General features: G+C 45.3%; 59 protein-coding genes and 1 pseudogene (2 of these 60 running past the window's edge). 43 read left to right on the top strand and 17 right to left on the bottom strand.

Translation table 11 applies throughout. The annotated features are described in order from the left end of the window. The 4 genes and pseudogenes from MKY44_RS07330 to MKY44_RS07345 all read left to right on the top strand — a co-directional run. Positions 1–1,303: the 3' portion of a diguanylate cyclase domain-containing protein gene (locus MKY44_RS07330; protein ID WP_445670678.1), read on the top strand. 206 nt of this gene lie to the left of the window's left edge; the window shows 1,303 of its 1,509 coding nt (coding positions 207–1,509); the start codon falls outside the window, past its left edge; it ends in the stop codon at positions 1,301–1,303. Further along, positions 1,278–2,372: pseudogene (locus MKY44_RS07335) on the top strand (putative bifunctional diguanylate cyclase/phosphodiesterase); the annotation flags it as partial. The gene MKY44_RS07330 and the pseudogene MKY44_RS07335, both read left to right, overlap by 26 nt. Positions 2,373–2,566: 194 nt before the next feature. Continuing rightward, entirely contained in the window at positions 2,567–2,800 is a 234-nt protein-coding gene (locus MKY44_RS07340) for a hypothetical protein (protein WP_341006600.1), read from the top strand. A gap of 3 nt (positions 2,801–2,803) precedes the next feature. Continuing rightward, entirely contained in the window at positions 2,804–2,989 is a 186-nt protein-coding gene (locus MKY44_RS07345) for a hypothetical protein (RefSeq protein WP_341006601.1), read from the top strand. A gap of 229 nt (positions 2,990–3,218) precedes the next feature. Here the strand turns inward: MKY44_RS07345 and MKY44_RS07350 are convergent, their stop codons facing one another. Together MKY44_RS07350 and yhbH are read right to left on the bottom strand one after the other, a co-directional pair. Then, positions 3,219–4,655 (bottom strand): SpoVR family protein, encoded by a 1,437-nt coding sequence (locus MKY44_RS07350; protein ID WP_341006602.1) that lies wholly within the window; start codon positions 4,653–4,655, stop codon positions 3,219–3,221. Further along, complete coding sequence (yhbH, locus tag MKY44_RS07355) at positions 4,652–5,821, bottom strand: sporulation protein YhbH (RefSeq protein WP_036609998.1); 1,170 nt, start codon at positions 5,819–5,821, stop codon at positions 4,652–4,654. Before yhbH ends, MKY44_RS07350 begins: the two co-directional genes overlap by 4 nt. 254 nt (positions 5,822–6,075) lie before the next feature. On the opposite strand from yhbH, the gene MKY44_RS07360 reads away from it, so the two are divergent. The 10 genes from MKY44_RS07360 (at position 6,076) to MKY44_RS07405 (ending at position 16,294) form a co-directional block, all read left to right on the top strand. After that, positions 6,076–7,410 (top strand): MFS transporter, encoded by a 1,335-nt coding sequence (locus tag MKY44_RS07360; protein WP_341006603.1) that lies wholly within the window; start codon positions 6,076–6,078, stop codon positions 7,408–7,410. Positions 7,411–7,833: 423 nt separating this feature from the next. Next, complete coding sequence (locus tag MKY44_RS07365) at positions 7,834–9,102, top strand: sulfotransferase family protein (RefSeq protein ID WP_341006604.1); 1,269 nt, start codon at positions 7,834–7,836, stop codon at positions 9,100–9,102. Continuing rightward, the gene (locus MKY44_RS07370; protein ID WP_074094338.1) at positions 9,099–11,030 is read left to right on the top strand and encodes an asparagine synthase-related protein; all 1,932 of its coding nucleotides are present in this window, start codon (positions 9,099–9,101) and stop codon (positions 11,028–11,030) included. The genes MKY44_RS07365 and MKY44_RS07370 overlap by 4 nt, the downstream gene beginning before the upstream one ends. Positions 11,031–11,095: 65 nt before the next feature. Then, positions 11,096–11,230 (top strand): paeninodin family lasso peptide, encoded by a 135-nt coding sequence (locus MKY44_RS07375; protein ID WP_105598020.1) that lies wholly within the window; start codon positions 11,096–11,098, stop codon positions 11,228–11,230. Positions 11,231–11,283: 53 nt separating this feature from the next. Further along, positions 11,284–11,421: a paeninodin family lasso peptide gene (locus tag MKY44_RS07380; protein ID WP_174806426.1), complete on the top strand. Its 138-nt coding sequence runs from the start codon at positions 11,284–11,286 to the stop codon at positions 11,419–11,421. A 139-nt stretch (positions 11,422–11,560) separates the two neighbouring features. Continuing rightward, positions 11,561–12,508 carry an aldolase gene (locus MKY44_RS07385; protein ID WP_341006605.1) on the top strand — a complete coding sequence of 316 codons (948 nt, stop codon included), beginning with the start codon at positions 11,561–11,563 and terminating at the stop codon, positions 12,506–12,508. Next, positions 12,505–12,804, top strand: coding sequence for a lasso peptide biosynthesis PqqD family chaperone (locus MKY44_RS07390; protein ID WP_076327027.1), 300 nt, complete (start codon positions 12,505–12,507; stop codon positions 12,802–12,804). The genes MKY44_RS07385 and MKY44_RS07390 overlap by 4 nt, the downstream gene beginning before the upstream one ends. A 4-nt stretch (positions 12,805–12,808) precedes the next feature. After that, positions 12,809–13,291, top strand: a complete 483-nt coding sequence (locus tag MKY44_RS07395; RefSeq protein WP_341009802.1) for a lasso peptide biosynthesis B2 protein — start codon at positions 12,809–12,811, stop codon at positions 13,289–13,291. A 52-nt stretch (positions 13,292–13,343) separates the two neighbouring features. Continuing rightward, positions 13,344–14,477, top strand: coding sequence for a nucleotidyltransferase domain-containing protein (locus tag MKY44_RS07400; protein ID WP_341009803.1), 1,134 nt, complete (start codon positions 13,344–13,346; stop codon positions 14,475–14,477). After that, on the top strand, positions 14,477–16,294 hold the full coding sequence (locus MKY44_RS07405; RefSeq protein WP_341009804.1) for an ABC transporter ATP-binding protein: 1,818 nt from the start codon (positions 14,477–14,479) through the stop codon (positions 16,292–16,294). Before MKY44_RS07400 ends, MKY44_RS07405 begins: the two co-directional genes overlap by 1 nt. A 79-nt stretch (positions 16,295–16,373) precedes the next feature. Here MKY44_RS07405 and cysC read toward each other — a convergent pair whose 3' ends face one another. Next, a complete protein-coding gene (gene cysC, locus MKY44_RS07410) occupies positions 16,374–17,012 on the bottom strand; it encodes an adenylyl-sulfate kinase (protein ID WP_341006606.1) in 639 nt (212 codons plus the stop codon). A gap of 207 nt (positions 17,013–17,219) precedes the next feature. Here cysC and MKY44_RS07415 point away from each other — a divergent pair, with 207 nt between their 5' ends. Together MKY44_RS07415 and pdaA are read left to right on the top strand one after the other, a co-directional pair. Beyond that, positions 17,220–17,630, top strand: a complete 411-nt coding sequence (locus tag MKY44_RS07415) for a hypothetical protein (protein WP_341006607.1) — start codon at positions 17,220–17,222, stop codon at positions 17,628–17,630. 97 nt (positions 17,631–17,727) lie between these two features. Continuing rightward, the gene (gene pdaA / locus MKY44_RS07420; RefSeq protein WP_340903307.1) at positions 17,728–18,507 is read left to right on the top strand and encodes a delta-lactam-biosynthetic de-N-acetylase; all 780 of its coding nucleotides are present in this window, start codon (positions 17,728–17,730) and stop codon (positions 18,505–18,507) included. Between the two features lie 195 nt (positions 18,508–18,702). Here the strand turns inward: pdaA and MKY44_RS07425 are convergent, their stop codons facing one another. Together MKY44_RS07425 and MKY44_RS07430 are read right to left on the bottom strand one after the other, a co-directional pair. Continuing rightward, positions 18,703–19,551 carry a DegV family protein gene (locus tag MKY44_RS07425; protein WP_036609970.1) on the bottom strand — a complete coding sequence of 283 codons (849 nt, stop codon included), beginning with the start codon at positions 19,549–19,551 and terminating at the stop codon, positions 18,703–18,705. A gap of 105 nt (positions 19,552–19,656) precedes the next feature. Further along, positions 19,657–20,127, bottom strand: a complete 471-nt coding sequence (locus MKY44_RS07430; RefSeq protein WP_051447149.1) for a hypothetical protein — start codon at positions 20,125–20,127, stop codon at positions 19,657–19,659. Positions 20,128–20,415: 288 nt separating this feature from the next. Between MKY44_RS07430 and MKY44_RS07435 the strand changes: the two genes are divergently transcribed. Then, complete coding sequence (locus MKY44_RS07435; RefSeq protein ID WP_091032639.1) at positions 20,416–20,802, top strand: DUF423 domain-containing protein; 387 nt, start codon at positions 20,416–20,418, stop codon at positions 20,800–20,802. A 124-nt stretch (positions 20,803–20,926) separates the two neighbouring features. Here the strand turns inward: MKY44_RS07435 and MKY44_RS07440 are convergent, their stop codons facing one another. Then, positions 20,927–21,499, bottom strand: coding sequence for a hypothetical protein (locus tag MKY44_RS07440; RefSeq protein ID WP_341006608.1), 573 nt, complete (start codon positions 21,497–21,499; stop codon positions 20,927–20,929). Positions 21,500–22,081: 582 nt separating this feature from the next. Here MKY44_RS07440 and MKY44_RS07445 point away from each other — a divergent pair. After that, positions 22,082–22,342 (top strand): hypothetical protein, encoded by a 261-nt coding sequence (locus MKY44_RS07445; RefSeq protein WP_341006609.1) that lies wholly within the window; start codon positions 22,082–22,084, stop codon positions 22,340–22,342. A 199-nt stretch (positions 22,343–22,541) separates the two neighbouring features. Here MKY44_RS07445 and MKY44_RS07450 read toward each other — a convergent pair whose 3' ends face one another. Further along, a complete protein-coding gene (locus tag MKY44_RS07450; protein ID WP_341006610.1) occupies positions 22,542–22,940 on the bottom strand; it encodes a hypothetical protein in 399 nt (132 codons plus the stop codon). A gap of 264 nt (positions 22,941–23,204) precedes the next feature. Between MKY44_RS07450 and MKY44_RS07455 the strand changes: the two genes are divergently transcribed. Together MKY44_RS07455 and MKY44_RS07460 are read left to right on the top strand one after the other, a co-directional pair. Beyond that, positions 23,205–23,810, top strand: coding sequence for a hypothetical protein (locus tag MKY44_RS07455; protein ID WP_341006611.1), 606 nt, complete (start codon positions 23,205–23,207; stop codon positions 23,808–23,810). Between the two features lie 222 nt (positions 23,811–24,032). Further along, positions 24,033–24,335, top strand: coding sequence for a YunC family protein (locus tag MKY44_RS07460; RefSeq protein ID WP_017689545.1), 303 nt, complete (start codon positions 24,033–24,035; stop codon positions 24,333–24,335). A gap of 108 nt (positions 24,336–24,443) precedes the next feature. On the opposite strand, the gene mtnA is transcribed toward MKY44_RS07460, so the two are convergent. Next, entirely contained in the window at positions 24,444–25,517 is a 1,074-nt protein-coding gene (gene mtnA / locus MKY44_RS07465; protein ID WP_341006612.1) for an S-methyl-5-thioribose-1-phosphate isomerase, read from the bottom strand. A gap of 23 nt (positions 25,518–25,540) precedes the next feature. Beyond that, positions 25,541–26,758 carry an S-methyl-5-thioribose kinase gene (mtnK, locus tag MKY44_RS07470; RefSeq protein WP_341006613.1) on the bottom strand — a complete coding sequence of 406 codons (1,218 nt, stop codon included), beginning with the start codon at positions 26,756–26,758 and terminating at the stop codon, positions 25,541–25,543. Positions 26,759–27,054: 296 nt separating this feature from the next. Here mtnK and MKY44_RS07475 point away from each other — a divergent pair, with 296 nt between their 5' ends. The 10 genes from MKY44_RS07475 to MKY44_RS07520 all read left to right on the top strand — a co-directional run bounded on the left by MKY44_RS07475 (position 27,055) and on the right by MKY44_RS07520 (position 36,635). Next, a complete protein-coding gene (locus MKY44_RS07475; protein ID WP_017689542.1) occupies positions 27,055–27,516 on the top strand; it encodes a Dps family protein in 462 nt (153 codons plus the stop codon). Positions 27,517–27,641: 125 nt separating this feature from the next. Next, positions 27,642–28,217, top strand: a complete 576-nt coding sequence (locus MKY44_RS07480) for a DUF1802 family protein (RefSeq protein WP_341006614.1) — start codon at positions 27,642–27,644, stop codon at positions 28,215–28,217. Positions 28,218–28,596: 379 nt separating this feature from the next. Then, entirely contained in the window at positions 28,597–29,379 is a 783-nt protein-coding gene (gene sufC / locus MKY44_RS07485; RefSeq protein WP_127544331.1) for a Fe-S cluster assembly ATPase SufC, read from the top strand. Between the two features lie 25 nt (positions 29,380–29,404). After that, positions 29,405–30,709 carry a Fe-S cluster assembly protein SufD gene (sufD, locus tag MKY44_RS07490; RefSeq protein WP_341006615.1) on the top strand — a complete coding sequence of 435 codons (1,305 nt, stop codon included), beginning with the start codon at positions 29,405–29,407 and terminating at the stop codon, positions 30,707–30,709. Continuing rightward, a complete protein-coding gene (locus MKY44_RS07495; protein ID WP_047842300.1) occupies positions 30,706–31,926 on the top strand; it encodes a cysteine desulfurase in 1,221 nt (406 codons plus the stop codon). Before sufD ends, MKY44_RS07495 begins: the two co-directional genes overlap by 4 nt. Continuing rightward, positions 31,916–32,347, top strand: a complete 432-nt coding sequence (sufU, locus tag MKY44_RS07500; protein WP_017689537.1) for a Fe-S cluster assembly sulfur transfer protein SufU — start codon at positions 31,916–31,918, stop codon at positions 32,345–32,347. The genes MKY44_RS07495 and sufU overlap by 11 nt, the downstream gene beginning before the upstream one ends. A 20-nt stretch (positions 32,348–32,367) precedes the next feature. Next, a complete protein-coding gene (gene sufB, locus MKY44_RS07505) occupies positions 32,368–33,765 on the top strand; it encodes a Fe-S cluster assembly protein SufB (RefSeq protein ID WP_036669904.1) in 1,398 nt (465 codons plus the stop codon). 301 nt (positions 33,766–34,066) lie between these two features. Beyond that, positions 34,067–35,416: a jacalin-like lectin gene (locus MKY44_RS07510; protein ID WP_341006616.1), complete on the top strand. Its 1,350-nt coding sequence runs from the start codon at positions 34,067–34,069 to the stop codon at positions 35,414–35,416. 209 nt (positions 35,417–35,625) lie between these two features. Then, positions 35,626–36,345, top strand: coding sequence for a M23 family metallopeptidase (locus tag MKY44_RS07515; protein WP_341006617.1), 720 nt, complete (start codon positions 35,626–35,628; stop codon positions 36,343–36,345). A gap of 149 nt (positions 36,346–36,494) precedes the next feature. After that, on the top strand, positions 36,495–36,635 hold the full coding sequence (locus tag MKY44_RS07520; protein WP_017689533.1) for a hypothetical protein: 141 nt from the start codon (positions 36,495–36,497) through the stop codon (positions 36,633–36,635). Positions 36,636–36,766: 131 nt separating this feature from the next. Here the strand turns inward: MKY44_RS07520 and MKY44_RS07525 are convergent, their stop codons facing one another. Together MKY44_RS07525 and MKY44_RS07530 are read right to left on the bottom strand one after the other, a co-directional pair. Beyond that, complete coding sequence (locus MKY44_RS07525; protein WP_091014614.1) at positions 36,767–37,816, bottom strand: HD-GYP domain-containing protein; 1,050 nt, start codon at positions 37,814–37,816, stop codon at positions 36,767–36,769. A 123-nt stretch (positions 37,817–37,939) separates the two neighbouring features. Continuing rightward, a complete protein-coding gene (locus MKY44_RS07530; protein ID WP_036609923.1) occupies positions 37,940–38,686 on the bottom strand; it encodes a molybdenum cofactor biosynthesis protein in 747 nt (248 codons plus the stop codon). 120 nt (positions 38,687–38,806) lie between these two features. Here MKY44_RS07530 and MKY44_RS07535 point away from each other — a divergent pair, with 120 nt between their 5' ends. The 8 genes from MKY44_RS07535 (at position 38,807) to MKY44_RS07570 (ending at position 46,035) form a co-directional block, all read left to right on the top strand. Continuing rightward, positions 38,807–40,237 (top strand): bifunctional metallophosphatase/5'-nucleotidase, encoded by a 1,431-nt coding sequence (locus MKY44_RS07535; protein WP_341006618.1) that lies wholly within the window; start codon positions 38,807–38,809, stop codon positions 40,235–40,237. Positions 40,238–40,310: 73 nt separating this feature from the next. Next, complete coding sequence (locus MKY44_RS07540; RefSeq protein WP_341006619.1) at positions 40,311–41,432, top strand: HD-GYP domain-containing protein; 1,122 nt, start codon at positions 40,311–40,313, stop codon at positions 41,430–41,432. A gap of 220 nt (positions 41,433–41,652) precedes the next feature. Then, complete coding sequence (gene yfkAB, locus MKY44_RS07545) at positions 41,653–42,789, top strand: radical SAM/CxCxxxxC motif protein YfkAB (protein ID WP_091032604.1); 1,137 nt, start codon at positions 41,653–41,655, stop codon at positions 42,787–42,789. A 46-nt stretch (positions 42,790–42,835) separates the two neighbouring features. Then, entirely contained in the window at positions 42,836–44,188 is a 1,353-nt protein-coding gene (locus tag MKY44_RS07550) for a hemolysin family protein (protein ID WP_341006620.1), read from the top strand. Between the two features lie 182 nt (positions 44,189–44,370). After that, entirely contained in the window at positions 44,371–44,610 is a 240-nt protein-coding gene (locus MKY44_RS07555; RefSeq protein ID WP_341006621.1) for a spore coat associated protein CotJA, read from the top strand. Beyond that, the gene (locus MKY44_RS07560; protein ID WP_091014607.1) at positions 44,600–44,875 is read left to right on the top strand and encodes a spore coat protein CotJB; all 276 of its coding nucleotides are present in this window, start codon (positions 44,600–44,602) and stop codon (positions 44,873–44,875) included. Before MKY44_RS07555 ends, MKY44_RS07560 begins: the two co-directional genes overlap by 11 nt. A gap of 93 nt (positions 44,876–44,968) precedes the next feature. Further along, the gene (locus MKY44_RS07565) at positions 44,969–45,538 is read left to right on the top strand and encodes a manganese catalase family protein (protein ID WP_091014606.1); all 570 of its coding nucleotides are present in this window, start codon (positions 44,969–44,971) and stop codon (positions 45,536–45,538) included. A 188-nt stretch (positions 45,539–45,726) separates the two neighbouring features. Next, on the top strand, positions 45,727–46,035 hold the full coding sequence (locus MKY44_RS07570; RefSeq protein ID WP_341006622.1) for a hypothetical protein: 309 nt from the start codon (positions 45,727–45,729) through the stop codon (positions 46,033–46,035). Positions 46,036–46,174: 139 nt separating this feature from the next. Here MKY44_RS07570 and MKY44_RS07575 read toward each other — a convergent pair whose 3' ends face one another. The 5 genes from MKY44_RS07575 to MKY44_RS07595 form a co-directional block, all read right to left on the bottom strand. Then, the gene (locus MKY44_RS07575) at positions 46,175–47,242 is read right to left on the bottom strand and encodes a hypothetical protein (protein WP_341006623.1); all 1,068 of its coding nucleotides are present in this window, start codon (positions 47,240–47,242) and stop codon (positions 46,175–46,177) included. A 297-nt stretch (positions 47,243–47,539) separates the two neighbouring features. After that, complete coding sequence (locus MKY44_RS07580; protein ID WP_341006624.1) at positions 47,540–48,532, bottom strand: 3-oxoacyl-[acyl-carrier-protein] synthase III C-terminal domain-containing protein; 993 nt, start codon at positions 48,530–48,532, stop codon at positions 47,540–47,542. Positions 48,533–48,586: 54 nt separating this feature from the next. Continuing rightward, positions 48,587–48,937, bottom strand: coding sequence for a hypothetical protein (locus MKY44_RS07585; protein WP_091032592.1), 351 nt, complete (start codon positions 48,935–48,937; stop codon positions 48,587–48,589). Positions 48,938–49,124: 187 nt separating this feature from the next. Then, positions 49,125–49,493, bottom strand: coding sequence for a carboxymuconolactone decarboxylase family protein (locus tag MKY44_RS07590; RefSeq protein ID WP_017689521.1), 369 nt, complete (start codon positions 49,491–49,493; stop codon positions 49,125–49,127). Positions 49,494–49,505: 12 nt separating this feature from the next. After that, the gene (locus MKY44_RS07595; RefSeq protein WP_341006625.1) at positions 49,506–51,137 is read right to left on the bottom strand and encodes a thiamine pyrophosphate-binding protein; all 1,632 of its coding nucleotides are present in this window, start codon (positions 51,135–51,137) and stop codon (positions 49,506–49,508) included. 414 nt (positions 51,138–51,551) lie between these two features. On the opposite strand from MKY44_RS07595, the gene MKY44_RS07600 reads away from it, so the two are divergent. Beyond that, the gene (locus MKY44_RS07600; protein ID WP_341006626.1) at positions 51,552–52,523 is read left to right on the top strand and encodes a Gfo/Idh/MocA family protein; all 972 of its coding nucleotides are present in this window, start codon (positions 51,552–51,554) and stop codon (positions 52,521–52,523) included. 180 nt (positions 52,524–52,703) lie between these two features. Here the strand turns inward: MKY44_RS07600 and MKY44_RS07605 are convergent, their stop codons facing one another. Then, positions 52,704–54,422: a methyl-accepting chemotaxis protein gene (locus MKY44_RS07605; RefSeq protein ID WP_341006627.1), complete on the bottom strand. Its 1,719-nt coding sequence runs from the start codon at positions 54,420–54,422 to the stop codon at positions 52,704–52,706. Between the two features lie 294 nt (positions 54,423–54,716). Here MKY44_RS07605 and MKY44_RS07610 point away from each other — a divergent pair, with 294 nt between their 5' ends. The 4 genes from MKY44_RS07610 to MKY44_RS07625 all read left to right on the top strand — a co-directional run. Then, entirely contained in the window at positions 54,717–55,403 is a 687-nt protein-coding gene (locus tag MKY44_RS07610) for an HAD family hydrolase (protein ID WP_341006628.1), read from the top strand. Positions 55,404–55,608: 205 nt separating this feature from the next. Beyond that, on the top strand, positions 55,609–56,499 hold the full coding sequence (locus MKY44_RS07615; protein ID WP_341006629.1) for a carbohydrate ABC transporter permease: 891 nt from the start codon (positions 55,609–55,611) through the stop codon (positions 56,497–56,499). Between the two features lie 52 nt (positions 56,500–56,551). Beyond that, positions 56,552–57,421: a carbohydrate ABC transporter permease gene (locus MKY44_RS07620; RefSeq protein WP_341009805.1), complete on the top strand. Its 870-nt coding sequence runs from the start codon at positions 56,552–56,554 to the stop codon at positions 57,419–57,421. A 104-nt stretch (positions 57,422–57,525) separates the two neighbouring features. After that, a protein-coding gene (locus MKY44_RS07625; RefSeq protein ID WP_341006630.1) for a sensor histidine kinase crosses the window boundary here: on the top strand, positions 57,526–57,671 show its 5' portion. Its footprint extends 1,606 nt past the window's final position; 146 of the gene's 1,752 nt are visible here — the first part of the coding sequence; it begins with the start codon at positions 57,526–57,528; its stop codon lies beyond the right edge, outside the window.

Below are 57,671 nucleotides of genomic sequence, written 5' to 3' on the forward strand. Positions count from 1 at the left end.
CTCGATGCATTATGTGGGAATGGCAGCGATGTCAATTCCGGTTACGTATGAACCAGGCAGAGTGGTGTTATCCATTCTGATTGCAGCGCTTGCTTCATTTGCGGCATTGTGGCTCATGTTTTTTTTCCGTTATCATCAATCAAGACATACCTGGGTTTACAAGATGGGCAGCGGTCTCATTATGGGTATTGGAATCTCTGGCATGCATTATACCGGGATGTCAGCCGCACATTTCCATCATTCACATGGCTCGATGGTAAGTTCAGGTATGCAGATTGAGCCAGGCATTCTCGCCTATTTGATCGCATCGGGCACATTTATTGCTTTGGGCTTGACGTTGTTTGGCATATTTATCAATCAGCGAATGTCACAGAAAGATCGACGGATTCATGAGAATGAGCAATGGTATCAGGCCCTTTATCATAACCATTCGGATGCCATTATTTCAGTGAACAAGGAAGGTATTGTCAAAGGGATTAATGCTGCTGTAACAACAATCACCGGATATCCTGAAAAAGAGGTCATGGATCGTTCCATTGATGAGATCGCTCAGCAAATCGATATAGAGTGGATAAGTGAATTTGATTCCATCGATTGGGATGATCATGGGCTGGAGCAGGCGCACTACATGGCCAAAATGAGAGACGTACTGGGTGAACTTCTGGACCTTAGTATTGTTGTAGTTCCTGTTGTCATTGATGGCAGACATGTGGGAAGTCACATTTTGATCAAAGACGTTACGGAGGAGAAACAGGCTCAGGAGAAGATTCGTCACCAAGCTTTGCATGATCCGTTGACGGGACTGCCCAATCGGCGCAAGTTGGATGATGTGCTGGCATGTACGATTAACGATTCAGCAGAAAAAGGGAATTCTTTTGCCGTTATGGTGATGGATATAGATCGTTTCAAGATGATTAATGACTCGCTGGGACATTCCATTGGAGATGTATTTCTAAGAGAAGTCAGCAACCGGATCATGAAAGCCATAGAAGCTTCTGATCCCTTGGCTATGGAGAATGTCATGCTGGCTCGGATGGGCGGTGACGAGTTCACACTCGTTGTGACCCAGGATCAAGCGACAGAAGTAAGAGTGGCAGAACTTGCAAAACAGATTGTTGAAGCCATTCAGTTACCTTATCGACTGAAGGAGAATGACTTTTACGTAACCGCCAGCATTGGAATTGCGATGTACCCGGATCATGGAGTGGGCGTGGATGCTTTGCTGAAACATGCGGACTCTGCCATGTATGAAGTGAAGAAAAATGGCAAAAATGGTTTCCAATTTGGCTCGGATGGGCGGTGACGAGTTCACACTCGTTGTGACCCAGGATCAAGCGACAGAAGTAAGAGTGGCAGAACTTGCAAAACAGATTGTTGAAGCCATTCAGTTACCTTATCGACTGAAGGAGAATGACTTTTACGTAACCGCCAGCATTGGAATTGCGATGTACCCGGATCATGGAGTGGGCGTGGATGCTTTGCTGAAACATGCGGACTCTGCCATGTATGAAGTGAAGAAAAATGGCAAAAATGGTTTCCAATTCTATACTGCCCAACTGGATTCGGAACTATATGAACGCATTGAGCTGGAGGGTTATCTTCGTAAAGCTTTGGAACGCGATGAGATGGTCCTGTACTATCAACCACAGATTCGTACCGAGGATAGCCGCATGATTGGTGTGGAGGCTCTTATACGTTGGAACCATCCACTCAAAGGTCTGCTCGCACCCAATGTGTTTATCCCGCTTGCAGAAGAGACAGGCATGATCTATGAGATTGGCAATTGGACGCTGCGGGAAGCATGCAGGCAGATGAAACTCTGGCATGCCAGTGGCGGACCACTCATTCCGGTATCGGTTAACTTGTCCAGCCAGCAGTTCCACCAATCCAACTTGGTAGAACAGGTCAAGAATGCACTCTTGGAGACAGGGCTGGAAGCTCGATATCTGGAGCTGGAAATAACAGAGAGCATGATGATGGATGCAGCCGTATCCACGGCGATTCTTAATGAACTGACAGCCCTGGGTGTCAAGATCAGCCTGGATGATTTCGGTACAGGTTACAGCTCACTCAGTTATCTGAAGCATTTCCCGATTCACAAGCTCAAGATTGATCGATCGTTTGTGACGGACATTACAGAGAGTCACAGCGATCAAGCCATTGTGGCGACCATTATATCGATGGCACAGAATCTCAAGATGGAAGTCATTGCCGAAGGCATTGAGACGAAAGGCCAACTGGATATTCTGATGCAGAATGATTGCCGCGAGATTCAGGGATATTATTTCAGTCGCCCACTGCCGGCAAGTGAAGTGGAGCATGATTTTTTTGTGCCGCTGCGATTGCAGGATAATGGTACACCAACAGTATAATCAGAGTGAACATTTCAATTAAAGGATTTTACAGTTTAGCTGAACTATATCTTAAACGGCAAGTCCCCAATCACGTGTAGGGAACTTGCCGTTTTAGTTTTTAGAGCAGTTTTTTTAGGGGAATGATTAGAAAAGAAGGCGTCAGGACCTGCTGTATTTTATATGATTGATATCATTGAAGGAGGTTGCGAAGGATGAACTTTAGTCTTAAGGCTCCTGATGGCACTGTCATTGAATCCTATCAGAAGGATCATAAGGAATTCATTCGTATTGCCGGTCTGGAATATGAAGTTTATAACCCGGTGGATGAGCTAGACTCCGATCCGGAGATACGGCAAATGATTGAAGCTTCCGAGAAAGACATTAAACAAGGCAAGCTGTATTCAACAGATGATTTGATTGAACTGGTGAAGCGTGGTGAGCTGTAATTGATGGTTCAATGGACCGCCACGGCAATGAACCGATTTCGCCAGATCAAAAGCGAACATTTTACAGATCAAGAAACGATGGAATACAAAATGAATCTCATTCGCCGTGTTGAAGAGAAGATTGTTACTATGGGAACAATGCTGCCGTCTCGTGAGTACCGCAACACGTACTACTGTTTCGTGGATTGATATGTTGTATCTTACAAGCTGTTGGATAACGGTGAGCGATATGTAATCACTTCCTTTAAGCATGGTGCAATGAAACGTAATTTTAAATATTAATTATGAAATGCCAAGCGGCAAGTCCCCGTGTATGTCGGGAGCTTGCCGCTTTTTTTGTTTTTTTTATGGTATGTCGCCATCCTTCATACGTGATACGAAGGTTCTCTTTTTTAAAAGGAAAAGGGCTGTTGGAACCTCACAAAAACTTGCGATGGTGTTTCTTGCCATCATACGTAAACCAGATCGGTTTATCCTCGACACGTGTCTCCACATGTACGGTACGTCCCCAGAGGCGATACAGATAAGGCAGGGTGCGTTCCATATATTTCAGGTCCAGCTCAATGCCTTCATATTGATGTTTGAGCACGAGTTCCCCTGTCCGCAGATAATCAGCATCTTGCACGACCAAGTAAGGGGAGCCCCCGTTGACACGTGAAAATACGAGCTGATCCCGTATGTTCTCCCAGGACTTGTCGGTGATTTTCCAGTCCGGGCCTTTTTTCTCAAATACGTAGAGGTCCAGATCCTCGGTTAATTGCTTGGTCATGTAATTGCGGATAAAGGAGGTATCGGAATCAAATTCACGCACCTCGAACATTTTGGCACGACCTTGGCCTGGTTTACGGCCCCAACGTTCCTGTTCTTCCCGGGTTGGGTTATCCCAGCGCCGTTCAATATCCTCGAAAATCTTCAGTCCCAAATAATACGGATTCAGACTTTGTTTGGATGGCTGCACCACGGAGGAGTTGAGTTTGGCAAATTCGATCGTATCCTCACTGTTCAGATCGAGCTCACGGATAATGCGTTGATGCCAGTAGGATGCCCAGCCTTCGTTCATGATTTTGGTTTCCATCTGTGGCCAGAAATATAACATCTCTTCACGCATCATACTCATGATATCCCGCTGCCAGTCGGTCAACACTTCGGAGAATTCCTGAATAAACCACATGACATCCTTCTCCGGTTCAGGCGGAAAATGATGGACCTGAATACCTTCAGCGGGTGCTTCTTCCGTCTGCACGTCATCAAGTGACCATAGATCATCATAGCGACCTTCCGGCCGTGGTTTTTTCTCACCGCGCTGCTCCCGCATTTTCATCTCCATGTAGCGTTGTTTGTCCAAATGGCGGGGTTTAATCAGCTGTGGGTCCACATGTTCCTGAATTGCGATCACGGCATCGATAAATGCTTCGACCGCTTCCGTTCCGTACTCCATCTCATAATTGCTGATCCGATCCGCCGTAGCAGCCATGCTTTCGACCATATTACGGTTGGATTTGGAGAAGCGGGCATTGTTTTTGAAAAAATCGCAGTGTGCCAATACGTGGGCTACGATCAATTTGTTCTGAATCAGGGAATTGCCATCCAGCAGGAAGGCATAACAAGGGTTGGAGTTGATCACAAGCTCATAAATTTTGCTGAGTCCAAAATCGTATTGCATTTTCATCTTATGAAATGTTTTGCCAAAGCTCCAGTGGCTGAATCTGGTCGGCATGCCGTAGGCTCCAAATGTATAAATAATATCCGATGGGCAGATTTCGTACCGCATGGGGTAATAGTCCAGACCAAAACCATTGGCAATCTCCATAATCTCGGCAATAGCGTATTCTAGGTCGCGGATCTCATCTGTCATCTAACGCTGCCTCCTTCCCGTTTTTGGAAAAAGCTGCGCAAAGCTTTGTACACTTCGCCTTTTTCTTTGATCACATAATACATGAACTGATCCATCTTGATATGACGGTAAGCCGACATCAGTGTGCTGCTGCGGTTGTACTGATTCACTTCTCCGTATCCAAACATATTGCTACGCTTCATTAACTCGCCGATCAGCTTCACACACCGTTCGTTATCCGAGGTCAGATTATCCCCGTCAGAGAAGTGGAAAGGGTAGATGTTGTAGCTTGAAGGTGGATACCGACTGTCAATAATATCCAGTGCCTTCATATATACAGAGGAGCAGATGGTGCCTCCGCTCTCGCCACGGGTAAAGAACTCTTCTTCGGTTACTTCCTTGGCTTCCGTATGATGGGCGAGGAAAACAATCTCAACTTTCTCATACTGACGGCGTAGAAAACGGGTCATCCAGAAGAAGAAGCTGCGCGCGCAGTATTTCTCAAACGAACCCATGGACCCGGATGTATCCATCATGGCAATGATAACGGCATTGGATTGTGGAATGATTTTGTCTTCCCATGTCTTGTAGCGCAGGTCATCTGGACTGATGTGATGGATGCCTGGCGTACCGGTCGTTGCATTGCGACGCAGATTCTCCAGAATGGTACGTTTCTTGTCAATATTGGACTGCATGCCTTTTTTGCGAATATCGTTGAAAACTACCGTATGTGTCTCAATCAGGTCTTTGTCTTTCTGCTTCAGATCGGGTAACTCCAGCTCAGCGAAGAGCATATCTTCCAATTCCTCAATACTAACTTCGGCTTCCACAATATCATGACCAGGCTGATCGCCAGCTTTTTCGCCTTTGCCGGGTTTCTGCGAAGCAGAGGGATCACGACCGATGACGTCTCCGACCTGACTGTCACCGTCTCCTTGACCGACATGTTTTTGCTTCTGGTAGTTATACACAAAACGGTACTCATCCAGACTGCGGATTGGTACCTTGATGATTTGTTTTCCATCAGACATGATGATGTTTTCTTCCGTAATCAGATCAGGCAGATTCTGCTTGATGACATCTTTCACCTTTTGCTGATGGCGCTGTTGGTCCTGGTACCCTTTGCGGTGAAGCGACCAATCTTCCTTCGACACGACGAACGAGTAAGGCTGGTGTGAATTTGACATGTAGGCACCCCCCATTGATTACGCGGCACAGTTTGGCCTGTCGGTAATTAAGTATATTCACGGGCGAGGACGATATGTGATGAGAGTGGATATAAAATGATACAATTACGCAAGTTCACCTCAGAGGTAAGGTGAGTCGTAAGAACAGAAGTGCACCATTTTTTACAGAAACAGTGAACAAGTGTGATATCCTTCCTTTACAATAGGAGAAAGACATCAATCATTTAATAGATGCATGAAAAGGAAGGATTTATGTGAATAAAAAGGCGATCAAGGCTTGGATTATGTATGATTGGGCCAACTCGGCTTATGCAACAACTGTACTGGCGGCAGTACTGCCTGTATTCTATGCTTCGGTGGCTGCCGCAACACTGGATACGGATACCGCCGCCTCCTACCTGGCTTATACACACTCCATTGGCATGTTGTGCGTAGCTCTGCTAACACCGTTGCTAGGCACGCTGGCTGATTTGTCTGGACGGAAAGGCGACTTCCTGCGTGTATTTGCAATTATAGGTGTCCTTGCCACATTGGGATTCAGCGCAATCGGTGAAGGGGACTGGTTCCTTGCTTCCGCGTTGCTGGTCATATCTACAATCGGTTTTGCGGGTGGTAACACCTTCTACGATGCAATGCTGCCGGATCTGGTACCTGTGGAACGAAGGGACATGATATCCTCCAAAGGTTATGCCTATGGTTATATTGGAGGAGGCTTGTTGCTTGCAGTGAACCTGCTGATGATTCAGCAACCGGGCTGGTTCGGGATGAGCAGTACACTGGCAGGAACAAGACTTGCTTTTATCTCCGTCTCGTTGTGGTGGTTGCTGTTCTCGATACCGATCTTTCGCCATGCTCCGAGACGGCCTGCATCACCGGATCTGCCCGGAACGTGGACAGGGTATGCTGCAGTGGGCGTACGCAGACTGCGGCAAACCTTTCGTCAGATGCGGCGTTTTCCCCAGTTAATCCGCATGTTGGTGGCTTTCTGGTTTTTTAATGACGGCATTAATACCATCATTCTAATGGCTACAATTTATGGGACAAGTATAGGTATAGGCACAGCCGACCTGATGCTCGCGCTACTGTTAACCCAGTTCATCGGGTTCCCGTGTACATTGTTACTGGGAGCATGGGCACAGCGTTGGGGAGCAAAGCAGGTATTAATCGTTAGCTTATCGGTCTACATATGTATTGTGATTCTCGGTTATTTCATGACACAAGCGATCCACTTTTATGTGCTCGCCGGGTTGGTTGGTGTCGTACAGGGTGTGAGTCAATCCACAGCGCGTTCCCTGTTTAGCAATCTGATGCCGGCAGGCAGAACAGGAGAGTATTTTGGTTTTGTGAATATTACAGGCAAATTCTCTTCGATCTTTGGTCCATTTGTGTTTGGTTATGTTGGGCAAATAACAGGTTCCACACGTTGGGGTATTCTATCCCTCATCTTCTTTTTCGTCGCGGGCATTGCCGTATTGTTAACCGTGAAGGTACAGAAGGGGATGCAGGATGCTACACAGGCAGATCAGGAAGAAGAGCGAAATAGGAGCGTTGGAGCTCCTGGGAAAAGTTCGAATGTAAGGTTTACCTGATGCTTGTTCACCAGTTTTTATATTAATTTTCTCAACGGATTACGTATGGCTTCAGGCATTGTTCCTCACAGAACATGTCTGGAGCTTATTCGCTTTTGTGCAATCAGAACATAATTGATCATGATTAAGTGCTTAAATGACAGACAGCAGAATACAGTGAAAGAGTATGAATTTATGAAAAGGTGAAAATAAAAGATTGACATGATACATTTTGTATCATAGAGTAAAACTATAAATACATATTGTATCTGAGAATTGTCGAATGTAACCATGTGTTTTGCTTCATTCCCGGGTGAACTTTCGACGGAACTTTGCAAAATACTGACCTATAGCGTGCATATTACTCGTTTTGCCAAACACAAAGGTAGAGTCTGGTCTATCCCAGCTACATATTTATACTAATGAACAGAGGAGAGGCTGCCATTGATCGATACTCAAGGTAACGGACTTGTTTTCTTACTATGTGTTCCCCGCAGTGGTAGTTCCTTATCCACCGTAATGCTGCAAAATCATAGTCGTATATTTGCCACCCAGGAAATGTGGTTTCTGATGAATCTTGTCGATTTGAACAAGGCTGATTCACGTGCTTATGGTGGCAGCTCCATCATTCGTCAGTTCTACAATGCCATGGTATCCGAGGATGTCTTCGAAAAGGCGTGCAGAAGTTTTGCTCTTGAAATCTACAATGGATTCCTGGAAGGGAGCGGAGCAGACTTCATCGTTGATAAATCTCCACGATACTATTACATACTGGAATGGCTGGATCGTCTGTTCCCTCAGTCCAAGCGTATTCATCTCCAGCGTAATCCTCTGGCCGTAGCTGCATCATTCAAAAAGGTAAACCGCCACACAGGAGAAGGATTCGACCTGATTCATAGTTTGCAGAGCCCCAAATTAAATATGAAATCCGTTGATCTCACACTTGGGATGCTCCGCTTGAATGATTATTTTGCCAAACCCCACTCCAATGCGTATGAATTGCAATATGAACGATTGGTTTCCAATCCTCAAGAAGAACTTGAGAAACTATGCGCGTTTCTGGGAATTCGATATGAACAGGGAATGGAGCAGTATGGACAGTTTCTGGACAGTGCCAAGTCTGGCATGTTCTACAGTATGGGCGTGGGTGATCCTTTCCTCTCTTCGCATCAAGAGGCACATCAGGATTCTGTTAACAACTGGAAAAACATATTAGAACCACATGAAGTTGAACTGTATTGCCGTGTAATGGGGGCAGATCTGTTCCACCGGATGGGATACAGTGAACAGCTGGCAGAAGCCGAACAATGGACGGGTGTACATTATGATGCAAGTCCGGATCAAGAGGTCATCGATCGAATTACGCATCAGTTGACGACAGCGACCGGTTGCCAGTGGCAATCGCAATACCAAATGCAATCGGCAGATTCTGTCGTTCATGATCCGCTTGGGAATCTTAATGACCAAATTGTCGAAGAACCGGAAAAGACAGACCCGACGCTAGCTGCACTGGTAACGATCAGACAGCTGCAAGCCGCATTACGTGCAGCAGATCATCGTCTGGAACGGGGTTACAGTGAGCGAGAACGCTTGAAAGTCCAGCTGGCTTCTGCTCAAAGCAAAATACAGCGTATCAAATCATGGGTACCATTTGGTCATCAGATCAGCGCCTGGGCTTCACAGCGCAAGATTCTACGGGGAGGCAAGTCATGAGCGCCATAGCAGGAATTGTACACAACGATGGTCAGCAGGCGCTATGGGAAGACAGCTGGCGTCTGTACGCAAGCCTGGGGCATGTCCCTGCGGATACAACAGGAGTGTGGAAAGGCAATGAGGCGTTCCTCAGCTGTCATGCCCAATGGATTACACCGGAATCGGTTAGCGAGAAGTTGCCTTTATATGATGAGGAAAGTGGTCTGACCATCACGGCAGATGCCATTCTGGATAACCGGGAACAACTGGCAGATCAATTACAAATATCCAGAGCTGAACTGGCTATGTTGGCGGATAGTGAATTGATCCTGCGTGCCTATCAGCGTTGGGGAGACGATGTGGCTGTCCGATTGCTGGGAGATTTTGTATTCGCAATATGGGATGAGCGGAATCGCAAACTGTATGCAGCGAGAGATATTACAGGCATGAGAGCTTTTTATTACCGACATGATGGTTCACGTTTTGCTTTCTGCACACTTATGAATCCGTTGCTCGGGCTTGAAGGGGTACATAAAGAACTTGATGAGACCTGGCTGTCCGAATTCCTCGCCATTCCTGACATGCATGATTCAGCAGATATCAATTCAACCGTATATCGGGGAATAAGCCAGCTGCCTTCTGCACATACACTTGTCTTCCGGGATGGAAGACTGGAGCTGAAGCAATATCATCGTTGGAATGAAGTGGAACCTCTAAGGCTTAAATCCGATGGCGAGTATGTAGAAGCTTTTCGGGAGGTCTTTGGGCAGGCGGTTGGATCACGATTACGAACGCACAGACAGGTAGCTGCTGCTTTAAGTGGCGGACTGGACTCGGGAGCCGTGGTTGGTTTTGCTTCCGGAACACTGAGAAGTCAGGGCAAACGGCTGCAGGCCTATAGTTATGTTCCCGTACCCGATTTCACAGATTATACGTCGAAAACGTTGCTCGCAGACGAACGGCCCTTCATACGTTCAACCATTAATCATGTCGGCAATATCACAGAGAACTACCTTGATTTTGAAGGCAGAAGTCCTCTCAGTGAAGTAGATACCTGGCTCGACATTATGGAGATGCCCTATAAATACTTTGAAAATTCATTCTGGATTCGCGGATTCTATGAAAAAGCGAGCCAGCAAGATGCAGGCATCCTGCTCACAGGCGCACGTGGTAATTTCACCATTTCCTGGGGGCCGGCTCTGGATTATTACGCCAGTCTACTGAAAAGTGGCCGCTGGTACCGCTGGTTCCGTGAGATGCAGCAGTATAGTGAACGAACCGGTATGCCCTTCTCCCGTATAGCCAAGATCACCGGGAAAAAGGCATATCCGGATTGGTTCAAGGCTCAGTCCAAAGGAGCCAGTCAGGCGGCATCTGTACAGTTGATCCATCCTGATTTTGCGCAAAGAACAGGTGTGTTGGAACGACTCAAATCCATTATTGTCCTGCAGGGCGGTGCCCAGGCGGATGCTCTCAAAGTCCGTGCCGAGAAATTTAATAACCTGGCTATTGCGAACAAAAATGGTGCCGTAGCTACGAAATGTTCTCTCCGTTACCGCGCTTGGGAACGTGATCCGACAAGTGATGCCAGAGTCATCCGGTTCTGTCTGTCCGTTCCGATTGAACAATATGTGAAACACGGGACGGATCGTTCATTGATTCGCCGGGCTACTTCACCGGAGTTGCCTGACAAGGTCAGACTGAATCAACGGGTACGGGGTGTACAACCGGCGGATTGGTTACATCGCATCATTCCCAATTGGGATGCTTTTACTGCCGAGTTACGTGCTTTGTGTTCTGACAGCAAGGTCGCTGGCATATTAAACACGGAGCGTATCAAATCTGCCTTGGCCAACTTTCCGAGTCCGAGACCAGAGCTTGCTTCACATCCAGATCTGCGATTGATGATGCATAGTCTGATTGTCTATCGGTTCATTCGGAAATTCTGATATAGCCCGGTGAACTGTGAGCCCGGATTTTTCTTACATTTGACTCATGATAGGAGGTGAATACGATGCAAAGGGAAAAAAAGGAATGGCAAGAACCAGCACTAGAAATATTGGAAGTCAACCAAACAATGGCGGGCACAGGTTACAAACATATCGACTGGGTTACGGTTCACGATGCGGATCTCTACGGAACTAGTTAGAACGCTTTACCATATGCCATCATACTTAGAAGTGCGTAAAGGAGGTGAATACGATGCAAATGGAAAAAAAGGAATGGCAAGCACCAGCTCTTGAAGTGTTGGAAGTCAATCAAACGATGGCCGGTACTGGCTACAGACAAATTGACTGGATCACGGTTCACGATGCGGATCTGTACGATCCAACTTCCTAAGTTGTTTAGTTTTATGAAGTGTCATCATACTTAAAGGGCGGAAATGCAACAAATCCAGCTTTTCGCCTCCGCCCTTATATTGAGCAACATGAATATAAGGGCTTTTTTTTACATTTTATTACGAAGGAGGCGTCGTTCATTGTTGCCTGTGCATTATGTGGCGTATGGTCTGCGCTGGTCGAGCCAAATTCGAATGCCTGAACTACAGATCGCACCCAAGGATGCGGAGTCTGATTTTGATGTCGTGGATGTGCACATCGAGTCGTCAGATCTGACCCCATTGTGGGAGGATTGGGATGTAGGCAACGACAACTTTGTGGCGCGAGAGGGCAGTCTTTTTTTCAAAATCGAAGATACAGGTCTGTTTCTAATGGAACAAGGAAAGCGCATTGTTGTATCTCCCATACCGGGTGCAGATGAGAAAAAGGTCAGATTATTCATCCTGGGCACCTGTATGGCGGTCATTATGATGCAGCGTGGCATCCTTCCATTACATGGTAGTGCAGTTGTTATTGATGGCTGGGCTTACGCATTTGTAGGACATTCGGGGGCAGGCAAATCGACACTGTCGGCCGCACTGGCATCACGCGGATATCCACTTCTCACCGATGATGTTGTTGCACTGACCTGGGATGCCGGGGGAAGAGCCATCGTATCACCTGGTTACCCACAACAGAAATTGTGGCAGCCCAGTCTGGATGGCTTCGGCATGAAGGAACAGGATTATGCAACAGTTCACGCGGAGATTACGAAGTATGCGATTCCTGTCCAGCACTATTTTCATGAGATGGCCGTACCTCTAGGTGGAATATTCGAACTTGCTCCACAACCGGAGGAAAACCATACATCTGTTCAACTGGTTGAAGTGGCAGGCTTGGAACGATTGCATCTATTATGCTCGCATACGTTCCGTGGTGGACTCGTTGCAAGACAGGGACTGGCACAGTGGTTGTTCGAGACGGCTTCAAGACTTTCAGCAAGTGTGGAGATTGGCAGATTGGTTAGAACGGGTGCTGAGTTTACAGCATTTGAGATGGTGGATCGGATCACAGATCATATACGCAAAGGAGTGCATACAGGACAATGACAGCGACTACACCTATGAATGTGGAAGACCGGGTAACCCGGAAGGAAGGCAATCTGGTCAGTGATATGGGTAGTGAAAAAGTCATGATGAGCATTAGCTCTGGAAAATACTATAATCTTGGGAGTACCGGTGGACGAATCTGGGACCTGATCGCAGAAGAACGCACGCTGGGTGAAGTTGTTGAGGTACTTGCTGCGGAGTATGAGATTGAGCCAGATGTATGTCGTGAGCAGGTGGTGCAATTCCTGGAACATCTGTCCCGTGAAGGTTTAATCGACGTTAATCGCGGAGTGTAGAATGATGTTGCGAAAAATAAAGTCTTATCTCTCGCTCCCGCGGTCGATGCGTCGACTGGTATGGGAGGCCTATATCCTCCTTGGCTGGGCACGCATACAGAAGGCTATGCCATTCGCTAAAATCGCGCCAGGGCTGGGTACGCCTATGGTAGAAACACCGATGACAGGACTCGAACGCAGCGAGGTCATCACTATACGGAATATTTCCAAAGCGATTTCGCTCGCCAGCAAATATACGTTATGGGAAAGCCGCTGCCTTGTAATGGCGATTGCCGGGATGAAGATGCTTGAGCGACGCAAGATAGAGAGTACGTTATACATGGGGACTGCACGGAATAAGCAAGGACATATGATGGCTCATGCCTGGCTGCGAAGTGGTAAATTGATCGTGACCGGAGCTGATACTATGGACCAATATACGGTTGTCGGTGTGTTTGGCAAACGGTGTCCGGAGAAGGGATCTGGGGAGATTGTCTATGATACATGAAAGTGAACTCTATTCATCAGGGTTTCCGAAGGAGCTTAAGCTGATTTTGAGCATGATTAGAGGTGATCTGACGGCTCTATCCCCTGAAGAACTCAAGGTGCGTTTGCAGGGAACCGATTGGCAGCTCTTTCTGCGGCTGGTCTATCATCACCGCTTATATTCTGTCCTTTATGTGAAAATGAAAGAATTGAACTCTTCAATCATTCCTGCAGATGTTATGGAGAGTCTGAGACAACAGTATACGGTCAATACGTTCCGCATGTTACATCTAACAGCTGAAATGGAGCAGGTGTGTGGAGCTTTTCGTGAACGCGGTATCCGCAATATTACACTAAAGGGACCGGCGCTCGCACATGATCTCTATGGCGATGTATCGATGCGAACCTCCAAAGACCTGGATATCCTGATTCCGTTTGATGATGTGGAAGCAGCTGAAGGCATTCTGGCTACCCTCGGATACGTATCCAAGGAAGGGGAGCGGGCACCTACGGTGCGCAGCTGGAAATGGCGGGAACATCATATCTGTTACACCCATCCGGTCAAAAGGACTCAAGTGGAGATTCATTGGCGTCTGAACCCGGATTCGGGCAAAGAAACCGATTTTGAATTGCTGTGGAAACGTAGCCGGTTCAGTTCATACACACAGACACCTGTCCGTATGCTTGAACAAGAAGATCTATGGGCTTATCTCGTAACCCATGGTGCACGACACGGCTGGTTCAGACTGCGCTGGTTACTTGATATCGACCAGATGATCCGCAGCATGCCACTCGATGTGAAGAAAGTAGAGAGACGTCTGAAAGCGGAGGGTCGTTTATCGATCGGTTCGCAGGCTCTTTATCTGGCTTCGGAGCTGCTGAATACGCCGCTGGATGTAGAGTACAGGTCCTTGATGTCCTTGAGTGACCGTACAGGCAAGCGATTAGCCAACGAAGGCGCAAAGTTCATGAACGACATGCTGGAAAGTCCGGCTGATATGAAGTCTTATCAATCGTATTTGTTTAAACTTCGAAGTACAAAACAGAAATGGTTCTTCTTTATTGAACGTTTATATCCAAGTACATGGGATGTGGATCAATTGCCGCTTCCACGTTCTTTGTTTTTTCTATACTTTCCGTTACGTCCGTTTCTCTGGTTCTGGCGGCGAATTAAAAGGTATACGGTGACGGAAAGGGGTAAAGTATGATCTCGGAATTAAGGTATTTCATGCGAAAGTTGCATCATGTCACGGGGCCCATTTTATATTGGAATCTGATAGGGATGATCTGTATCAGTCTCATGGAAGGGATTGGCATTTACATGCTTGTTCCGATGCTGAGTCTGATTGGCATATTTGAGATGGGCTCCACAGGCTTAAACATTCCCTGGCTTGGCGACGTGTTGAATCGTTTTTCTGAAAATAGCCAATTGTTACTCGTATTGTTCACCTTTGTGTTGATTGTCTCCGGACAGGCCTGGATGCAGCGTCTCCAGACGATCCGTAATACTCGAATCCAGCAGCAATTTGTACGAACGCTGCGCATGGAAACCTATGGTGCCATCATTATGGCGCAGTGGTCATTTTTTCTCCAAAAACGAAAATCCGATTTTAACCATATATTAACGACTGAACTTGCACGTGTGAGCCAGGGAACGAGCATTATGCTGCAAATGGCAGCCTCGCTGATCTTTACGGGCATTCAGATCGGTCTTGCTTTCTGGTTATCCGCCAAGTTGACGGCACTTGTGCTGGTCTGTGGATTGTTATTATTTTTTGTCTTGAGAAAATTCGTCAAGCGGGCCAAGCAGATCGGAGACCAGACCTCTGAATTCTCGCAAAGTTATTATAACGGCATTACCGAGCATTTCAACGGCATTAAGGATATTAAGAGCAACATGCTTGAGCGCTCACACATGAACTGGTTTGAGCGCATGTGCAGACAGATAGAACGCAATGTCATTCAGTTTAGCCAATTGAACAGTGGAACACAGCTGATTCACCGGATGTCCGCGGCAATCATTATTGCGGCATTCATCTATCTTTCTCTCCGTGTAATGACGGTACCTCCAGCAAGTCTGCTGCTCATCATCCTTATCTTTTCCCGGTTATGGCCAAGATTTACGGCGATTCAGTCCAATCTGGAGTACATTAGCTCCATGCTGCCTGCATTTCGGGTAGTCAGAGAACTGCAAGCGCAGACGGCGAAGAGTCGTGAGATTAGTGAAGAGATTGCTTCGGCAGGAGACGTTGGAACTGATGGGATTCAACCTATGGAACTGAAGGCATCTATCACCTGTGAGGATGTCTGCTATCGCTATGAGGGAAGTGATACGTACTCATTGAGAAATGTGCAAGCTTCGATTCCAGCAAGGGGCATGACCGCGATTGTGGGGAAATCCGGAGCAGGCAAGAGCACGCTGATAGATCTGATTATGGGCCTCGTAAGGCCTGAAACTGGTCGTATTTTGATTGACGGTGTGCCTCTATCAGAAGAACGATTATTGAGCTGGCGAAGTTCCATCGGATATGTCTCCCAGGACCCATTCCTGTTTCATACGAGTATTCGTGAGAATCTGCGTCTGGTTGATCCAAATGCAAGTGAAGAACAGATGTGGCAGGCTTTGCAATTTTCCTCCTCTGCGGCATTTGTACGGAAGTTGCCTCAGGGTCTGGATACGATCATTGGTGATCGGGGGATTCGGCTATCCGGGGGTGAACGTCAGCGGTTGGTGCTCGCCCGGGCCATGCTGCGGAATCCTTCTGTATTGGTACTGGATGAAGCAACGAGTGCGCTCGACAGTGAGAATGAACAGTACATTCATGAGGCGCTGGAACGGTTAAAAGGACATGTGACCATTATCGTGATTGCACACCGATTGTCCACGATTCGGACGGCAGATCGTGTAATTGTGCTTGATGAAGGTCGGGTGATTCAAGAAGGCGGGTACCAGCAGTTATCAACTGATCCGGTAGGGACGTTCAGCAAACTTTTGAACATGCAAGCGGGTGTTGTGGGACAATAAGTAGGTTATGACTTAACGTAAAGAGGCGCGCCACGAGGGGCGCGCCTTTCATGTAAGTAGTTAGTATAATGATCAAGAATTAATGAACGATGGCTGTTTTCGTAGGGAGCGGCAGTTGAAGAGCACCGATCTGCTCCAAATGCTGTACGATCTCTTGCACGGCTTCCTCAATGGACCATTGCTCTGTATCGATGATAAATGAAGGAGATTTGGGTACATCATAGGGGGCGGAAATGCCTGTGAAATGCGGGATATCACCATTGCGGGCTTTTTTGTATAGGCCCTTGGGATCACGACGCTCACATTCTTGGATTGAACAGCGCACATAGATTTCAATGAAATCATCTGGTTCAAATAACTGTCTGACCATCTCCCGATCCTGTTCATGAGGAGAGATAAAAGCCGAAAGTACAAACAACCCGGCATCTACCATTAACTTCGATACTTCACCAATTCGACGCAGATTTTCTTGACGATCCCCTGCTGTAAAACCGAGATCACGGTTCAGTCCATGACGTACATTATCCCCGTCCAGAACATAACAGCGTACGCCTTGATCATAAAGATACTGCTCCAGGGCAAATGCAAGGGTTGACTTTCCTGCACCTGATAACCCGGTAAACCATATGGCACGACTACGATGCCCATTATGCTTCTCCCGGTCTTGTCTGTTGATGCTGGATGATTGCCAGGTTATATTGCGCTCTTCCTTCGACATGAGTATCCCGCCTTTTCCCTACCATGATATGTATAATATTTTAACATATTTACAAGATTATAGCACCTTATAGATTTCTTCAAAATAAGCGTGAATCGACAAAATATCGGGTATAGATGTAGTACATACATAAGCATTATGCATATATCCAAGGAGTATTTTGAATTGAATGATGCAAAATGCTCACATAGCAGGAGGAACAATGTCATGAACAAAAACATACAAAACATACAAGTTGGGTTCAAATGCCCGGATTGCCAACAGGATATCCGAGCGGAATTTATAGATGAACAGGTCAGCACGGTTCGTTGTAAAGGTTGTGACAGAGCGTATACACTTTTGAAGCCAACCATCGGTGATGAGATTCTACTGGATTGGGAGCAGGAGGCTTTGTATCACAAGCTGAGGGCAGAGCAGTCTGAACTGGATAATCACAATATGTCGGCCTTGATTATCAAAGTTATCGAGTTGCTTACATGGCGTGATCGGGGAGATGGACAGACCCGTGCCATACAGACCGTGAGGGAATGGCTTGCTTCCAGTGGCAAACCTCAGACCTTACTTGAATTATTCCATCAATCTCCGTCACAACCTGAAAATAAACGTTTCGATCGTTAATGATTTACATACATTAGCCGTTCCTGTGGCATATTACCTGAAGGTGTTCGTGTGTGCAAACGACTAACCGAATTTTTCAGGAACAGGAGCGGATAGAATGAAGCGAATGGTTCTATATATACTGTTGGGACTGTTATCCATCAGTATGGTACCGGCACAGACTGAAGCATCACCGGTTACCGGAGCGTATCACTTTGGCTTCAAAAAAAGTCAAAACGGTCAACTGCCCTCCATTGATCAGGAAGGCTTTAAATCAATCTTACAACATAACGATGCCATTTTCCTGGGGGATACAAAACAGAAGGAGTTGTATCTCACGTTTGATAACGGGTATGAGAATGGATTCACACCTGCCATACTGGATGTTTTGCGTACCAAGAAGGTGCCAGCTGCTTTCTTTGTGACAGGTCATTATCTGAAAGATCAGCCTGAGTTGGTCAAACGTATGGCGGCTGAAGGTCATATTGTCGGTAATCATTCATGGAGTCATCCGGACATGACTCGCATCTCCAATGAAAAGCTTAGAGAGGAACTTGAGAAGGTCAAGGCGGAGGTCAATCGGCTGACCGGTCAACAAGCGACCTTTTTACGGCCACCGCGCGGGATTTTTAACAATCGTACGCTCGCAGAGAGTCATGCCCAAGGGTATGTGAACGTGTTCTGGTCTGTTGCTTATAAAGATTGGGATACCAATGTGCAGCGTGGTGCACAATATGCTCATCAACAGGTGTTGAAACAACTCCATCCGGGCGCTGTCATTTTGCTTCATTCGGTATCCAAAGATAACACGGAAGCTCTGGGTTCCATTATTGATGAGGCCCGCAAGCAAGGATATGCATTCAAAAGTCTGGATGATCTGCGGACCAAAAGTTATTGATCCATTATCGTAATGAGCAATGGACCAAGTGTAGGTCATTCAAAAGTTTAGCAAAAATATTAAAGGGCATCCTGAGCGATTAAGCTCGGAATGCCCTTTTTAGTTTATAACGGTATGCCAGTCCAAGTATTGGATGTACCACATATAGATTTAGAAGAAAGGATTGGGTAATACGATACGATGTAACATGTAATACTATAAAACAGTATTATAGATGATTCCAATCGTTTTCGGGCCGCAGTGACTGCATACTACACAACCAGCAGTGGTCAGTTCCACACGGGCACCCGTTTGTTCCTGCAGAGACTTCTGCAAGTCAAGCGCATCCTCTTCAGCCATGGTGTGAACAACAATCAGAAGGTCTGGATCGATCTGATCTTTCTGGCTGAGCGTATTATTCAGCATTTGTTCCAGAGCTTTTTCCCGTTTGCCGCGTACTTTATAGGCAGGTGCCATCTTGCCATCTGTTACCCGGATGACAGGACGAATCTTCAACAGGCTTCCAATCAGGTTTTGCATGCCCGAACAGCGTCCGCCTTTATGCAGATACTCCAGTGTATCGATGACAAACTCCGTGCGTACATTTGATTTCATTGCCTCAATCAGATGTGTAATCTGAGTCAGGTTTTGCCCTTTATCAGCAGCATGTACAGCTTTCATCACCATCAGTGCAATTCCTGATGAGAGATTCTGTGAGTCAATGACCGATATTCGACCTTCCGGGAACTCGGAACTCGCTAGTCGTGCATTTTGATAGGTAGAGGAAAGTTCAGAAGATAAGCTGATATATAAAATCTCATCCCCTTGATCTATGTAAGGTTGAAATGCCGTTATGAAATCAGCGGGGGAAGGTGCAGCGGTTTTGGGAAGACGCCCATCTTGGCTAACACGTTCATATAGCTGTTCAGGCTTAATCTCAGCACCGTCTTTCAGTGATTCTTCACCAAACACGACATATAAGGGGATGATACCGATATCGTGCTGCTGGATCCATTCTGGAGCCAGATCACTTGTGCTGTCCGCAAAAATTTTGATTCGTGACATGTCAATCTCCTTTAAAAACAATGATTTTGGCAAAAAATATAGATTATACTTATGTGTAAACCCATTCATTTTAATTATAAGGATACATGACGTTGATGCAAAGCGTTACATCAGCGTCATGCCTACCAAAATAAGTCCAACGAATAACAGAATCATGATCCCATTTAATATAGTTCCGATAATGGCAAAAACTTTTTTTCGATTCTTGAGGACAAGACCAATAATTCCGACGATGCCTCCGGCCAGATTGAGAATCAGGCATACCAGAATGGCTAATGAAGCCAGAACCACTGCTGGATGCAAGGCGATCTCTTCTGTCTGCAACGGGGTTAGAACTCCGATGGACTCGTTTACAGCCATGGTGGCAATAAAGAATATCAGAATGTAACCCAAGATTGCAACCAACCCAATGACAAAGCTGGCGATCCCAGGTCCGGAATGTTTCAGTGGTGCCATTGGTTGCCTCTCATGATCTGGCGGGTAGGCTTCATACCCATTGTTATTGTATGGATCTGCATGGCCAGGATTCTGATCCGTGTTGTTATAACCTGAATTATAGGAATCGCGATTATCCATAATGTTGACTTGCCTCCCTTAATCATCGTACTGAGTGTTATTAACCTAATCGATGAGTAATGATTCTCCTTTTAAAATACAACGATTACATACCTGTTTACTTTTCCATAATTATCGATAAAAATCAAGGATTTACGCCAGTTTTCTACGATATTTAGGGTAGGGATAGGATTGTTAAGTATAAACAGACATATGATCTTTGAAGCTCCGTCACGACTGGTAAAGGAGGAGTGGATTCGCTACAATAATAGGAGTGAAATTGTAGTTAAATTAAGGGAGAGAACTTATATGCAACGAAGATGGATGATGCTTGGAGCTGTAATGACCATGCTGTCGGTGGCGATAGGTGCGTTTGGTGCTCACATGCTCAAGGATACGATTGGGCCGGCGGCCATAGCAACATATGAGACGGGTGTTCAATATCACATGATTCATGCATTGGGCCTGCTCATTATTGGCTTGACTGCTGGTCAACTTGGAGCATCTACGAAACTGAAGTGGGCAGCGCGTCTGTTGTTTATCGGAATTATCGTGTTCTCGGGCAGCTTGTATGTGCTTAGTATTTCTGGCATCAAGATTCTGGGTGCCATCACACCGATTGGTGGGGTAGCCTTCATTGCCGGATGGTTGTTATTGGCATTAGATGTATGGCAGCGAGGTAAGGATCGCTCCTGATCGGTCCAAACAAATCTCGGAGGGTCCAATCCTGTATGAACCATTGAACTAAAAAAGCAACTTGCGTTAGAATGTCCCGTCATTCTAACGCAAGTTGCTTTTTGTTTTAATCCGATGAAGTTAGTTACAGAAACTCATCGATTTCATTGGTTCGGAACGTATACACCTGTTTTTCATCGACATGGTAGATGCTCACAATACTGGTATCTCGATCAAAATTCAGAATACGGCAAGGAATGCTCTGATGTTTACCGTTCTTGTTATTGACAACAATACGGGTGAGTTTATTCTCTTTAATGAGCGTGTCAATCCACGCGTCAAACGAGTTTCCATCGGATACATTGGATGTTTGGGTGGCAGGCTTTTTCTCGCTAACCGGTTTTTCTTGTTGATTCTGTGTTTTGACTGGAGCAGGTGAGGCAGGTGTCTGAGCTGCAGTGGTCGCCTTCTGTGCTGCGTTGGCTTTTTTGCGTTCGTTGTGAAGTGTGACGAAAGAGTCCTTCTTGGACTGGAGTGTCGCTTCAATAATTTTGCCTAGCTCTATGCCGGATTGAATCCGAAAGTCCGCAATTTGTTCTTCATTGTTTATGAACTCCAACAGGGACTGCAGTGCCAATGCATTTGAGCGGCTCTTAATAAGTATATCGACATTAAATAAAAAGCCGATGTCCTCTTGATTGGATAAGGTTTCTTTCATTCATCCCAGCCCCGTTAAAAAGTATGTCAGCTCAAAAAAACGCTTCAATTCACTATATCATTAAAAAGGAAATTATCATAGTGCTAGAGACGCAGAAATATGCCGAAACAAATGGGTGAATATCACAAATAAACCTTATTATTCACGTCTTTTAGAAGGTGTCCACAAGACAATCCAGAATGAGGAAACAACATTCTGGATTGTCTTGTGGAAGAGGAGGTGGATCGGGAATTTTATAGACCGATGCAGTCCATTATTGTTGGAGAGCACGTATTGGCATGTGCGGAGCACATTTTGGACTAGAGTCGCAAAGTGCTGGTACATGTAAATAATGAACCCGTATGAGACAACATTCATTAGTTTTCAAAAGTGTTTAAAGGGAGTTGAGAACGCAAAAAGAAATCAACTGTGACTGTATTTATGACGAACTCCGTAAAGGCTGTGCTTTTGCTAAAATTCCCTTTAATATGTTGTTCTCCAATAGGCTCATGCCCACTCTAATTGTTTGTACTCTGACGTTTAACAACCGTCTTCTCGTTATTGTGTTACAATATGCTCATCACACATTAAGGAATGAAGATCATGCATCAAGAGGACAGTGTATTTGAACAAATTATGAAGCAGAAAAGATTAAAGCCTATCAAGCCTGAAACTACAACAGTTCAAGTGAAACCAATACATAAAAAGAAACTAGCTCAGGAGCCATTAAGTGAATTGGATGTCCAGTTCAAAAAGTCGGTAGCTGAATCAGTAGATCGAAGTGTACTTCATAGACGTGTACTGGGAATTAGAAGAGAGTTAACGGAGATAAGGAAACTAAAGAATGATGAGCATATGTTTTAAGGTAGGCCAAATTTGATTCACCTTGGGTGACACTTTATTTCGTTCTACCTGGGTATAAACTGCATTGCAGTTGTGTATATGTACTGAACATATAAATCAGATGTTGATTGATGGAGTGGGGTCTACTCTTCCAGCTTTGGTTAAAACGTAAAGAATAAAAAGGGGCGTCAATCATTGACGTTCCCCCAAGTATTCGTTATTAATCTTTTTTCTGAAAGTCTTCTTGTGTTACGGTAATTTTGCTTCCATCTCCAAAAGTATAAACGTAATTTTTACCTACTTTTTCAATACTTCCTTTACGCTTCTTCTCTTCTTCTTGTTCTCTTCTTTTCTTATCTATTCTTATGAAGAAAGAAGCAAATATTATATGTATTATAATAAATAATGTAGTCCATTTTAAGATGCTAAGAAGTAAGCCATCGAATAGATCGTTATTGTAGGCAACTCTGTAATAATGAACTGCCATCATAAACAACCAGCCCGTGAAATTGTAAAGAAATGAAGCATGTACCAATACTTTTTCTTCAAGTGCGGCTAAACCTGAAAGGACACCCAATAATCCAGTTATACTAATACACAAGACCATACCAAAGTTCATTGTCTCTTTTGTATAAAACCTACCTGTACCTTCAAGTGGAATTCTAATATCTGTGAAAAGTATAAACGACAACATAATCAGTACCAAGTACAGTTATAAAAAAAGATACTTTATAAATCGAGTTCATATTTCCCTCCTTCCCGATTAATATCATTATCGGTTATTCAACGTATTATATGAATATTTACCTTACATCTAATCCCATAGACCCACTTCTTTTGGCATGGTATAATCATTCCATAATTTAGGAAACGAGGTCTACGTATGAAGAAGTTGGTTTTATCGTTTTTAGCTTTATTATTGTTTGTCGTTACAACTACATATGCACCCGCACCTGCAACAGCAGCTACTAAGTACGATTTTAAAAATGTCAATTGGGGCATGACAGTCAATCAGGTTAAAAAGAAAGAAAAATCAAAGATATTGGAAACAGTAAAGAGTAAAGATTTTACCTACGTAGTTTATAAAACAAAAGGATTTAGGAAGAATGCGAATCTGTATTACTTGTTCTACAAAAACAAATTAGTCCGTGCAATGTATGTATTTGACCCAAACAATACTAATGGAACTACAATGCACTTGATAGGTGAATATTTCAGTTTAAAGCGAGATCTATTTGATACATATGACAGATCTATTAACAACAGAGACATTCTTGATCGAAGCGGCAAGCGTGTCACTATGTATGATGGCGAAGAGAAAGATCTAGCTGCTGGAAAGATAAGCTACCAATGCTATTGGATAGTAGATAAGAAAAAAACACACATTAGTCTTTCCCTCTCTATCTTTGGAAACTTTTTAATTAATCGAGTAATCTACAGCGATAACACTCTGGACTTCGACATCGATAAAGTCATGGATTCTATGTAAGTATAGGTTAAGTCAGTGGAAGAGCTGCCTCATTTCTGAGGTGGCTTTTTATATTCCAACTAAGCATATTTCTAATATCTAAGTCTGCGAAGAGAATTAGCAACAATATATTTGAACTGTAAGTACCTACATTTTCTCAAACACGGCAGGTGTCCACACGACAATCCAGAATGAGGCATACAATTATCGTGACCTGTGGAAGAGGAGGTGGATCGGGAAATTATGGTGACGATGGAGCCCATTGTAGTTGGAGAGCATGTATTGGTTGGGGTAGAAGTCAAGCTGCCCAAAACAACGTTGTTGACCATTAACACATCCAAAGGTTATATCATGTGCGGAGCACTCGACGTGGGATTACTTAATGAGAAGCTCGGGGATCGCAAAATTATTGCGGCTCGGGCGGTTGGTGTGCGTACACTGGAGCAGTTGCTGCATGCACCTATGGAGTCGGTGACAACAGAAGCCGAGGCCATGGGCATTACGGTTGGCATGACGGGTGTAGAGGCTTTGTTGAAAATGATCTAAGCACTAACAAAAGGGCTCCCTATATGGGAAGCCCTTATTTAACGCCGTAATACAGAGCCTGGCACATCGTAGCTCCCACCTCTATACACATGAACGCTTTCTATTAAATTAAGCTTCTTCCTTCGCGAACAAGGCAGCCAGATTTTCTTGGAAAGGTGCGCGAACAACGCCTTTTTCCGTGATAATAGCTGTTACATATTCGTTAGGCGTTACGTCAAATGCTGGATTGTATACTTTAACACCTTGAGGTGCTGTACGTTTACCAAATCCTTCGGTCACTTCCTCCGCAGCTCGTTCCTCAATCGGAATAAGATCTCCGGATGGAGTAGATAAGTCGATAGTCGACAATGGGCTCGCTACATAGAACGGAATATTGTGAGCCTTGGCAAGCACGGCCACGCTGTATGTTCCGATTTTGTTAGCTACATCGCCATTCGCAGCAACACGATCTGTTCCGACGATAACGGCTTGAATCCAGCCTTTGGACATGACCATGCCTGCCATGTTATCACAGAGCAGCGTAACGTCAATGCCGGCTTGCTGTAACTCAAATGCAGTCAGGCGTGCACCTTGAAGTACAGGACGAGTCTCGTCTGCAAATACTTTCAGGTGGATGCCGCGTTCCTGTGCGAGATACATTGGAGCAGTTGCCGTACCGTACTTCGCTGTAGCTAGTCCGCCTGCATTACAGTGGGTGAGTACACCCATACCATCTTCGAACAAAGGCAGTGCATTCTCGCCGATCATGCGGCACACTTCTTCGTCTTCCTTTTGAATCAACAGGGCTTCTACTTCAAGAGCAGCATTGCCTTCTTCCAGACTCAGGCCGGACTCAACGACCTCATTTGCTTTTTCCATCATGCGATCCAATGCCCAGAACAGGTTGACCGCTGTTGGACGGGAAGTAGCCAGATGAGCACATATGGATTTCACGTGGTCCAACCAACCTTGAACGGTTGTTCCGTCATATGATTTGGCACCCAATACAACACCAAATGCAGCAGCAATACCAATCGCCGGAGCACCGCGTACTTTCATGGAGTGGATGGATTCCCATACTTCCTCGGGTGTGTACAATTTCAGCATGAGGATGGTTTCGGGCAGCAGACGCTGGTCAAGCATTTCAAGCTTGTCCTTTTTCCAGATGAGAGAGGACAGAGGCTGATATTCAGGGGTTGTCATGGGTGGTTCCTCCGTTCCTTATGTTAAGCCTTAGTAGTAGTAACAGCTGTGGATACAATATCCAGTACTTCGCCGATGGTATTCAAGCGACGATTGTTCTTGATCAATGCTTTACCAATGGACAATGCTTTACGCTGAGCATGCTCACGCTCAGTCGCATTTGGAATGGTATCTATGTCCGCCACGTGAGCGAGTCCCACGATACGACGAACCATTTTGGCACCTGCGAAGCCGATCGAATCTCTAAACAATTGTTGCACATACAGATCCTGATAGCCTGGTGTTTTTGCCATCGGATCAACGAGGTCATTAACCCAGAGGGCACGGAAACGAGATTCGAATTCAGTCCATACATCACGAACCATGTTCAGCAAAAGCGTCTCACGCTCACGCAAAGCAGTCTCATCCTGAATCCATCCTGGCAGGGATGCGTAATTCAAGAGCAGGTTAGCAAGGACTGCACCAACATCAAATCCCATGGGGCCGTAATATGCAAATTCGGGATCGATGACTTTGGTCGATTCAGGTGTAACAAAAATACTGCCTGTATGCAGATCTCCATGAAGCAGTGCCTGCCCATGTGTCAGGAATTTTTCCCGCAGCAAGGCCACTTCAAGGTGAAGCTCTCCATCTGTACGAAGGGCTTCAGCCTCGTCTTCAATGGAAACATCATAATTATTTTTCTCAGCGATCCGGTAGGGTTCATCAAAGATCAGATCCTCCGTTATTTTGCATTGGTCCGGATTAATGAATCTGCCCTGTTGTTCCTTCTTCAATTGCTGATCCATGCCCAAGTCGGATGTGAAGAACAGCGTTCTTGCCATGAATTCCCCGATATGCTGTGCAAAAAGAGGATAGGAAACACCTTCGATCAGGCCTTTACGCATGATCACATGATCACTTAGATCTTCCATAACCGTTAACGCGAGGTCATCATCGTAATGATACACTTCGGGTACCATCCCTGGACACAGACGATACTCTTCCTGAAGAATCTCACGTTCAATGCGGGCACGAACCAGAGAGAGCGGCCATGATTCTCCAACCACTTTCGCATAAGGAAGCGCCTGTTTGATAATGATACTTTTATCGGAGTTCTGATCCGTGATGTGGAATACCAAATTCAGATTGCCGTCGCCGATCTCGTGACAATCCAGATTCGCATCTGCCGCAAATGGACCCGGTAATTTTTTGGCCAGTTCAATTGCATCCTGGGGGGTAAACGGGCGATATTGGGACAAAGGTGCCACCTCCATATATATGAAGAAACAGGAAAACCCACTTCTTTGCTTGGTATATGTCAGTATATCGGAAATAACGCGGTTTTTGAACTTTTTTTTGAGACAAGTCAAGTCGATCCTGATTCGAACTTACGGTTCAAGGGTAAAAACAAATAGGCCGGACGGTTGAGAGAAACGCCGTTAACAAGCCTCTCCACTACATGTGGTGACACACTATTAACTCTCTGTTATGCATTGCGGGACAACCTGCTTATCATGGCATGACAGACTAATTTTAAATAAAGGATGGGATTAATATGGCTACAAAAAACAAAACAGATCAAGCAAAATCGGTGGAACAAGTACTTAATCGTCAGGTAGCTAACCTGAACGTATTGTATGTTAAAATCCATAACTATCACTGGTACGTTAAAGGACCTAACTTCTTCACGTTGCATGTGAAATTCGAAGAGTTCTACAACGAAGTTACAGTACAAATGGATGAAATCGCAGAGCGTATCCTTACGCTGAAAGGTAGCCCAGCGGCTACAATGAAAGAGTATCTGGAGCTTTCCTCTATCCAAGAAGCAGCAGGCGGAGAAGACGCAAAAACAATGGTGCAAAACCTGATCGAGGACTTCGCTACACTTTCGAATGAATATCAGGAAGGTATCGAAGTTGCAGATGCAGCTGAAGATCAACCAACATCCGATATGCTGACAGGTTTCAAGGCTGACCTTGAGAAACACATGTGGATGCTTCGCTCTTTCCTGGGTTAATATAGCCAAGATTTTGCCTAATACAAATGGTCTCTTACGTAAGCTTTCTGAGCCCGGATCATGTTGTCAGAAACGCCCTGAGCGTCTATACTGCTGACAAGAACGATAGGGGGAGGGGACCGCTTATGTTAGAACCAACGATACCGGCTTTAAAAGAATGGGCTTCTGCAATCAAAGCGCTGGAAACCGGTCGCCAGATTATGGTGATGCGCAAAGGCGGCATTGTAGAGGAAACCCGACATTTTGAGCTGAAAAGTCCAGCGTTTTATCTGTATCCGACTTATGAACATCAGCGTAAAGAACTGATTAAGTCCTCGGATCAATCCTATGTTGAAGAATCACTGGCCGAATGGGTGCCCGAAGCTTCGACAATCCGTATTACTGCATATGCCGAAGTAACGCAGGATCTGGAGATACGAGATCAGGAGATGCTGGATCGACTTCTTGACTTTCATATGTGGACAGCGGATTTTTCCAAAGAACGTTTGAAATGGAAACGGAAAGATCCGCTCCATGTATTGATTTTACGTGTGTACCTTTTGGAAGAACCGATGGAAATCCCCGTACTGCCTGAATATAATGGTTGCCGTTCATGGATTTCTATTCCGAATGGTCCGGTGCCGCGCGAAATGACGCCGGTGGTGGACGTTGCGGATTTTGACGAACAGGTACAGAAGATTAACGAGATGCTCAAATTGTAAATGGTAACGTTATTTAACGGAGGGACTTGTCCATAATATGGATGAGTCCTTTTTTTAGATTAGTGTACAGCAGATGACTTAAAAGCTTGAATTGCTGTGATTTTTCTCACTGTGCATTTGTGCTTAAGATGTTTTCTGATTTGATTCAATTTGTCTTTTACTATAGAATCAGAAAGAATAAGGTTTCATGCAAGGGACAAAGGTTCTTAGGAAATGACTTGATTATCATTGAGAATCAGTTTAGAATTATTCTAAAGTGTTCTTGCTTTGAAGATTCGAGTACAGGAGAAATTCAGGGGAAGCCCTGTTCAGATATAATAGGCGCTTTTTCTTTTTCGACAGTAAACATCAATTTAATCAATGGAGGGAAACAATACACATGGCTACGAATTTCGTCATTGAAGGTCTGAAAGCGACGATCGAAGGTAAGGAAATCCTGAAAGGCATCAACCTGGAAATGAAAGGTGGAGAAATCCACGCAATCATGGGACCAAACGGAACAGGTAAATCCACTCTGGCTTCTGCCTTGATGGGTCACCCTAAATATGAAGTAACAGAAGGTAAAATTACACTTGATGGTGAAGATGTATTGGATATGGCTGTAGATGAGCGCGCACGTGCAGGTCTCTTCCTGGCTATGCAATACCCAAGTGAAATTGCAGGTGTTACAAACTCCGACTTCTTGCGTAGTGCAATTAACGCACGTCGTGGCGAAGGTAACGAGATCTCCCTGATCAAGTTCATTCGTCAAATGGAAGGTAAAATGAAAGAACTCGACATGAACCCTGAGTTCGCTCACCGTTACCTGAATGAAGGTTTCTCCGGTGGTGAGAAAAAACGTAACGAGATTCTGCAAATGATGCTGCTTGATCCGAAAATCGTAGTACTTGATGAAATTGACTCCGGTCTGGACATCGATGCTTTGAAAATCGTGGCTGACGGTGTGAACGCTATGAAGAGCGAGGATCGCGGTTTCCTCATCATCACTCACTACCAACGTCTGTTGAACTACATTACGCCTGACTATGTTCACGTAATGATGCAAGGTCGTATCGTGAAATCCGGCGGACCTGAATTGGCTCACCGTTTGGAAGCGGAAGGGTATGACTGGGTAAAGGCAGAGCTGGGAATTACAGACGAAACTGTAGGCCAAGAAGCGTAAAGACAAAACGGAGGAGGATTAATTAATGACTACACAAACAATTCTTCCGGTTGAATCTGAAGCGCTTCGCGCCTTGTCGGAAAGCAACAATGAACCCGGCTGGTTGACCGAACAGCGGCTTGAAGCTTTAAAGCTTGCGAGCGGGCTTGCGCTTCCTAAACTGGAAAAACAAAAAATCGAACGCTGGAATGTCAGCGAGTACGGAACATATAAAACAAGTGAAGCCATTTCTTCTTTGACAGAAGTACCTGCTTCTATCAAAGATCTGGTTCAGGATCAAGCTGAAGGCAGTCTGGTTATCCAGCGCAATTCCGGTACGGTATACTCCAAGGTGTCTGCTGATCTGGCAGCAAAAGGAGTTATCTTCACGGATCTGGCTACAGCGGTTCGCGAACATGGCGATCTGGTAAAACAATATCTGAACACAGCAGTGAAAGCGGATGAGCATTCCCTCGCTGCATTGCATGCGGCACTTTGGAATGGCGGGGTCTTCCTGTATGTTCCGAAAAATGTCGAAATCGAAGTACCACTGCAAGCAGTGTTGCTTACGGATGACGCAACTGCAACGTTTGCACCTCACGTGCTTGTAGTTGTAGAAGCAAACAGTTCAGTAACTTATGTTGATAACTATGTATCTGGCGAATTATCCGCACCTGTTTTCCATAATGGTGTTGTGGAAGTATTCGCAAAATCCGGTGCTAAAGTACGTTTCGCATCGGTTCATCAACTGAGTGTGAATGTAACTGATGTTTCATTCCGTCGTGCAGTGTTGGAGAATGATGCTTCGATCGAGTGGATTGTAGGCGAAATGAACAATGGCGACACAGCGAGCAACACGATGACCGTGCTGAAAGGCAATGGATCAAGTTCTGATTCCAAAGTCATCGCTGTAGGTTCCGGTTCGCAGAAAATCAACTACACCACAGAAGCTCGTCACTTCGGCAAGAATACACCAAGTCAGATGATTACACGTGCAGTTATGCGTGAAGAAGCTTCTGCAATCATCAACGGGATCACGAAGATTGAGAAAGGCGCTACCAAAGCCGATGGACAGCAGACAGAGAAAGTGTTGATGCTGAGCCCTAAAGCACGTGGAGACGCCAACCCAATCCTTCTGATTGATGAGGATGATGTAACAGCAGGTCACGCGGCTTCTGTTGGTCAAGTCAATGCCGAGCAGATTCATTACTTGATGTCGCGCGGAATTAACCGTACGGACGCCGAACGCCTGATCATCTATGGCTTCCTGGCTCCGGTGGTGGCGGATATTCCTCTGGAAGCACTGCGCACCCAATTGCAGTCCCTGATTGAGAAGAAGCTGGGACAATGAACCCGTCCATTCGCGAGCAGTTCCCGATCCTCCACCAGGAAATTAACGGACACCCGCTCGTATATTTAGATAGTGCTGCAACTTCACAGAAGCCTCATGCTGTGATCGAAGCAGTCAAACATTATTATGAGTATGAGAACTCCAACGTACATCGCGGTGTTCATACCCTTGGAAGCCGTGCAACTGACGCTTACGAAGGCGCACGGGAGAAGGTAGCCAAGTTTATCAATGCCCGTAGTACACAGGAGATTATCTTTACTCGCGGGACAACGACAGCCCTGAATCTGGTGGCTTCATCATATGCCCGCGCCAATTGCAAAGAAGGCGATGAAATTGTTATCACGCAAATGGAGCACCATAGTAATCTGATTCCTTGGCAGCAGGTTGCCAAGGAGACAGGTGCGACCTTGAAATACATTCCACTTCAGCCTGACGGTCATATTGAATTGGCTGATGTTGAGAAGACGATTACGAACAATACTAAAATTGTAGCAATCGCTTATGTATCCAATGTTATGGGTCTGATCCATCCAGTGAAACAAATTGCTGAAATTGCACACCGCAATGGTGCTGTCATCGTTGTTGATGGCGCACAAAGCACACCTCACATGAAGGTGGACGTTCAGGATCTGGACTGTGATTTCTATGCATTATCCGGTCATAAAATGTGCGGACCAACCGGAATCGGTGCACTCTACGGCAAAAAGGCGCTGCTGGAGTCCATGGAACCCATTGAGTTCGGCGGTGAAATGATTGATGATGTGGGTCTGTACGAATCCAACTGGAAAGAGCTTCCCTGGAAGTTCGAAGGTGGAACCCCGATTATCGCAGGTGCGGTAGGATTGGGAGCTGCCATTGATTTTCTGGAGCAGATTGGTATGGATGAGATCGCACATCATGAGAGTGTGCTGGCAGCTTATGCAACAGAACGACTGGCCGAGATCGATGGGTTAACCATCTATGGCCCAGCCAAGCGGCATGTGGGTGTTGTTACCTTTAATCTGGGGGATGTTCATCCGCATGATGTGGCAACTGTGCTGGATGCGAGTGGCGTAGCCATTCGTGCCGGACACCATTGCTGTCAACCGCTAATGCGCTGGCTTGAAGTTAGCTCAACAGCTCGTGCCAGCTTCTATCTATACAATAACGAACAAGATGTAGATCGGCTTGTCAGCGCCTTAATCCAGACAAAGGAGTATTTTGGCGATGCAACTTGATGATCTGTACAGACGTGTTATAATGGACCACTACAAAAACCCGCGTAACCGCGGAACATTTGATAATGACGCTGTCACGGTGAATTTGAACAATCCAACGTGCGGCGACCGGATTTCACTGCAAATTTTGCTGAAAGACGGAATCGTCCAGGAAGCCAAATATACGGGTGAAGGCTGCTCCATCAGCATGTCCTCTGCATCGATGATGACGGAGGCTGTCAAAGGCAAAACGATGGAACAGGCACTCGATATCGCTAACCGTTTTTCCTCACTGATGAAAGGTGAAGAAGTCGATTTCGACGATTATGAAGATCTCGAAGCCCTATCCGGTGTGAACAAGTTCCCTGCACGCATCAAATGTGCCACTCTGGCCTGGAATGCATTACGCAAAGGGATTGACGAAGAGAACAAAGTACAATAACGATAGGGAGGTAGAGCAAGATGGCTAAAAAAGCACCAGAAATGGAAGAGTACAAATATGGTTTTCGCGATGAGCACAAATCCATCTTTCAAACCGGTAAAGGTCTGACTGCAGAAGTAGTTACCGAAATTTCCAAGATTAAGAACGAACCGGAATGGATGTTGGAATTCCGTTTGAAATCCCTGAAACAATTCGAAAAGATGCCAATGCCGAAATGGGGCGGAGATCTAGACGGATTGGATTTCAATGAAATTCAGTATTACGTGCGTGCTTCGGAGAAACAAGGTAAAACATGGGAGGAAGTTCCTTCCGAAATCAAGGAAACCTTTGATAAATTGGGTATCCCTGAAGCAGAGCAAAAGTTCCTTGCAGGTGTATCGGCTCAGTATGAATCCGAGGTTGTATACCACAACATGCAAAAGGAATTGGAAGACCAAGGTGTAATCTTCATGGATACCGACACGGCTCTCAGAGAGCATCCGGAAATCCTGCGTGAATATTTTGCAACGGTTATTCCACCAGCAGATAACAAATTTGCTGCATTGAATAGTGCGGTATGGTCCGGAGGAAGTTTCATCTACGTGCCTAAAGGCGTTAAATGTGAAGTGCCTCTGCAAGCCTACTTCCGGATTAACTCCGAGAATATGGGACAATTCGAGCGTACACTCATCATTGCGGACGAAGACAGCTTCGTTCACTATGTAGAGGGATGTACAGCTCCAATCTACAGCACGAACTCACTGCACAGTGCGGTTGTTGAGATCATCTGTAAGAAAAATGCCCGTGTTCGTTACACAACGATTCAAAACTGGGCACCAAACATCTACAACCTCGTTACGAAACGTGCGGTTGCAGAAGAAAATGCAACGATGGAATGGGTCGATGGTAACATCGGTTCCAAACTGACGATGAAATATCCAGCGGTTGTACTGAAAGGCCGTGGAGCTAAAGGTTCCGTACTCTCCATCGCTGTAGCTGGTAAAAACCAGCATCAGGATGCAGGTGCGAAAATGATTCACTTGGCTCCGGATACAACATCTACGATTGTATCCAAATCCATCAGTAAACATGGTGGTAAAGTAACGTACCGTGGTTTGGCTTCCTTTGGACGTCAAGCTGAGGGCGCGAAATCCAACATCAAGTGTGATACACTCATTCTCGATAATGAGTCCACATCGGATACAATTCCTTACAATGAAATCATGAATGATAACATCATGCTGGAGCATGAAGCTACAGTATCCAAAGTGTCTGAGGATCAACTCTTCTACCTGATGAGCCGTGGTCTGACTGATGCAGAAGCAACACAGATGATTATCATGGGCTTCATTGAGCCATTCACGAAGGAATTGCCAATGGAATACGCCGTTGAGATGAATAGATTGATCAAATTCGAGATGGAGGGCTCCATTGGTTAATCCAATGCAGCGCCTTTCGAAGCCGTAAAGCTGAAGCTAGCTGCTGATGTTAAGCGGTAGATATCGTTTTATGTGATCGAATACCCTCTAGAGCAGACTTTTTAAAAAGTCTCTCTAGGGGGTATTTTTATTCAAAAAATCTGGGGATAACAGCGTACAGAAGGTTGTTCTGTTATCGGAGTGGCAAGTGAAAATATTCTTTAGTTCAATTTGTATATTTACAAATGAATAGACCAGCGTTATTCTTCCACTAACGAATATTACATATATTTGAATAGATTCTAATATGAGGAGGTATATAATGCGAAGAAGTATAGTTAAAAAAGGAGCGGCCTTGGTATTGTCTGCTGTTGTTGCCTTTACGAACTCTCCGTTATTTTTATCAACGGCGAGTGCTGCAGAAGGTGGATCGGTATCGGGTTCATTCAAGGTACTTAGTTACAATGTAGGTGGCCTTCCGGATCTGGTATCCAGTTCCAACCCCAAGGAGTACACCGTTCAGATTTCCCCAAAATTAAATGACTATGACATCATTAATGTGCAAGAGGATTTTAATTATCATAATGAGCTAATATCCCAAGTCACTCTGCCGTATCTGACGACAACAAGCGGAATTGCGGGTTTTGGTAGTGGGTTAAACAGTCTGTCCAAATATCCATTCCGTGACTTGAAACGTATTACCTGGGATAAACGATCTGGTCTTTTTGACAATGGAAGTGATGAATTGACTCCAAAAGGATTTACAGCAGCTACATATGAGATCACACCTCAGGTGAAAGTGGACGTGTACAACTTGCATGCGGACGCAGGTAGCGATGATAAATCGCTTGAGGCCAGACGAGATAATATCAGACAACTCTCCAATTACATCAAGGAGCACTCGGACGGGAACGCAGTTATCGTATTCGGGGATACCAATACACGGTATACCCGTGCTGCTGACAATATAGAGTTGCTCATGTCTGAGAATGGTTTAAGCGATCCGTGGATCGATTTGATTCGAGGTGGGAGTATTCCCGCTGATGGAGACGCCCTTATGGATGCAAGCAATTTAAATGGCCCGAACTATGAAATTGTCGACAAAATTTTGTATCGCGGAAGTAAAGCGTTGTCACTTAATGCACAGAGCTATCGTTTAGAAAATCAAACGTTTGTTGATCCAAATGGAAAGCAACTCTCTGATCATTATCCGATTACAGCGGAATTTGTGTACAGCACATCTTCTCAGTACCAACTAAGTTCAACGATCGGAGGATCCGGAGGAACTGGGTTTAATGATCTGAATCAGATTCCCGATGCCAGACCCAGCTCCGTCGTGCTCAACTCGGGTAATCGTGTAGACGGCATTTCAACGTTATATGGGGATGGAACGAACCTGGCACATGGCGGCCAATCGAACATTGCCACACTGAACCTGGCAGACGGAGAGTACTTAACCGAGGCTACAATTGGTCAGGGGACACGTAATGGAGATAAACGTATCTTTTACGTGGAGTTGTCCACCAATCTTGGAAACAAAGTTGAAGGCGGACAAAAGACCTCGGATCAAATCAAACTTGAGGCACCAGTTGGTTGGTATATTGCCGGATTTTATGGAAGAGCAGGACAGGAATTGGATCAGCTAGGCGTCATATACAGACCTCTGAATTAGAAGTGAGCAGTGGTTAAATTGAAATAATAATATATACATCTCATAGAGTGTTCATATTAGCACAGCGCCGCTTGGAATATACGTTGGAGAGAGACCATAAGGTTTCCCTAATGATATTCTGAGCGGTATTTTTGTGGAATAAAATAAGACCAATAGCACAAGCCATTTCATAGATTTAAGCATTTAATGATAGAAAAGGATGTGAGTGTATGAGCGTGAACCCTTTCGAGGGATATCGGATTACAAGTTCATTCGGCTATCGAATTCATCCTATTCATGGTGGACAGACATTTCACCGCGGAATCGATCTCGTGACAGAGCCCTGGAATGGCCCCGTCTATGCCTTTATGGAAGGTAGGGTATGTTTTGCTTCCGAAGGAGTTACAGGCTCCGGATTCGGCGGTTACGGGCTTACAGTTGCCCTTCAAGATCATCGTGGCTACTTGCATTGTTATGCTCACCTTTCACGGATTGCCGTAACCGTTGGGCAGCATGTGAAGCGAGGGCAGCTTATCGGGAATCAGGGAAGCACGGGTCAGAGTACTGGTCCGCATGTACATTATGAGATTCGTAAAACAAGTGCGCCATCGTACGGGTATACAGCCAGCGAAGATGGTGTGACAGAACCGGGTGCGTATCTACAGGCCGAATACGGAACTGCATCTCAGGAACAGGAGGCTCCGCCGATGACCAATGAGCAGAAGAAAGTGTTTGAAGCCATGCAGAAAACGCTGGAGATTCAAGGGGGATGGATTCAGCAACAGGAGCAACTTTCCAATATGGATTGTCCCGCATGGGCGCAACAAGCATTTGATTATTATCGACCGTTTATTATGAATGATAAAGGCAGTTATGAATTTTGGAGATTGCTTGTTATCATGTACCGCAAGGAAAAAGGCATCCAGGTTCATTCGGAGTCCGATATATAGATCCCTGCAAAGAACAGGAGTAGCAAAAGGCTGATCCACTCAGGTAGATGCAGACAGACAACCATTTATCGAATGTTGCCTGTTCGCCCGGTTCATTCCACCGGAAACGTCATATGTTAGGGTATACCTGATGAAGAGGAGGCAATCACATGAGCGAAGTAGGATATGGCTGTGGTGGCAACGTAGGCGGAGTAGGCGGCGTTGGTGGATACAATATGTTCACAAACACTGGTGCAATCTTGGTACTGTTCATTCTGTTGGTTATCATCACAAAAGCATTCTGCGTGTAATCCAACATGATCGAATCGGAATAGACAAAAGGGAAGCCGATTACGGCTTCCCTTTGTCATATGCCAACCTATGAGTTGGTTATTCCAGTTACTATGGGGTTCTTCGTATACATGCTGTGTACAATGAACAGTTACTGTACATAAATCTCAACGATAGCAATATCTCTTTCTTTCGCTAAATCGATAAAGGCCGTAGAGGTCTGAACGAGTGGGCGGAAATAATCCGCAGGATTATTCATGACAATGAGTCCTGTCTGACCCGTGGTGAGCAGAACCCTTTTACCGATAAAATTAGGCAGCATGTGCTTGATCAGTTCCTGTGTTGCTTCAGCATTTAACTGACCAAAGCTGAGGCTGTACAGCTCACACAGAACAGAGATCAGTTCCTGTTTGGTCTGGTATACCCGATTCGTCGTCATGGCGCTGTAAACGTCTGCTACAGCAGTTATACGGGCATATGGGTGGATCTCGTCACCTCGCAGTCCATGAGGATAACCACTTCCATCCTCGCGCTCATGATGCTGAAGTGCAACCATTGCCAGAATTTCATCCTGCGTGGATTCTTTAATGATATCGTACCCATAGAATGTGTGTTTCTTCATTTCGTCAAATTCTTCCGTGGTCAATTTACCAGGTTTATGTAAAATCTCAGAAGGAATCTTAGACTTGCCGATATCATGAAGATATCCTGCTTTGGCTACCGTTAGACATTCCTCGGGGTTGTAACCCATCCAGCCGGCGATATAAAAAGCGAGCATTCCGACTTGCAATGAATGGTTGTACGTATAATCGCTATCCCCGTCCAGCATAAGCAGCAAGGAGACAACATCTTTTTGTTTTTCCAACTGTTCTGTTAGGGTAAACAAAATCTCATCAACCTGTGTCTCATCAATAAAACCCTTCTCCATTGCTTGTTGAAATAGAGATTCAGTACCTTTGATCGTATCGTTAAACAAGTTAGTTAACAGACGGGATTGATCGGAAGGTAAGGTTTGTGCATCAGAGTGTAGGTCGGATGTTGTGTGTTCTACATCTGCGTACTCGATTCCATGTTGCAACAGTTTGGATAGGTCATCTTCACTGAGGGTGGAACCTTTCATCAGCATGTGGAGACCCGAACTGTTGTATACATCATTTTTTAACAGGTCACCCGGTTTAAGATCAGTAACATGCACTCTCACGTATAAACCACCTTTTCTCGACTAATATCGACACATATAATTATAATAACAAGAAAAAAATGGGTTGACAACGACTTATTTACTATTAACCCACTCTATCTAAAAGGTGTAAAGGCTCATTATTTAGTTCTCCATGGGGTTCCATGGTCCTAATTGATGTCCCTTCCATTCAGATCCATCTTCCCAAATTTCCTTTTTCCAGATCGGAACGGTCTGTTTGAGTCTCTCTATGGCGTAACGGCTTGCATCATAACAGTCGTTGCGATGAGGCGAGGAAACGGCAATGACTACACTAATCTCTGCCACATCCACTTTGCCAATTCGGTGACTGATTGCACATAACACACCAGGCCAGCGATCGGAGATTTCCACACCAATGGCTGCCATCTGAGAAAGAGCCATCGGCACATAGGCCTCGTATTCAAGATGAACGGTGCGCTGTTCACCGGTCATTTCACGAGTCGTACCTACAAAAGTAAGAGCTGCCCCGTGATTCGGGGTAATCACTAGTGCCGTTGTTGCTTCCACGGACAAGGTGGATTCTGTAATTAGAAATAAGCCATCTTCAGTCCGATGCTCTGGAACGGTAGAGCGAAGCTGTTCATCGGATATATCCGTACCATCACCTCCAGAGACGGGAGGGATCAACGCAAGTTCATCTTCTGAGCTAAGTATAGTATCGGCAGGAGCGTACTGCTGGTTAACTGCCAAAAAGGATGTCCTTATCTGAGAAGCTGCCTCTGGGTAGGCCAGACTTAGTTTTTCTTTTAAATCGGCAGCGGTTGGAATGTCTCCAATGTACTCAAACTCCAGAAGGGATGTATTTAAACGTTCTGCAATGCCTGCAAATAGTTGAATTGTCAATTTCATAGATATGACTCACCTCTTTTTGATCTCTAAACCCTATAAATATATCATAACGACGCGGAAAATGTTATGCTTATCCATTAGAAGAATGAACGTTTATTGAAGAGCAGGGGAGGCGGTGTGATGAGCACCAGGGAGAAGCAAACGTTAACGATTCTGCACACCAACGACATTCATAGCCACTTCGGCTCCATGAGCACCATCGCCGCTATGATCAATGAGGAACGTGACCAAGGTGGCAACTTCCTTGTATTGGATATCGGCGATCATATGGACCGGATGGCCGTTGAAACAGAGGGAACACTGGGTACGGCTAATGTTGATGTTATTAACCTGACGGGCTACGATGCCATTACAATCGGTAACAATGAAGGACTAACCTTTACGCCAGATCAGCTCTCACAGTCCTACGCTGGACTTCTGTGTCCTGTGGTGTGCAGCAATGTTGTGGAGCAAGATACTGGACTTGTACCAGTGTGGATGAAACCTTCTCTGATTGTGGAGAAAGGTCCATTTCGCGTTGGTCTGCTGGGGGCAACGGCCCCTTTTACCACGTTTTACGAATTGCTCGGGTGGGATGTTCTGGACCCTGTGGAGTCATTAAGAGCTCAAGTGGAAGCATTACGTGATGAAGTGGATGTGGTGGTTATTCTTTCACATCTGGGGCTTTCTACAGATCGGAGACTGGCAGAGCAGATTACGGGAATTGATGTTATTCTCGGTGGACATACCCATCATGTTCTCGAAGAACCCTTAGTCATTGGTCAGACCGTGCTGGGTGCAGCTGGAAAATTTGGCCAATGGCTTGGGAAAGTGGTTCTGGAACGAACCAGTGTGGGAGAACCTCTCCAACTGGTAAGTAGCGGTTGTGTGGCTGCCAAGAGTATATTACTGGATGATCAGGTCGCGCTGGCAATCGCTACGAATCGTACGGAGGCTGAAAGGACACTCAATCAGACGGCAGTGATAACGGATCGGGTGCTGCCCATCGCGTATGACCGGGAATCCCCGTTTGCTACCTTGCTTGCACAAGCTGTTCGTCATTTCACGGGGGCACAGCTGTCTCTGGTGAATGCAGGTCAGCTTCTCGGAGATCTTCCACAAGGTAATATTACAAAAGGAATGTTGCATTCCCTATGTCCATCTCCTATAAATGCTTGTACAATATGCTTGAGTGGAAGTCATATTCGTGAAGCACTTGAGCAGTCCTTGTTGGACGAGTTTTCAGGTAAGCCCATTGTGGGATTTGGTTTTCGTGGTCATATTCTAGGCACGTTATGTATGGACGGAATGGAAGTTCAATACAATCCAGATGCGCCAGCCTATGAGAAGATCCAGGCCATATCCATCAATGGGGAGCCTATGGACGAACAATGTGAGTATATTGTTGGGACACTGGACATGTTTACGTTTAATGTGGGGTATCCTCCTCTTGCTCATGGAACCCGTACGCTCTATCATCTTCCGGAATTCATACGCGATTTGCTGGAAACGGAAATAAAACGACCAGGGGCTCTGGACGACAGCCTGCGAGCCCGCTGGCATCAAAGCTAAATTTAAAGTACTTGCCTTCTGCTGAAGCGGCGGCTAGTGGTAATTACATCTACGGAGCGGGAGAGGATAGGCTGTGCGTTTAGTACATATAAACTTATTGCAGCCTGGCATGAAGCTGGGGAAACGTATTTATAGTGAAGAAGGCCTTGTATTACTTAGTGAGGATGTAGAGCTGACGAGCCGACTGATTGGGCGTCTCAAGGATCTCGGGGTCGGTTATGTGTATATCAAAGATGCTGCGACCGAGGATATCATTGTTCCAGATATGTTGCAGGAAGAGACCCGAAGGAAGGCACTGGTAGAGATCAAGCAGCAATTTCAGAGCATGTCGGGAATGAAAACGAAGAATCGGATTCCTCATTTCGGTAAAGCGCTTAGTGGTGTGATGAATACCATTCTGGAGGACATCGGCAGCCAAAAGGAAGCCATGATTATGCTGATGGACATGAACTCCAGTGATTTTGACCTGTATAATCATTCGCTGAATGTATGTGTGTATACACTGGTTCTTGGTGTCGCTTCGGGTTACACACGCCAGCAATTAATGGAGATTGGTCTGGGTGCCTTATTGCATGATATTGGCAAGACACAGATTGCACCAGAAATTCTGCATAAGCCTTCCAGATTAAGTGACGAGGAATTTAAAATCATTCAGCAGCACACTACATATGGACATCGTATTCTCAAAGACGAACCAGGTATACCGCTTCTATCTGCACATTGTGCATTGCAGCACCATGAGCGAATTGATGGCAGCGGATATCCCTTTGGGCTGAAGGATAAAGAGATTCATGAGTATGCCAAGTGGATTGCGCTTGCTGATTCGTATGATGCCATGACAACGAATCGAGTCTACAAGCAAGCCTTGCTGCCACATCAGGCCGTAGAGGTGCTGTATACGGGCTCAGGAACGCTTTATGAACAACGAATGCTGGAGAGATTCAGGGATTGTGTAGCGATCTACCCCGTGGGTCTATCGGTCACGCTCAGTACGGGAGAGGTTGGGGTAGTTGCAGCGATTCATCCACGTGTTCCTCAACGTCCACTTATCCGGGTGCTCAAGGATGCCGATGGCCAGACCTTATCTTCGCCTTACGAAATTAACCTGTCTACAGCATTGTCTGTGATGATCACAGGTGTAGAGGGTGTGGAGGATACACCTTCATCTGCCCAAAGTGAACGGTTGGAAAGCTGAACAAGCTTAGAAATGATTAGCGCTCATGTCGTAATATCGGGGCCGTTTCGTGATTCGGCCCGGAGTTACCTGAGTGTTTTTTGTCATGTAATGGACAGGGTCTACGTATGCCGGAGCATTCAAAATTGTGCTATGATAAAAGATAACTCCAAAAAGAGAAACACAAGGTATGATGTAAATAAAACTTTTTAGGTTAATAAAAGGAATAAGGTGAAGAACAATGACCATGCTAAACTCAGGATCGGTACAACCGATGCCTTTATCTCCGACGAATGATCCGTGGGATCCGATCGGCTCTCTGCGTACATATGGACGCCATGTGCTGACCAGTGTAGAAATGACCGTGACACATCTGTGCAATATGAGGTGTGAGCATTGTGCCGTGGGAGATATGCTTACGATGCGTGAAGCGCCGGCTCTTCCGCTCCCTCTGATGCTGAAACGATTGGACGAAGTGGAGCATCTGCAGACGATTAGTCTGACAGGTGGCGAGCCAAGCTTTAGCCAGAAAACAGTGGATGAGATGATTATCCCGCTGCTCAAATATGCCAAGGAACGTGGAATTCGTTCCCAGATCAATTCGAATTTAACGTTGGATATCAGCCGGTATGAGCAACTTTTACCTTATCTGGACGTTATGCATATCTCATTCAACTACCTGAATGCTGACGATTTCCATCAAGTTGGATTTGCGAATAGTGGCAGACCTGTGAAACGTGAAGTCGCGGTGAAGATGTATGAGAAAATGATTGAAAATTCCCGCAAACTGAGTGAAGCAGGCATGTTTATCTCTGCGGAGTCGATGATTAACTTCCGTACACACGACAAGCTGGATGGTATTCATCAATTGATTCGTGAGATGGGCTGTGTTCGTCATGAAGTGCATCCGATGTATAATTCGAACTTTGCTTCCTCGTTGCCTGTTTTATCACTGGACCATATGAGAGCAGCGATTCATCGTTTGCTTGATGTGCGTGATAAAGATATGTGGATGCTCTTCGGTACTCTGCCATTCTTCGCGTGCAGTGCAGCAGAGCAGGATCGGGAATTGATCAACCGATTATACAGCGAACCAAATGTGACGGTACGTAATGATCCGGACGGACGCAACCGCGTTAACGTCAACATGTTCACGGGTAATGTGTATGTGACGGATTTTGCGGATATCCCGGCGTTTGGCAACATTCGTGATCGTAAACTGGATGATGTGTTCCATGAATGGTCAGCTGAACATCCGTTGAATCAAACGGTCAATTGCCATTGCGATATTGCATCCTGTTGCGGACCAAACCTGCTGGTGGCAGATATGTACTACAAAGGTGTAGATTTCAAATCAAGAAAGGCAATCACACGTTGATATTCCAGGTGTATTCCTGAAATAGATAGAAAAGGGGAGTTTCAACTTGGATATTCATACCGAATTTCATCTTGGGCAGCTGGTATTTAATCTGGTCTGTGTCTTTTTGCTCGTATTTTTGAATGGCGTATTTGTCGCAGCGGAATTTTCCCTTGTGAAAGTAAGGCAGACACGCTTAACTCAATTGCAGAGTGAAGGAAATCGTATGGCTGGTTATGCACTGAAGGTGAATAGTAAACTGGATTCCTATCTATCGGCAACTCAGTTCGGGATTACATTGACATCGCTTGGACTCGGGTGGCTGGGAGAACCAGCCATCTCTGAATTGCTCGTTGAGCCTCTCATGTTTAAGCTCGGTGTAGGAGATACAGGGCTTATTTCGACCGTGTCGGTCATTATCGGTTTTTGTATCATTACGTTTCTGCATATTGTGCTAGGTGAGCTTGCACCTAAATCGTTAGCAATTCAAAAAACAGACGGAGTGGCATTGTTTTTATCTGCGCCCTTGCTGTTGTTCTACAAAATCTTCTTCCCGTTCATCTGGGTACTGAATGTATCGGCTAATGCATTACTGCGTCTGGCGGGTATCGAACCTGCCAGTGAAGGAGAAGCTCACTCGGAAGATGAACTTCGAATTCTGATGAAGCAGAGTGCCAAAAGTGGTGTCATCGATAAAGATGAGATCAAACTGATGGACAACATCTTTGATTTCTCCGATATGCTGGCACGTGAAGTGATGCTGCCACGTACAGACATGGATTGTCTGTACACGCATATGTCTTTGGAAGAGAACCTGGAGATCATTAATGCAACCAAACATTCCCGGTATCCCGTAGCAGTAGAAGACAAGGATGAGATCATTGGATTTATACACATCACCGATTTGTTGCTGGCTAAACCGGAGCAACAACATGATCTGGCTTCCCTCGTCCGTCCAATCTTAAACGTTCCTGAATCCATGGAAATCAGCCATGTGCTGCGTCTCATGCAGAAGAAACATTCTCAAATGACACTGGTTGTGGATGAATATGGCGGCACAGCTGGATTGCTGACCGCGGAAGAAATTTTGGAAGAGATCGTTGGAGACTTGTATGACGAGTTTGAGGATGAGCGTCCGCATATGGAACGCAGTGGAGATTCATTTTCCATTGATGGTCGTTCGCTTATTGAAGAAGTTCATAAGTGGACCGGAGCCATCATTGAGGATGAAGAAGTGGATACCATTGGCGGATGGCTGTTTAAAGAGCTTGGGGGCAATCCGACCAAGGGGAAAACGCAGGAGCTGAATGGGTACGTTTTTGAAGTGGAAGAATCGACTCGCTTGCGAATTACCCGTGTTCGAGTGTACAAGCAATCTGTCCCTCAAGACATGAATTCGGAAGATCAGTCAACACAATAAACAAACCTCAAACAGACCTCTGAAAGTACCGCCTTTGTGGTGGACTTTCAGAGGTTTTTTTGATGTGTCAGCTAAAAGGGGATTAACTTGCCGACCTGAAACATATGGATAATAGAGACGGGAAGCAATCGTTTGAAATGTATGTTGGATGCATGTAAAGATTGAGAAAGGAGAGTTGTTCTGTGAAAGATCCGCAGCTTCGTGCTTACGTCCCGTTTGTCGGGCCGTTTGATCCTTGTCCGCCTGTAGAGATTCGAACGTATCTGGTTCCTCCACAATTATTTATTCCATTTCAGCCTATGGGCTGGCCGCAGTACAGCCCGGCGGAAGCCTTAAGAATCGGAACGTTGTGGCCTGCATTATACAGCCCTTATACACCAGAGAGATCGAAAGGGAGGAAGGTGGAATCGGATGGAGCCTGAAGTGCCCAAAGCCTGTGATGCAAGGTATTATGAGCTGTTAGAGGAGCTCCAGGCACTGGACTTTGTATTAGTTGAGCTGAACCTGTATCTGGACACCCATCCGGGTGATTTTCAGAGTATTGAACAGTACAACAAATTCAGTCAGGAGCGCATGAGAGTTGCACATGAATTTCAACAATTGTACGGACCGCTGATGAACTTTGGTCATGCATTCTCCAAATATCCATGGGAGTGGTCACAGACACCGTGGCCATGGCAAGTGTGAAATAACGCCTCGGGTTTCCCTGCAACATTGTAGCGCCGGGGACTCGGGGAATATGTCAGCAATTTCGATTTGATTCAAAAAGGAGGGCTCTGCATGTGGGTGTATGAGAAAAAATTACAGTATCCTGTTCGCGTTAGCAAATGTGATCCTCATATGGCAAAATTGCTGGCTGAACAATATGGAGGAGCGGATGGTGAGCTGGCGGCAGCTCTGCGGTACCTGAACCAGCGGTATACAATTCCGGATAAAATTATCGGACTATTAAATGATATCGGCACAGAAGAGTTTGCTCACTTGGAAATGATTGCTACCATGATCTACAAGTTGACAAAGGACGCGTCAGTGGAGCAATTGGAAGAAGCAGGACTTGGGCCGAACTATGCTCAGCGCGATTCTGCCTTATTTTACACGAATTCCTCAGGTGTACCTTTTACTGCAGCATACATTGCTTCGAAGGGAGATCCAATCGCGGATCTGTATGAGGATATTGCAGCAGAAGAGAAAGCCAGAGCTACATATCAATGGTTAATCGATCTGACCGATGACGTGGATTTGCAAGATAGTCTGAAGTTTCTGCGGGAACGGGAGATTGTGCATTCTCTAAGATTCCGCGAAGCCGTGGAGATTCTGAAAGACGATCGGGATACGAAGAAAATTTTCTGAATATTTGATATCGAGGCAGAAGTTCAGCAGTCCAGTAGGGCTGCTTTTTTGTATGAAAAGATAGTATTACTAAATAATTCATTTTAAAATTACATATAATTATATAATTTACAAATATTGTTGTGAAATGTACTCGCATACTATACAATGAAATTGTAGTTAAAAACTCTATTTAGGAGATGATCATTTTGAGACTTAGTAAAGTTCTTATGTTGACTGCATGTTCCTTTATTCTGACCACTTCCATTTCAAGTGGAGGCGTGTCTGCGGCAAAAGGTCAACCAAATACCAGTACAAATGTATCAGACGTAGTATCTCCTATGCTTGAAAGTAAATTTTTTTCTGTAGTGCATTATTACCCTGTAGGTTTTGGCGTACCGAAATATCTTACGGATTATGTTACGCCAGACGGTTATGTAGGCACCTTAGTGTTGGTTAATTATCATACGGTGGATGGAATTGTTGCTGCAAGATACGAAGGGACCGTTTACAGATAATCAGAAATGGTAGATTAAACTTAGTATTTAGGTTCTTATAACAACGTTTTTATAAAATTTAAAAAGTAGCAGTTCTCAAGATTGAATAATCTTGGAACTGCTACTTTCATTTAGAGCATCTTTTTCAATTTAATAAATACTACAGTTGAATGCTGACGGTTTCTTCGCCTGGGCCTATATAATTAACACTTACTTTATCGGAAGGCACAGAGTGATATCCTCCGGTCTGTCCACTACCCCAGCTGTTATATATAAGATTGCTTCCTGAATAGTATCCTACAGTGATATTGTGCCAGCGCACATTTTTAATGCTTGATCCTGTGGTCATGTCCTCGATTTTTTGGGCGATTGTGGTCATTCTTTTTACTCTCATGCCAGTGCCGCTTTTATCCCAGCCGCTGATTCCACCTCGTACAATAGTTGTTGTCAATTGTTCACCACTCGTTGTAATGCCTGATACAGCCAACGTACATTCATTGGGATTAGTCACATAAAATTTCATATAAATGTCCTGATTTGAACGATAGCGCGTATTGTTAGGAGCAGGCACCATGAGTCCATTTGCCAACGTTGTGGGGGACCAATTATCAAACGCTGTGCTGTATTGTAAACCTGCATCTATTCCATTACCGTTGGAACCCCAACCTCCCAAATATACATAAGGAGTGTCCGTAGAAACGTTACCTTTTACGTATGGGGCACCTGGAATGGTTACATACGTACTTAACCAGTTGTATCCGTTATTTGAGAAAACTCTTCGATAAGGACCGGTACCTCCGATTGGATTAGGCACTTCGGCAGTGGGCGAAATTTGTGTGTCATCTTTAATGACAGATGCTGAAAAATCATTCGTGGGTACTCCAGGACCGACAAGTTCTTTTCCGGATGCACTTTGATAGATGTTGTTCTCAACCAGATCATATAATTCTGTCGTCTCTTTGAGTTCCGTCTTGTTAGAGTAAATGGCACCGTCTTCTGCGACATAGATGACATTTCCTCGATCCTCTTCGTCAAGCCGGGCCATCACGTCAGCAATTACTTCTCGGTCATTTCCCGTGATTGATGAATCGATGTTGACTTCGATCCTTTTTTTAAGATCATTGTTCATGGTGATCGTGTCCATATTACCATCTGCGAATACAAGATTTAATGGAGTTAATAACAAAGCTAAGGATAATAAAGAAGTTAGCGATTTTCTTATCTTCAATCTAAAAACTCCCTCTCTTAAATGGAATGTGTGTTGAATAATTACCAAAGCAATTTCTAACTCCGTTTAATGCAGCAGCAACTCATGATAATAGATAGCATTTGAACATAAACATCTCCTTATATGGTTTTTAATTACTTCTAAATCATAGTTTTTGTGTAATAATATGTAAGTGACTAATTTCACAATAAAAGGTAATAATTCATCAATGAACGTTATAGGTAGAAAATGAAGAAACAAAAAACCATCTCCAGTAGTGGTACCAGAGATGGTTTTATTGGATTTTGAAGTGTATACCTAATATTCAACCACCATGGCAACATTTTGCCACCCGGCTCCAACGGTCCAGAACAGAACTTTGTCACCCCGCTGAATCTGACCGGTTGTAACCGCTCGATGTAATGCGATGAATGGACTGCTGGTTGAGGTGTATCCGAACTCATCTCCGATATAGACGGCAATATCATCACCAATGCCGACGTTCTCGGATACAGCCCGAATATTACTGATGGATAGCTGGGAGAAGCAGGCGGCTCTGATCTCGTCTGGTCCAATCTCGTTGCGAGTTAGCAACGTACGAATGGATTCGGTAGCGGCATCCACACAGATCGAATCATCAAATGGGATGAATTTCACATGAAAGGCACCCGCATCTACACCCGTTTTGCCCAGCTTTGCCAAGCCTTCTGCAGGAAAAAGAGAATTACCATACACACAGGTATCCGTCTGATAGATGGAATCAATGAAACCGACAGCATGTTCATCCCGCTCTACAATAACCGCCGCTGCTGCATCACCGAAATTGGCGAAGTATACGGGATCATCGGGACTGGCGTGAGGAGCTACGTAATCCGAGCCGATAATTAATGCCCGGCGAATTCGAGGATTGCCCAGCATCTGCCGGCTAACCTGTTCGAAAGCAGCAGTCATGCCTGCACAGTTGGCGTTACTGTCAATACAGATTGTGTGAGAAGCTCCGTTAATCAGACGATGAATCATTAAGGAATTCGTAGGAAAGATGTATTCTGGCGTTTGGCTTGCATAAGCAATCAGATCAATATCTGCACCGGTGAGTCCGGTTTTCTCCAGTAGGTTACTGGCTGCCTCATAGGCCATGCTTAGTGAATTTTCGTCATCGTTGTCAATTTTATAACGTGTATCACGACCAAGTGCCTTTAACAATCCACGAATATCTACACCTCTTGCGTCAAAATGTTCAATATAAAAATCATTGTGCACCTTGGTTGCTGGATGATAGATATCGATATCTACAATACGAATTCCGGCCATCTTCATTCTCCTCTTGAGCGGAAGGGTGAATTCACAGCTTGTCCGCCTGGTTTATTAAGTGGTAACGGTAGATATGATTTCGAGATTGTCCAGGCCAACAGACCGACCAAGTCGGGACAATTGCATTTTTAGAATCGCGTTGTTCTCGAGGGTCAACACGACTTTTTTATATTCATCTTTTTTGAACATTTGAAGGCAGCCTTCCAGAAGAGGAACAATCTCCGGCGCAGTAACATTCAACTTTTTGCAATCGATGTTCAGGTCATACTCCTTGGTGTTGAGAGGAGCGATCGTATCCTGATAGGCCGAGATGGAACGCAAACCGTCTTCTTGAGAGAAAGAACCCTCCAGTTCAATGTTTAACACCTTGTTTGGAACGTCAGTCTTCAGAATGAAATTTCCCATGTTTGATCTCTCTCCTTTAAATGAGTTAAGGCTATCCTGCTGATGGATACACAGCCCCATAGGGCGTCTGCTGAAAGCTTCTAAGATGAGAGCTGGTTCGAAGGATAATTTAACCATATTATAAAGGTAGGAATGTAAAAAGATCAATAAAAAAGTCGAATCATGTATAAAAATGTAGAAAAGTGAATTACTGTATTTCATCCAAGGTCGCAAGCAAAATATTAAATGCACTAATAATGCGCGGAGCACCCACACATGGTGCCAGATGTAGCAATATCCCCTTGAGTTGATCCACCGTCACTCCCACGCTCAGAGCCATTGTGTAATGCACTCCCAGTTGTTCATACTGTCCTTGGGTGATCAACGAAGAGATGATAGCAACTTCCTTCCATTGATCCGTAATCGTGGTGCGCTGAAAAATATCCCCGTATGCTGTCCCCATAATAAACTCCGACAATTCGGGAAAATGTTCTTTGATGGGGGCGAGAGCTCTTGCCCCGTACTCACCAGATAGTTTCGCGAAACGGTCTAGTCCCTGAGCTACATGTTCACTCATGATATGTTCCTCCTAATTCAAAGTTACGGTGCGGTGAGCCGTGGGTGGAATTTCATCTCGATCGGTCAGAAGCTCAATAACAGTTACCTGATTCAACGTCTGGGCTGTGTTCAGCGCAGATGAGAATTCAGCAAGAGTTTCTGCTCGAAACGCAACCGCACCGAGAGATTCGGCGAATTTGGCTGCATCCATAGGAACTTCATATAATGTGCCATCAATTCTGCCTGTTGTTTTTTCCATTCCTTTGAGTGCCATGTCCAGTTGTTTGTTGTTAACGACAATGAAAATGACGTTCAGATTGTTGCATACCGCAGTATTGATCTCCGTCCCAAGCATCATGAAACATCCATCCCCGGTGATACATACAACGGTCTCTTCAGGTGAAGCGGCCTTTGCACCTATCGCCATACCAATGGCGTTCCCCATGCAGGCAAAGTAAGCGTCAAACACAAAGCTGCCTGGTTTCTTGACTTTATATCGCTGAACCGCGTGAAATCCATGGCTGCCATCATCAACAAACAGCTTATGATCGTAAGGAAGAAGTTCACTCATCCCGTCCAGCACAGAAGCCAGAGACAGGCGGGGCAAATCTGGTAAAGGGACAGTGTAATCCATGGGTGCCGTGGTTCTCACAGGAGTAGGGAGGTCTTCTAATGTGCCCAGCAAGTATTGCAGGTTGTCCTTCAAATCACCGGTGATATGTAAGGTTTGAGCGCTCAGAATCTTGCCTACAAATGTAGGATCAGCGTCAAATTGAATGAGGTGTACCGGATGATGTTCAGGTTTCAGATTGCAGAGGGTCATGTCACTCAGACGTGAACCGAGTACGATATAAAGGTCACTTTGGTTCAACATGTCGTCTGCATGCGGGAAACCTCCAACACCACAAGGTCCATGGTACAAGGGGTGGTCCCACGCAATCGCTCCTTTTCCACCAGGAGTAGTAATGACGGGAATGTTGAACGATTCGGCCAATTGAAGCAATTCATCATGGGCTCTGGCGCGACTTACACCTTTACCAGCAATAATTAAAGGGCGGTTGGATTGTTGAATGAGAGGAAGAATACGATTCAGGTTAGATACGCTAAACAGAGGTTCCGGTTCGGGAATGACAATCCGGCATTGGGATAACAACTCGGTCTGTACATCAAAAGGAATACAGAGGTGAACAGGGCCTTTATTAGGGCCGAGTGCAATGGAAAGGGCATGATTCAGCAGTGTACCGAAGTGATCTCCACGCTCAACCAGTTTGCTGAATAGCGTAGCAGGCCTGAACATCTCGGCCAGATCAGCCAGATAGGAAGAAGAATCTTGACACTGGGGGAGCCCCAGTTCCTGAATGGATTGATGACCCGTAATAAACAGTACAGGCAGATTGTTGGCCTTTGCATGGGCTGCTGCAGTAAGCAGATTGGTTCCGCCTGGGCCGGATGTGGCAAAGGCAACGCCGAGTTTACCTGTCTGTAATGCATAACCGGATGCGGCAAAACCTGAGCTGGATTCATGACGGCCTGGAATGAACTCTAATCCGTAATCCACCATTTTCAGTACAGCAGGACAGATGGATTTACCAATAATACCAAAGACATGAGTAACGCCTAGATTACGCAGAGTTTCTGCCAAATAGTCCGCAACTGTTCTCATGCGGGACACCTCGCTTCATGAAATAGGTTATTAGAACCATACGCATATTCCATTTATTGAATGCAAGTTACAGTCTATGGTTGTAAGATGAAATATTGATTGTTATTAGGAAGAGTATCTTTTTTTGTGGTTTTTTGTCAACCTGTTTTTGTGAGTCTAAATTCCTGATTCTTAAGTTGGTAACGCTTTAAGTGTTGCTGGATAAAGTAAAAATAATTGGTTATATATCCCTGCAACGAATTACCCAATCGCAACGAAGTTACAAATAATGTAAAATAATGACTGTAAATGATGAATTTCAACCTCTAATAGCGACTTGAAAGCTAGAGGTTTATTTTTTTTCGTATCAACGCATCATCGCATTCGCAATTATTTGCTTTCTGCTATACTGGAAAGGAATTGGGAGGGGATGGAATGACAGTCATCAAGATGGCTCTGATTGGGCTGGGTAAAATGGGACTACATATGGTTCATCTAATCGAGAATACGAAGATGGATACAAAGATTGAGATTGTAGCGGTATGTGATGCGAATGAGGACGGTTTGGCGTCTTTTGCAGCTTCTCATCGGGGAGTTAGGACGTATACGGATTACAAGCAATTGATGAATGAACATCAGATTGATCTGTTGTATATTGCAGTTCCGCCGAAATTTCATTATCCGGTTGTCATGGAAGCGCTGGAGCGCAAAATTCATGTGTTCTGCGAGAAACCGCTTGCCAATAGTGTAGAAGAAGCCCAAAAGATGCTGGATGCAGCAGAGCAGGCGGGCGTTGTTCATGCCATCCATTTCTCGATGCCGCATGAACCTTCCGTGCTGAAGTTGCAAGAGATGATTGAGCAGGGTACAGTGGGGGCAATTCGCAAAATAGATCTCATTTTGCAATTCCCGCAGTGGCCACGATCATGGCAACAGAATGCATGGATTACGAGCCGGGAACAGGGTGGATTTATTCTTGAAGTGGGGATTCACTGGATTCATATGATTCAAAAGGTGTTTGGTGCCATCCGGGTAGTGAGCACTCAGGTTCAATATCCTGAGAATGGAGACTGTGAACTAGAAGTACAGGCTGCAATGGAACTGGAAGACGGAACCCGAATTCAGCTGAACGGCATCTCTCAATTTGCGGGGGAAGAACGTGTATCCATGGTGGTGTACGGTACAAAAGGCACGATTGCTCTGGAAAATTGGGAAGATTTGAAGACGGGTCTGGTGGGGCAGCCACTGTCTCCAGTAGAAGTGCTTGAATCCGCCAGTGAATTGCCGGTGCTTAAACATGTTATTGCCCGTATACAGGGTAAACCAGCTAAGATATATGATTTTAACGATGGGTATCAGGCACAATTGATACTTGAAGCGCTACGGAACACGGAACAATCGAGATAAGAAAAGGAGTGCTTAGGTTTTTTTCATATGAGGTGCCCGGTGCACCTTTTCCTGATTCAACTCTCCTTAACACAAAGAAGCATCGCAGAGGCTCGGGTGAGTCTGTCTGCGATGCTTCTTTCCTTTGATATATGCTCATGATACAGCTATTTAGATACTCGATCAGTAGGTTGAGTCGGATTATGCGAGTTTGAATCGCTTAACCAGCTGATCAAGTGCATCGGACATTTCATTCAACTGCTTGGACGTATCAGACATTTCCTGCAGGGAAGCAAGTTGTTCCTCCGTCATCGCAGATACTTCTTCCGTGGCTGATGCCGTATCTTCCACAACAGCCGATACTTCATTGATGGACCTCATCACAGCCTCACTACCAGAAGTTAACTCCTCGACAACAGCAGATACCTCCATAACTTCACCACTGAGGTTATGAATATGCTGAGTAATGGTTGAAAAAGCATTACCTGCATCCTCAATGGTCCGCAACCCTTCATTCACATGTAGAGTGCTCTCATCAACCACCTGCACCGTACTTTGAACACCTGCTACCACGGTTTCCAATATACTTGTAATCTCTTTCGCTGATGTTGCACTTTGGTCTGCAAGATTACGGATTTCCGCGGCAACGACAGCGAAGCCACGTCCATTTTCCCCAGCGCGGGCAGCTTCAATTCCAGCGTTAAGTGCAAGCAGATTGGTTTGTCTCGCAATACCCGACATTGAATCTGCAATGTTGATCACTTGATCAGACATCTTCGAAATTTCATTAATGGCTTCCTGTACAGAAAGGAAAGATTGCTCAATGGAACTCATTTTACCTACAGCATTATCAATGCGCTGTTGCCCATCCACAGCAATGGATTCGGTACGAACCGCACGGCCTGCCACGTCACTTGCTGAGGAGGCGACACGATTAAGCCCGTTGAGGGATTGCTGCATCGCAGCTACCATGGTTTGCGTAAGAGCAACTTGTTCATCAGCGCCTTCAGCGACGCGTTCCATGGCAGTGGCAACTTCTTTTCCTGCAAGATGGCTATCGGCAACCCCTTTATCCAATCGATCCGAAGCTGTGCTCAGAATCATGGCATTGCTCTGAACGTCCAGCATCATTTGCTGCAAACCAGTGAGCATTGTATTGGCTGCCTCCGCGAGTTCACGGGTTTCGTCTTTCATTGGCGTAGCGATTCTCAGTGTCAGGTCGCCATTGGAAGAACCGATGTCATTTAATGCCTGCTTTACGGTACGAATGTTTCTAACAATGGCACGGGAAAGGATCAAAGCAGTGATGAACGAGATAATGGCCACAACGATAAGTGCCCCATACAGTTCCAAGTTCAGTAGTGTGTTTTTTTGCTTCAGTGCTTCTGTACGGTTATCGGTTAACGTATGCTCGTTGGTTCGAAACGTATCGAGAGCAGTGCGAATCTGGTCCATGTCTCTTTTACCTGGATCATCTGCGAAAAAATCTCGAATGGCCTGTGTATTATTTGCTTGGCGAAGGGCGACCATAGGTTCACCAGCGACCTGGACCCAGTTCTCCATATTAGTATGTATGTCTTTCAAAAGTGCAAGTTGAGCCGGATTATCCGAAATTAAAGCAGCAAGTTCATCTCTGAGTGTAATAAGTTGCGCTTTTCCTTGGGTGTAGGGATCAAGATAATTGTCCTGACCAGTGATGATGTAACCGCGTTGACCAGTTTCCATATCTACCATGTTTCTTTCGAGTTCATAGGTGAGGGCATGTACCCGCATATCGTGATCGACCAGAAAATCCAGTTCCCGTTGGAGCTGACTTGTGCTGTTCTGAATCAGCAGGATGCAACCAGCCAGTACAGCCAGTACGAGTAAATACCCTAATCCAATCTTATAAAAAATCTTAAAGGTCTTTCGCTTTTTCATGTTTGTTATTCCTCTCTATGGGGTATATGTAGTTGTCGAAAAAACTGGAAATGTGATAATTATAGGTCTTTAGATTAGGTGTCTAAAGCACTATTTTTTAGTATTATACGTAAAGAAACTTCTTTTGTATATAGTTTGTTTAACTACAATATAACGTTTGGTTGATGTTGTATAAGGTTGGGGTTGATGATGTTTTACAATCGTTGGTTTACACGTTCAAACGTTATGTTTATCATGGGAAGGGAACGATTCCAATTACATATACAATATCCCAATCCGAAAGGAACATTGGACATGAATAAAGAGAAGGTATTGCTCAAACCGGAAGCGATGATTTTTGACATGGATGGTACGCTGTTCCAAACAGAGACCCTGTTGTTGCCAGCTTACGAGCAACTATTTGATACATTGCGTGCCGAAGGGCACTTTGAAGGAGAAACTCCACCCGAGGAACGGATGCTGGGAAGTTTGGGCATGTTGCTCGAAGATATATGGAAAGTGGTTATGCCTGAGGCATCGGAAGCGGCACATCGCCGGGCAGACGAACTACTGCTTCAACTGGAGATTGAGGGACTTGATCAAGGAAGTTCCCAATTGTATCCGGGTGTGAAAGAAACGCTGCAAGCCTTGAAACAACAAGGAGTGCGTCTTTTTGTCGCAAGTAACGGGCTGGAGGACTATGTGAAGGGTGTGGCGTTTGCACACGAGATTATGCCTTTCTTTGAAGGGGTATACAGTGCAGGCCAGTACAAGACTCCTTCCAAAATTAATCTGGTGCAGATCCTGCTTGAGAAACATCGTATTCAGGACGCATGGATGGTAGGGGATCGCTCTTCTGATGTGGAAGCGGGTAAAATGAACGGTCAGGCGGTCATCGGCTGTGCCTATGCCGGGTTCGGACGTGATGAGGAGCTTGCAGGCTCAGATGTGCTCATCTCTGATTTCACAGAACTGCTGCGCGTGTATGATGAAGCAGAGTAGCCTTTACGCTGAATACGTATACTGAGATTTAAGATTACGAACCGCATGATATGAACCTGTAGACTCAACGGAAATTCGTTGAATACAGGTTTTTTTGCTTGGTCATGCAGTCACATTCTCCCCTGTAGAAAGTTGATTTCCCTATCCCGCTTTCCTCCATATTCCCTCTATACTTCATTCAAAAGCCATAGGGGGTCCGATTCTGGTGAAACCATCCAAAATACATGCCTATATGTTCATCTTTCCAAGTCTTTTTTTAACTGTTGTATTCGGGATCTATCCGCTGTTATGGGCGCTGCGTTACATGTTCTATGATTATCAAGGCATCGGGACGCCGGTCTTTATCGGGCTTGATAATTTTGGACGCATTTTGCGTGACGGGCAATTCTGGGATTCTGTAGGCAACACGGGTGTGTATGCCCTGGGCAAACTCGTCGTTACAATTCCACTGTCGTTAACTTTGGCGATTATTCTGAATCGTAAATGGAGAGGGCGATCCCTGTTTAGGGCGATCTATTATCTTCCCACTATTTTTAGCGCTTCTGTCATGGCGATTGTATTTTTTATTATTTTCAACTCCTATAACGGAATATTGAACCAATTGCTGCTTAAGTATCATGTGATCTCCGAATCCATTAGCTGGCTGGGGGCTGAACATGCCATGCTAACAACCATCATCATCGCCATCTGGGGGGCTGTGGGCAATTATATGTTGTTGTTCATTGCGGGTCTTCAGAGCATTCCTGAAGAGCTTTATGAGGCGGCATCGCTGGATGGAGCGAGTGAGTATCAGAAACTGCGGAATGTAACGATTCCGTTGCTGGGTCCTGTCTTGCAGATGATCATCATGCTGGCAATTACCACGGCGCTGAAAGGTTACGAGAGTATTATGGTGCTGACCGAAGGGGGGCCGTATGGCAAAACAGAGGTGATGTATCTGTATTTGTTCAAACTGTTGTTTCCCGTGTCGGCTGACACCCAATCACTCCAGCAGCTCGGTTATGGCAGTGCGGTCGGTTTCACAACGGCTCTCATCGTAGGGGCTGTGACGCTCATTTACTTCCGGATATCCAAAAAGCTCAATGATGTCTATTAAACTGAAAAACAGACTTTTTGAACACGTATAAAATTACCAGGAGGAAACGATGATGACTCAAAACGTGCTTGCGCCCTCAGGGTCTCTGCAACTCATTCGCTGGACCAAACGAACGGTACTTTGGTTGTTTTTGATCGCAATCGCTCTGCTGTCGCTGTTCCCCATCATACTTGTATTACTCGGTTCCTTCAAAACGAACCAGGAATTGACCGGAGGAGCTACCATCTGGCCGAAGATTTGGCAGTTCTCCAACTATGCTCAGGCTTGGAAAACCGCCAATTTTTCGGGTTTTACGATGAACAGCTTGTTTGTTAGCATCAGTACAACAGTTGGCACGCTGCTGGTAGCTTCGATGTCAGCCTACGCTGTGGATCGAGTGAATTTCAAAGGTAAAAAGGGATACACCCTGCTCATGGCATCTACTCTGTTTATTTCCATAGGCGCAGTTGTGCTGCGTCCGCAATTTGACCTCATGGTCAAGCTGGGACTGAATACCACGTTATGGGGCGTTATTATTATACTGATCAGCGCACACGCTGCCACATACTTTATTCTGATTGGTTTCTTCAAGAGCATCCCGCGCGAACTGGATGAAGCGGCGATGATTGATGGCTGTAATTTCTTCACCACATACTGGCGAATTATTCTTCCGCTCCTGCGGCCCGGACTCGCCGTTGCAGGTCTGGGTGTATTCCAGAGTTCTTGGAATGAATATATTCTTCCTTTTGTGTTCACCATGAGCAATCCGGACTTGCAGACTTTGCCCGTTGGGCTGGCTAATCTGCGATATGGCATCGGAGCTGCTGCTGAGGTCCAACTGATGATGGCCGGAGCCTGTCTGTCCATTTTGCCGCTGCTCATCGTTTATATTTTTGCCAACAAATCATTCATGCAGGTGACCTTGGGAGCTGTGAAAGGATAGGCGTGAGCACAATCATGGAAACGGTTTTACGGGTAATTCCACTGTGCTATACTCATTTTAATTCACAGCGGACGGGCCAAGCCGTGTTCAAGGAGCGAGCGCCGATGATATTCAACTTTTATAAAATGTCCCTGAAAAAAAGAATACAGCTGCTGTACATTTTTCTCGTTGTCTTATGCATCAGTGTGACCGGGATATGCTCTTATCTCTTTGCTGCACGAAGCATTGAGCAGAATGCACTTGAACTGAA

The sequence above is a fragment of the Paenibacillus sp. FSL R7-0026 genome, assembly GCF_038004485.1.
Lineage (GTDB): Bacteria > Bacillota > Bacilli > Paenibacillales > Paenibacillaceae > Paenibacillus > Paenibacillus xylanexedens_A.

Coding starts and splice junctions, on each gene's coding strand:
- pdaA (WP_340903307.1), top strand. CDS start 17,728: ATGAAGCGAATGGTTCTATATATACTGTTGGGACTGTTATCCATCAGT.
- MKY44_RS07475 (WP_017689542.1), top strand. CDS start 27,055: ATGGCTACAAAAAACAAAACAGATCAAGCAAAATCGGTGGAACAAGTA.
- MKY44_RS07455 (WP_341006611.1), top strand. CDS start 23,205: ATGAAGAAGTTGGTTTTATCGTTTTTAGCTTTATTATTGTTTGTCGTT.
- MKY44_RS07345 (WP_341006601.1), top strand. CDS start 2,804: ATGGTTCAATGGACCGCCACGGCAATGAACCGATTTCGCCAGATCAAA.
- MKY44_RS07340 (WP_341006600.1), top strand. CDS start 2,567: ATGAACTTTAGTCTTAAGGCTCCTGATGGCACTGTCATTGAATCCTAT.
- MKY44_RS07605 (WP_341006627.1), bottom strand. CDS start 54,422: ATGAAAAAGCGAAAGACCTTTAAGATTTTTTATAAGATTGGATTAGGG.
- mtnA (WP_341006612.1), bottom strand. CDS start 25,517: ATGACAACCCCTGAATATCAGCCTCTGTCCTCTCTCATCTGGAAAAAG.
- yfkAB (WP_091032604.1), top strand. CDS start 41,653: ATGACCATGCTAAACTCAGGATCGGTACAACCGATGCCTTTATCTCCG.
- MKY44_RS07480 (WP_341006614.1), top strand. CDS start 27,642: ATGTTAGAACCAACGATACCGGCTTTAAAAGAATGGGCTTCTGCAATC.
- MKY44_RS07530 (WP_036609923.1), bottom strand. CDS start 38,686: ATGAAATTGACAATTCAACTATTTGCAGGCATTGCAGAACGTTTAAAT.
- sufU (WP_017689537.1), top strand. CDS start 31,916: ATGCAACTTGATGATCTGTACAGACGTGTTATAATGGACCACTACAAA.
- MKY44_RS07585 (WP_091032592.1), bottom strand. CDS start 48,937: ATGGGAAATTTCATTCTGAAGACTGACGTTCCAAACAAGGTGTTAAAC.
- sufB (WP_036669904.1), top strand. CDS start 32,368: ATGGCTAAAAAAGCACCAGAAATGGAAGAGTACAAATATGGTTTTCGC.
- MKY44_RS07460 (WP_017689545.1), top strand. CDS start 24,033: ATGGTGACGATGGAGCCCATTGTAGTTGGAGAGCATGTATTGGTTGGG.
- MKY44_RS07565 (WP_091014606.1), top strand. CDS start 44,969: ATGTGGGTGTATGAGAAAAAATTACAGTATCCTGTTCGCGTTAGCAAA.
- MKY44_RS07595 (WP_341006625.1), bottom strand. CDS start 51,137: ATGAGAACAGTTGCGGACTATTTGGCAGAAACTCTGCGTAATCTAGGC.
- MKY44_RS07350 (WP_341006602.1), bottom strand. CDS start 4,655: ATGACAGATGAGATCCGCGACCTAGAATACGCTATTGCCGAGATTATG.
- MKY44_RS07375 (WP_105598020.1), top strand. CDS start 11,096: ATGCAAAGGGAAAAAAAGGAATGGCAAGAACCAGCACTAGAAATATTG.
- MKY44_RS07535 (WP_341006618.1), top strand. CDS start 38,807: ATGAGCACCAGGGAGAAGCAAACGTTAACGATTCTGCACACCAACGAC.
- MKY44_RS07425 (WP_036609970.1), bottom strand. CDS start 19,551: ATGTCACGAATCAAAATTTTTGCGGACAGCACAAGTGATCTGGCTCCA.
- MKY44_RS07515 (WP_341006617.1), top strand. CDS start 35,626: ATGAGCGTGAACCCTTTCGAGGGATATCGGATTACAAGTTCATTCGGC.
- MKY44_RS07415 (WP_341006607.1), top strand. CDS start 17,220: ATGAACAAAAACATACAAAACATACAAGTTGGGTTCAAATGCCCGGAT.
- cysC (WP_341006606.1), bottom strand. CDS start 17,012: ATGTCGAAGGAAGAGCGCAATATAACCTGGCAATCATCCAGCATCAAC.
- MKY44_RS07445 (WP_341006609.1), top strand. CDS start 22,082: ATGCATCAAGAGGACAGTGTATTTGAACAAATTATGAAGCAGAAAAGA.
- sufC (WP_127544331.1), top strand. CDS start 28,597: ATGGCTACGAATTTCGTCATTGAAGGTCTGAAAGCGACGATCGAAGGT.
- MKY44_RS07520 (WP_017689533.1), top strand. CDS start 36,495: ATGAGCGAAGTAGGATATGGCTGTGGTGGCAACGTAGGCGGAGTAGGC.
- MKY44_RS07390 (WP_076327027.1), top strand. CDS start 12,505: ATGACAGCGACTACACCTATGAATGTGGAAGACCGGGTAACCCGGAAG.
- MKY44_RS07610 (WP_341006628.1), top strand. CDS start 54,717: ATGAATAAAGAGAAGGTATTGCTCAAACCGGAAGCGATGATTTTTGAC.
- MKY44_RS07590 (WP_017689521.1), bottom strand. CDS start 49,493: ATGAGTGAACATGTAGCTCAGGGACTAGACCGTTTCGCGAAACTATCT.
- MKY44_RS07370 (WP_074094338.1), top strand. CDS start 9,099: ATGAGCGCCATAGCAGGAATTGTACACAACGATGGTCAGCAGGCGCTA.
- yhbH (WP_036609998.1), bottom strand. CDS start 5,821: ATGTCAAATTCACACCAGCCTTACTCGTTCGTCGTGTCGAAGGAAGAT.
- MKY44_RS07600 (WP_341006626.1), top strand. CDS start 51,552: ATGACAGTCATCAAGATGGCTCTGATTGGGCTGGGTAAAATGGGACTA.
- sufD (WP_341006615.1), top strand. CDS start 29,405: ATGACTACACAAACAATTCTTCCGGTTGAATCTGAAGCGCTTCGCGCC.
- MKY44_RS07400 (WP_341009803.1), top strand. CDS start 13,344: ATGATTAGAGGTGATCTGACGGCTCTATCCCCTGAAGAACTCAAGGTG.
- MKY44_RS07450 (WP_341006610.1), bottom strand. CDS start 22,940: ATGAACTTTGGTATGGTCTTGTGTATTAGTATAACTGGATTATTGGGT.
- MKY44_RS07495 (WP_047842300.1), top strand. CDS start 30,706: ATGAACCCGTCCATTCGCGAGCAGTTCCCGATCCTCCACCAGGAAATT.
- MKY44_RS07580 (WP_341006624.1), bottom strand. CDS start 48,532: ATGGCCGGAATTCGTATTGTAGATATCGATATCTATCATCCAGCAACC.
- MKY44_RS07435 (WP_091032639.1), top strand. CDS start 20,416: ATGCAACGAAGATGGATGATGCTTGGAGCTGTAATGACCATGCTGTCG.
- MKY44_RS07620 (WP_341009805.1), top strand. CDS start 56,552: ATGACTCAAAACGTGCTTGCGCCCTCAGGGTCTCTGCAACTCATTCGC.
- MKY44_RS07560 (WP_091014607.1), top strand. CDS start 44,600: ATGGAGCCTGAAGTGCCCAAAGCCTGTGATGCAAGGTATTATGAGCTG.
- MKY44_RS07510 (WP_341006616.1), top strand. CDS start 34,067: ATGCGAAGAAGTATAGTTAAAAAAGGAGCGGCCTTGGTATTGTCTGCT.
- MKY44_RS07395 (WP_341009802.1), top strand. CDS start 12,809: ATGTTGCGAAAAATAAAGTCTTATCTCTCGCTCCCGCGGTCGATGCGT.
- MKY44_RS07430 (WP_051447149.1), bottom strand. CDS start 20,127: ATGGATAATCGCGATTCCTATAATTCAGGTTATAACAACACGGATCAG.
- MKY44_RS07440 (WP_341006608.1), bottom strand. CDS start 21,499: ATGAAAGAAACCTTATCCAATCAAGAGGACATCGGCTTTTTATTTAAT.
- MKY44_RS07380 (WP_174806426.1), top strand. CDS start 11,284: ATGCAAATGGAAAAAAAGGAATGGCAAGCACCAGCTCTTGAAGTGTTG.